General features: G+C 57.2%; 53 protein-coding genes (2 of these 53 cut by a window edge). 39 read left to right on the top strand and 14 right to left on the bottom strand.

Annotated features, from left to right (window positions below; translation table 11 throughout):
• The 3 genes from PGR29_RS07640 to trxC form a co-directional block, all read right to left on the bottom strand.
• Positions 1-1,704, bottom strand: partial view of a bifunctional acetate--CoA ligase family protein/GNAT family N-acetyltransferase gene (locus PGR29_RS07640; protein WP_087858387.1) — the 5' portion only. Its footprint begins 972 nt before the window's first position; 1,704 of the gene's 2,676 nt are visible here — the first part of the coding sequence; the start codon lies at positions 1,702-1,704; its stop codon lies off the left edge, out of view.
• Between the two features lie 35 nt (positions 1,705-1,739).
• The gene (gene tapT, locus PGR29_RS07635; RefSeq protein WP_316424329.1) at positions 1,740-2,438 is read right to left on the bottom strand and encodes a tRNA-uridine aminocarboxypropyltransferase; all 699 of its coding nucleotides are present in this window, start codon (positions 2,436-2,438) and stop codon (positions 1,740-1,742) included.
• Between the two features lie 69 nt (positions 2,439-2,507).
• Entirely contained in the window at positions 2,508-2,933 is a 426-nt protein-coding gene (gene trxC / locus PGR29_RS07630; RefSeq protein WP_015370277.1) for a thioredoxin TrxC, read from the bottom strand.
• 204 nt (positions 2,934-3,137) lie between these two features.
• Between trxC and PGR29_RS07625 the strand changes: the two genes are divergently transcribed.
• Positions 3,138-4,208: a tRNA/rRNA methyltransferase gene (locus tag PGR29_RS07625; RefSeq protein WP_015703188.1), complete on the top strand. Its 1,071-nt coding sequence runs from the start codon at positions 3,138-3,140 to the stop codon at positions 4,206-4,208.
• 55 nt (positions 4,209-4,263) lie between these two features.
• On the opposite strand, the gene ung is transcribed toward PGR29_RS07625, so the two are convergent.
• A complete protein-coding gene (gene ung / locus PGR29_RS07620) occupies positions 4,264-4,953 on the bottom strand; it encodes a uracil-DNA glycosylase (RefSeq protein ID WP_020078167.1) in 690 nt (229 codons plus the stop codon).
• Positions 4,954-5,264: 311 nt separating this feature from the next.
• Between ung and grcA the strand changes: the two genes are divergently transcribed.
• Positions 5,265-5,648 (top strand): autonomous glycyl radical cofactor GrcA, encoded by a 384-nt coding sequence (grcA, locus tag PGR29_RS07615; protein WP_113374503.1) that lies wholly within the window; start codon positions 5,265-5,267, stop codon positions 5,646-5,648.
• A gap of 45 nt (positions 5,649-5,693) precedes the next feature.
• Here the strand turns inward: grcA and srmB are convergent, their stop codons facing one another.
• Positions 5,694-7,025 (bottom strand): ATP-dependent RNA helicase SrmB, encoded by a 1,332-nt coding sequence (gene srmB, locus PGR29_RS07610; RefSeq protein ID WP_087858389.1) that lies wholly within the window; start codon positions 7,023-7,025, stop codon positions 5,694-5,696.
• Between the two features lie 130 nt (positions 7,026-7,155).
• Here srmB and trmN point away from each other — a divergent pair, with 130 nt between their 5' ends.
• The gene (gene trmN / locus PGR29_RS07605; RefSeq protein ID WP_087858390.1) at positions 7,156-7,893 is read left to right on the top strand and encodes a tRNA(1)(Val) (adenine(37)-N(6))-methyltransferase TrmN; all 738 of its coding nucleotides are present in this window, start codon (positions 7,156-7,158) and stop codon (positions 7,891-7,893) included.
• Here trmN and nadB read toward each other — a convergent pair.
• Positions 7,878-9,497: an L-aspartate oxidase gene (gene nadB / locus PGR29_RS07600; RefSeq protein ID WP_015703185.1), complete on the bottom strand. Its 1,620-nt coding sequence runs from the start codon at positions 9,495-9,497 to the stop codon at positions 7,878-7,880. The two genes, trmN and nadB, sit on opposite strands and share 16 nt — an antisense overlap.
• A 324-nt stretch (positions 9,498-9,821) precedes the next feature.
• Between nadB and rseD the strand changes: the two genes are divergently transcribed.
• The 12 genes from rseD to acpS all read left to right on the top strand — a co-directional run bounded on the left by rseD (position 9,822) and on the right by acpS (position 19,291).
• On the top strand, positions 9,822-9,923 hold the full coding sequence (rseD, locus tag PGR29_RS24915; protein WP_157195214.1) for a rpoE leader peptide RseD: 102 nt from the start codon (positions 9,822-9,824) through the stop codon (positions 9,921-9,923).
• Complete coding sequence (gene rpoE, locus PGR29_RS07595) at positions 9,920-10,495, top strand: RNA polymerase sigma factor RpoE (RefSeq protein ID WP_002914074.1); 576 nt, start codon at positions 9,920-9,922, stop codon at positions 10,493-10,495. The genes rseD and rpoE overlap by 4 nt, the downstream gene beginning before the upstream one ends.
• Before the next feature lie 32 nt (positions 10,496-10,527).
• Positions 10,528-11,178 carry an anti-sigma-E factor RseA gene (gene rseA, locus PGR29_RS07590; RefSeq protein WP_015370285.1) on the top strand — a complete coding sequence of 217 codons (651 nt, stop codon included), beginning with the start codon at positions 10,528-10,530 and terminating at the stop codon, positions 11,176-11,178.
• A complete protein-coding gene (gene rseB, locus PGR29_RS07585) occupies positions 11,178-12,134 on the top strand; it encodes a sigma-E factor regulatory protein RseB (protein WP_045392783.1) in 957 nt (318 codons plus the stop codon). Before rseA ends, rseB begins: the two co-directional genes overlap by 1 nt.
• Positions 12,131-12,610 carry a SoxR-reducing system protein RseC gene (rseC, locus tag PGR29_RS07580; protein WP_032712292.1) on the top strand — a complete coding sequence of 160 codons (480 nt, stop codon included), beginning with the start codon at positions 12,131-12,133 and terminating at the stop codon, positions 12,608-12,610. The genes rseB and rseC overlap by 4 nt, the downstream gene beginning before the upstream one ends.
• Before the next feature lie 184 nt (positions 12,611-12,794).
• On the top strand, positions 12,795-14,594 hold the full coding sequence (gene lepA / locus PGR29_RS07575; RefSeq protein ID WP_008803765.1) for a translation elongation factor 4: 1,800 nt from the start codon (positions 12,795-12,797) through the stop codon (positions 14,592-14,594).
• 14 nt (positions 14,595-14,608) lie between these two features.
• A complete protein-coding gene (gene lepB / locus PGR29_RS07570) occupies positions 14,609-15,583 on the top strand; it encodes a signal peptidase I (RefSeq protein WP_047067114.1) in 975 nt (324 codons plus the stop codon).
• A 253-nt stretch (positions 15,584-15,836) separates the two neighbouring features.
• Positions 15,837-16,517, top strand: a complete 681-nt coding sequence (rnc, locus tag PGR29_RS07565; protein ID WP_020078171.1) for a ribonuclease III — start codon at positions 15,837-15,839, stop codon at positions 16,515-16,517.
• On the top strand, positions 16,514-17,419 hold the full coding sequence (gene era / locus PGR29_RS07560; protein WP_015370290.1) for a GTPase Era: 906 nt from the start codon (positions 16,514-16,516) through the stop codon (positions 17,417-17,419). Before rnc ends, era begins: the two co-directional genes overlap by 4 nt.
• Before the next feature lie 11 nt (positions 17,420-17,430).
• Complete coding sequence (gene recO, locus PGR29_RS07555) at positions 17,431-18,168, top strand: DNA repair protein RecO (RefSeq protein WP_032712187.1); 738 nt, start codon at positions 17,431-17,433, stop codon at positions 18,166-18,168.
• 11 nt (positions 18,169-18,179) lie between these two features.
• Positions 18,180-18,911, top strand: coding sequence for a pyridoxine 5'-phosphate synthase (gene pdxJ, locus PGR29_RS07550; RefSeq protein WP_042893102.1), 732 nt, complete (start codon positions 18,180-18,182; stop codon positions 18,909-18,911).
• Positions 18,911-19,291 carry a holo-ACP synthase gene (gene acpS / locus PGR29_RS07545; protein WP_271031818.1) on the top strand — a complete coding sequence of 127 codons (381 nt, stop codon included), beginning with the start codon at positions 18,911-18,913 and terminating at the stop codon, positions 19,289-19,291. Before pdxJ ends, acpS begins: the two co-directional genes overlap by 1 nt.
• An 8-nt stretch (positions 19,292-19,299) precedes the next feature.
• Here the strand turns inward: acpS and PGR29_RS07540 are convergent, their stop codons facing one another.
• A complete protein-coding gene (locus PGR29_RS07540) occupies positions 19,300-19,560 on the bottom strand; it encodes a YfhL family 4Fe-4S dicluster ferredoxin (protein ID WP_015370294.1) in 261 nt (86 codons plus the stop codon).
• Positions 19,561-19,616: 56 nt separating this feature from the next.
• Positions 19,617-20,465: a MurR/RpiR family transcriptional regulator gene (locus tag PGR29_RS07535; protein WP_047043382.1), complete on the bottom strand. Its 849-nt coding sequence runs from the start codon at positions 20,463-20,465 to the stop codon at positions 19,617-19,619.
• 214 nt (positions 20,466-20,679) lie between these two features.
• Between PGR29_RS07535 and yfhb the strand changes: the two genes are divergently transcribed.
• Together yfhb and tadA are read left to right on the top strand one after the other, a co-directional pair.
• The gene (gene yfhb, locus PGR29_RS07530) at positions 20,680-21,315 is read left to right on the top strand and encodes a phosphatidylglycerophosphatase C (RefSeq protein ID WP_045377600.1); all 636 of its coding nucleotides are present in this window, start codon (positions 20,680-20,682) and stop codon (positions 21,313-21,315) included.
• 79 nt (positions 21,316-21,394) lie between these two features.
• A complete protein-coding gene (gene tadA, locus PGR29_RS07525) occupies positions 21,395-21,898 on the top strand; it encodes a tRNA adenosine(34) deaminase TadA (RefSeq protein ID WP_015370298.1) in 504 nt (167 codons plus the stop codon).
• On the opposite strand, the gene mltF is transcribed toward tadA, so the two are convergent.
• Positions 21,895-23,514 (bottom strand): membrane-bound lytic murein transglycosylase MltF, encoded by a 1,620-nt coding sequence (gene mltF / locus PGR29_RS07520; RefSeq protein ID WP_316424327.1) that lies wholly within the window; start codon positions 23,512-23,514, stop codon positions 21,895-21,897. The genes tadA and mltF overlap by 4 nt on opposite strands.
• A gap of 173 nt (positions 23,515-23,687) precedes the next feature.
• Between mltF and purL the strand changes: the two genes are divergently transcribed.
• The 5 genes from purL (at position 23,688) to glnB (ending at position 32,020) form a co-directional block, all read left to right on the top strand.
• On the top strand, positions 23,688-27,575 hold the full coding sequence (purL, locus tag PGR29_RS07515) for a phosphoribosylformylglycinamidine synthase (RefSeq protein WP_316424326.1): 3,888 nt from the start codon (positions 23,688-23,690) through the stop codon (positions 27,573-27,575).
• Between the two features lie 570 nt (positions 27,576-28,145).
• The gene (locus PGR29_RS07510) at positions 28,146-29,582 is read left to right on the top strand and encodes a sensor histidine kinase (protein WP_087858444.1); all 1,437 of its coding nucleotides are present in this window, start codon (positions 28,146-28,148) and stop codon (positions 29,580-29,582) included.
• Positions 29,583-29,599: 17 nt separating this feature from the next.
• Positions 29,600-30,292 (top strand): two-component system QseEF-associated lipoprotein QseG, encoded by a 693-nt coding sequence (gene qseG, locus PGR29_RS07505; RefSeq protein ID WP_162750221.1) that lies wholly within the window; start codon positions 29,600-29,602, stop codon positions 30,290-30,292.
• Positions 30,279-31,616 (top strand): two-component system response regulator GlrR, encoded by a 1,338-nt coding sequence (gene glrR, locus PGR29_RS07500; protein ID WP_045377589.1) that lies wholly within the window; start codon positions 30,279-30,281, stop codon positions 31,614-31,616. Before qseG ends, glrR begins: the two co-directional genes overlap by 14 nt.
• 65 nt (positions 31,617-31,681) lie before the next feature.
• Positions 31,682-32,020 carry a nitrogen regulatory protein P-II gene (gene glnB, locus PGR29_RS07495; RefSeq protein ID WP_002914032.1) on the top strand — a complete coding sequence of 113 codons (339 nt, stop codon included), beginning with the start codon at positions 31,682-31,684 and terminating at the stop codon, positions 32,018-32,020.
• 73 nt (positions 32,021-32,093) lie between these two features.
• Here glnB and hmpA read toward each other — a convergent pair whose 3' ends face one another.
• Entirely contained in the window at positions 32,094-33,284 is a 1,191-nt protein-coding gene (hmpA, locus tag PGR29_RS07490) for an NO-inducible flavohemoprotein (RefSeq protein ID WP_117025999.1), read from the bottom strand.
• A gap of 324 nt (positions 33,285-33,608) precedes the next feature.
• On the opposite strand from hmpA, the gene glyA reads away from it, so the two are divergent.
• Positions 33,609-34,862, top strand: a complete 1,254-nt coding sequence (gene glyA / locus PGR29_RS07485) for a serine hydroxymethyltransferase (RefSeq protein ID WP_015370305.1) — start codon at positions 33,609-33,611, stop codon at positions 34,860-34,862.
• A gap of 56 nt (positions 34,863-34,918) precedes the next feature.
• On the opposite strand, the gene PGR29_RS07480 is transcribed toward glyA, so the two are convergent.
• On the bottom strand, positions 34,919-35,341 hold the full coding sequence (locus PGR29_RS07480; protein ID WP_015370306.1) for a DoxX family protein: 423 nt from the start codon (positions 35,339-35,341) through the stop codon (positions 34,919-34,921).
• Positions 35,342-35,640: 299 nt separating this feature from the next.
• On the opposite strand from PGR29_RS07480, the gene PGR29_RS07475 reads away from it, so the two are divergent.
• Positions 35,641-36,777, top strand: coding sequence for a 3-phenylpropionate MFS transporter (locus PGR29_RS07475; protein ID WP_213317556.1), 1,137 nt, complete (start codon positions 35,641-35,643; stop codon positions 36,775-36,777).
• On the opposite strand, the gene csiE is transcribed toward PGR29_RS07475, so the two are convergent.
• Positions 36,774-38,051, bottom strand: coding sequence for a stationary phase inducible protein CsiE (gene csiE / locus PGR29_RS07470; RefSeq protein WP_087858396.1), 1,278 nt, complete (start codon positions 38,049-38,051; stop codon positions 36,774-36,776). The genes PGR29_RS07475 and csiE overlap by 4 nt on opposite strands.
• Positions 38,052-38,175: 124 nt before the next feature.
• Between csiE and PGR29_RS07465 the strand changes: the two genes are divergently transcribed.
• Positions 38,176-38,814, top strand: a complete 639-nt coding sequence (locus PGR29_RS07465; RefSeq protein WP_213794774.1) for a DUF1007 family protein — start codon at positions 38,176-38,178, stop codon at positions 38,812-38,814.
• Complete coding sequence (locus PGR29_RS07460; protein WP_316424323.1) at positions 38,805-39,785, top strand: nickel/cobalt transporter; 981 nt, start codon at positions 38,805-38,807, stop codon at positions 39,783-39,785. Before PGR29_RS07465 ends, PGR29_RS07460 begins: the two co-directional genes overlap by 10 nt.
• Before the next feature lie 48 nt (positions 39,786-39,833).
• Here PGR29_RS07460 and suhB read toward each other — a convergent pair whose 3' ends face one another.
• The gene (suhB, locus tag PGR29_RS07455) at positions 39,834-40,637 is read right to left on the bottom strand and encodes an inositol-1-monophosphatase (protein WP_015370312.1); all 804 of its coding nucleotides are present in this window, start codon (positions 40,635-40,637) and stop codon (positions 39,834-39,836) included.
• A 120-nt stretch (positions 40,638-40,757) separates the two neighbouring features.
• Between suhB and trmJ the strand changes: the two genes are divergently transcribed.
• From trmJ to sseB, 11 genes are all read left to right on the top strand, one after another.
• Positions 40,758-41,492 (top strand): tRNA (cytosine(32)/uridine(32)-2'-O)-methyltransferase TrmJ, encoded by a 735-nt coding sequence (gene trmJ, locus PGR29_RS07450; protein ID WP_045377574.1) that lies wholly within the window; start codon positions 40,758-40,760, stop codon positions 41,490-41,492.
• A 229-nt stretch (positions 41,493-41,721) separates the two neighbouring features.
• Positions 41,722-42,213, top strand: a complete 492-nt coding sequence (iscR, locus tag PGR29_RS07445) for a Fe-S cluster assembly transcriptional regulator IscR (protein WP_015370314.1) — start codon at positions 41,722-41,724, stop codon at positions 42,211-42,213.
• 177 nt (positions 42,214-42,390) lie between these two features.
• Positions 42,391-43,605 carry a cysteine desulfurase gene (gene iscS, locus PGR29_RS07440; protein ID WP_015703173.1) on the top strand — a complete coding sequence of 405 codons (1,215 nt, stop codon included), beginning with the start codon at positions 42,391-42,393 and terminating at the stop codon, positions 43,603-43,605.
• Between the two features lie 26 nt (positions 43,606-43,631).
• On the top strand, positions 43,632-44,018 hold the full coding sequence (iscU, locus tag PGR29_RS07435) for a Fe-S cluster assembly scaffold IscU (protein WP_004866383.1): 387 nt from the start codon (positions 43,632-43,634) through the stop codon (positions 44,016-44,018).
• Positions 44,019-44,037: 19 nt separating this feature from the next.
• On the top strand, positions 44,038-44,361 hold the full coding sequence (iscA, locus tag PGR29_RS07430; RefSeq protein WP_012540868.1) for an iron-sulfur cluster assembly protein IscA: 324 nt from the start codon (positions 44,038-44,040) through the stop codon (positions 44,359-44,361).
• Between the two features lie 74 nt (positions 44,362-44,435).
• Positions 44,436-44,951, top strand: coding sequence for a co-chaperone HscB (gene hscB / locus PGR29_RS07425; protein ID WP_047053904.1), 516 nt, complete (start codon positions 44,436-44,438; stop codon positions 44,949-44,951).
• Positions 44,952-44,966: 15 nt separating this feature from the next.
• Positions 44,967-46,817 carry a Fe-S protein assembly chaperone HscA gene (gene hscA, locus PGR29_RS07420; protein ID WP_316424322.1) on the top strand — a complete coding sequence of 617 codons (1,851 nt, stop codon included), beginning with the start codon at positions 44,967-44,969 and terminating at the stop codon, positions 46,815-46,817.
• Position 46,818: 1 nt separating this feature from the next.
• Positions 46,819-47,154: an ISC system 2Fe-2S type ferredoxin gene (gene fdx, locus PGR29_RS07415; RefSeq protein WP_012540871.1), complete on the top strand. Its 336-nt coding sequence runs from the start codon at positions 46,819-46,821 to the stop codon at positions 47,152-47,154.
• 1 nt (position 47,155) lies between these two features.
• On the top strand, positions 47,156-47,356 hold the full coding sequence (gene iscX / locus PGR29_RS07410; RefSeq protein WP_002913954.1) for a Fe-S cluster assembly protein IscX: 201 nt from the start codon (positions 47,156-47,158) through the stop codon (positions 47,354-47,356).
• A gap of 71 nt (positions 47,357-47,427) precedes the next feature.
• On the top strand, positions 47,428-48,714 hold the full coding sequence (gene pepB, locus PGR29_RS07405; RefSeq protein ID WP_316424321.1) for an aminopeptidase PepB: 1,287 nt from the start codon (positions 47,428-47,430) through the stop codon (positions 48,712-48,714).
• Between the two features lie 84 nt (positions 48,715-48,798).
• The gene (sseB, locus tag PGR29_RS07400; protein ID WP_087858400.1) at positions 48,799-49,575 is read left to right on the top strand and encodes an enhanced serine sensitivity protein SseB; all 777 of its coding nucleotides are present in this window, start codon (positions 48,799-48,801) and stop codon (positions 49,573-49,575) included.
• A 43-nt stretch (positions 49,576-49,618) separates the two neighbouring features.
• On the opposite strand, the gene sseA is transcribed toward sseB, so the two are convergent.
• A complete protein-coding gene (gene sseA, locus PGR29_RS07395; protein ID WP_308958994.1) occupies positions 49,619-50,467 on the bottom strand; it encodes a 3-mercaptopyruvate sulfurtransferase in 849 nt (282 codons plus the stop codon).
• Between the two features lie 204 nt (positions 50,468-50,671).
• Between sseA and PGR29_RS07390 the strand changes: the two genes are divergently transcribed.
• Both PGR29_RS07390 and pbpC read left to right on the top strand, forming a co-directional pair.
• Positions 50,672-55,615 (top strand): alpha-2-macroglobulin, encoded by a 4,944-nt coding sequence (locus PGR29_RS07390; protein ID WP_316424320.1) that lies wholly within the window; start codon positions 50,672-50,674, stop codon positions 55,613-55,615.
• Positions 55,616-57,671, top strand: the 5' portion of a protein-coding gene (pbpC, locus tag PGR29_RS07385; protein WP_316424319.1) for a peptidoglycan glycosyltransferase PbpC. The gene runs 269 nt beyond the window's last position; 2,056 of the gene's 2,325 nt are visible here — the first part of the coding sequence; the start codon lies at positions 55,616-55,618; its stop codon lies off the right edge, out of view.

The following is a 57,671-nucleotide window of genomic DNA, read 5'->3' as shown; positions in this document are numbered from 1 at the left end:
AATGCGCGCCTGCGGCCAGGCCATTTTTACCCGGTCAATAATCGCGTCCGCCGCCTGCTGGACTTCAGCAGCAGTACGCAAATAGAGCATAACGCCCTGAACTTCAGATTTATGCGGAATATCCGGCGAACGTAACTTCAAGGCCACCGGGTAGCCAATCTGCTCGGCGATATGTACCGCTTCGGCGCTGTCGGCGGCAATCCAGGTGGGAAGAGTATGGATGCCGTAGGCGCGCAGCACCGGGCTGACCTCATGGGTGTCCAGTGAGGTCGCGCCTTCGCTCAGCGCGCGCTGCAACAGCGTGTGAGCCTCGGCGGTATTGGCGGTCAACGTATCAGACAATACCGGCGTTTCACGGAGCTGTTTCTGGTTGCGACGGTATTCCACCATATGCATAAAGGCGGTAATGGTACCCTCGGGTGTGCGATAGGTTGGAATACCTGCCTCGCTAAATAGCCGTCGCGCCTCCTGGGAGGAGAACTCCCCGCACCAGTTCGTCAGCACCGTGACGTATTTTCCGCGCGGATGACGCTTAAGGGCATCAATCAACGCCAGCGCGCTTTCGGTGCCCGGCGCCGCGGCGCTGGGGGAGTGAATCACCAGCAGCGCATCATAATCCTGGCTGTCCAGCAATACATTCAGCGCTTTGAGATAGTGCTCGCTACTGGCGTCATCGCGCAGATCCAGAGGATTAGCCACTTCGACGCCTGTCGGTAACGCCTGCCTGAGCTGGTCACAGGTGGCTTCACTGAGATTGGCGAGCTTGCCGTTACGCAGCCACAGTTCGTCCAACGCCAGCGCTGCCGGCGCGGCGCCATTACTGATGATCATCAGCTTTTCGCCGCGCAATGGGCGCATATGGCTCAGGGTTTCAACGGCGGAAAAGAGTTCATGGGTGTCCTGCACGCGCAGCAGCCCCGCCCGCTGAATAGCGGCGTCCCAGGCGGGATCCATCCCTGAGTTTACATGCAGTAATTTCTGCGCCGCCGGGCTGCGGCCGCTTTTAATGACCAGAATGGGTTTATTACGCGAGGCGCTACGGGCAGCGGAGACAAAACGCCGGGCATCGCTGAGATGCTCCAGATAGAGCAGGATAGCGCTGGTTTTGCTATCGCGGGCGAGAAAATCGAGCAGGTCGTCGACGTCGATATCAAGGCTATCGCCCAGCGCAATAAAGTACGAAAAACCCATTTCACGCTGCTGCGCCCAGTCCAGAATGGTGTTAGAGACGGCGGCGGATTGCGAGATAAACGCCAGCTTGCCGCGCTGGATAGGGACCGGCGAAAAGCTGGCGTTCAGCCCCTGCCACGGCGCCAGTAGCCCCAGGCTGTTGGGGCCGAGCAGACGCATTTGATAACGGGCGGCGCATTCGAGCAGCGCCGGGTACTGATCCGGCTGTGAAGAGAGGATAATGCAGGTTTTACACCCTTTCCGCCCTAAGGCCTCGAGCAACTCGAGGTTGCGCCGGGCGTTAGTACAGAGCACCGCCAGGTCCGGGGTAAACGGCAGGCTGTCGATAGTCGGCCACGCCAGTACGCCAAGCACCGCCTTCCAGGCGGGCGTCACCGGCAGGACTGGGCCATTAAAACCGCCGGCTAACAGATTGCGCATCATTAAATAGCCAGCGCGCTGCGGTTTCATCGATGCGCCAATGACGGCGATCGATTTTGGCCGCAGCAGTGCTTCCAGGCCTCGTTGGCTCATACCGGTCTCCTTTGATCCCCAGTGACCGAATGATTTTAAACGCTTTCAGCCTGTTGTGCTGTGATACTGCCCTTATGCTGCGTTTTTCCCGCCAGATAGCGGCTTCTGAACAGGCTAAAGTGATCGCCAAGCGCGGCAGCCGCCTGTGCGTCGCCGGCTAAGTCCAGCAGGGCGATGGCGACTTCCGCCGTACAGTACTGGCCGTCGGCATGGGCCTCGCGCAGGTGATAGGCGGAGATGCGCGACAGGTCGACAGAGATCACCGGCAGCGCATCGAGATACGGGCTTTTGCGAAACATTTTCCGCGCTTCCGTCCAGGTGCCGTCGAGCATAATAAACAGCGGCGGCTTACCCTCCGGCGGGGCGCTCAGTACCTGACGATCCGCTCCGGCATAAGAGGCCGGAAAGACGACCATAGGCTGATAATCAGGGTTGGCGACCAGATCGAGCAGCGCCCGCGGCGGCTCGGTACGCGACCACTGAAACGCTTCGGTGTTGGGCAGAATATCGGCGATAAGGCGCCCGGTATTGCTGGGCTTCATCGGCTCGGTGTCGAACATTACCAGGCAAAAGCGACTGTCGGCCTGCGCCGGCGCCAGCGTTGCGCACAGACACTGTTTTAGGGGGAGCAGGCAGCGCTGGCAGCGGCGGATGCGGTTGCCGCGAGCAAGAAAAGGCCGGGTTGCGCGCGCGAGGCGTTCGGCGCGTAGCCGAAGGACAGCGTTATCAATCATGGGAGTCGCTAATGAAAAACGCTATTGTCGCAGAGGAGAAAACGGGGCACAAGCGGTGCCCCGGTGGGGTTACTGCTGGTTGGCTTCGTTCAGCCAGCTATCGAACGGCGCTTTGGGGACGGCGCCATTCAGCATGTCGACCATTTCACCATTTTTGAACATCATAATGGTTGGAATGCTGCGGATGCGGAAGCGAGCGCTCAGTTCGCGTTCGGCTTCGGTGTTCACTTTCACAAAACGCATTTCGCCGCTGCGCTCTTCAGCCACATCTTCAAAGATCGGCGCAAAGCTACGGCATGGGCCGCACCACGGGGCCCAGAAATCAATAACGACTGGCAGATCGTCCTTTAATAGTTTATCCAGCGTTGCCCCGGTCGCGTTGATGACATCGCCGTCAAAAAGATCGTGGCCGCAGCGTCCGCACTTGGCGCCATCGGCGCTACGGTCTTCGGGGATGCGGTTAAGAGCCTGACAACTGGCACAAACGGTATTCATAACTAACCTCTGGTTATGGGGTTGCAGCGCGGCACGTGGCCGATTTGTTTCTGTAATGTTACATATTATCGATGAGGCGCGAATAAAGGACAATGTCTTTTGTTCGATGGTTACAATAGACCAAGGCTTTTAAATGAAATAATGGCTAAGTGAAGATACATCGGGTAATCTTCGCGCTTCGCGCAGCGCAGGTGGAGAAAATAGATGAGCGACGAACTGAAAAATAAAAGCGGCAAGGTCAAAGTGATGTATGTCCGCAGTGATGATGATTCTGACAAACGTACCCATAACCCGCGTACCGGGAAAGGGGGAGGGCGTCCAGGAAAGTCACGTGTTGACGGCCGCAGCCGCCCTGCGCGCGATGAACGTAACAGCCGCGGCGACGATCGCAAACGCGACGATCGCAAGCGCAATGATTTTAACCGTGACGATGCGTCCCCGTGGCGCACCGTTTCCCGCGCTCCGGGTGATGAGACGCCGGTAAAAGAAGATCACGGCGGTATCAGCGGTAAGAGCTTTATCGATCCGGAAGTGCTGCGTCGTCAGCGCGCGGAAGAGACCCGCGTCTACGGCGAGAACGCCTGTCAGGCGCTGTTCCAGAGCCGTCCGGAAGCCATCGTACGCGCCTGGTTTATCCAGAGCGTCACTCCGCGCTTTAAAGAGGCGCTGCGCTGGATGGCGGCCAACCGTAAGGCCTACCACGTAGTGGACGAAGCCGAACTGGCGAAGGCGTCTGGTACCGAACACCACGGCGGCGTCTGCTTCCTGATCAAAAAACGTCATGGTACTTCCGTGGCCCAGTGGGTGGCGAAAGCAGAAGCCGAAGATTGCGTACTGGCGCTGGAAGATGTCGGCAACCCGCACAACCTCGGCGCGATTATGCGTAGCTGCGCGCACTTTGGCGTGAAAGGCGTAGTAGTGCAGGATGCCGGCGTGCTGGAGTCTGGCGCGGCGATCCGTACTGCAGAAGGCGGTGCGGAACATGTTGAGCCGATCACCGGCGACAGCTTTATCGATACCCTGACGCAGTTCCGTCAGGCTGGCTACGCTATCGTCTCTACGTCCAGCCATAACGGTACGCCGCTGTTTAAGGCCGAGCTGCCGAAAAAAATGGTGCTGGTATTAGGCCAGGAGCGCGACGGTCTGTCCGATGCGGCGATCTCCAGCTCTGACCTCAACGTCGCCATCGACGGCACCGGTAACGTCGAAAGCCTTAACGTCTCCGTGGCGACCGGCGTGCTGCTGGCGGAATGGTGGCGTCAGAATAAGGCCTGATATCGGTCTCTGAATGCAAAAAGCCAGCTGATGCTGGCTTTTTTATTGTCGTCGCTCACTCGCTTTCAGCGGGCAGCACCGGCATCCAGTCAATGGGCGCCTCACCGCGTTCGGCCAGCCACTGGTTGGTTTGCACAAAGTGGTTGCAGCCGAAGAAACCGCGGTGCGCCGACAGCGGCGATGGGTGCGGCGCTTTCAGAACGCAATGGCGCTGGCGATCGATAATGGCGCCTTTTTTCTGCGCGTGTGCGCCCCACAATAAAAAAACCACTCCTTCACAATGCTGGTTAATCAGCGCTATCACTTTATCGGTAAAGGTTTCCCAGCCGAGACTGGCGTGTGAATGCGCCTGGCCGGCGCGCACCGTTAACACGGTATTAAGCAGAAGCACGCCCTGGCGTGCCCAGCTTTCGAGATAACCATGCGCCGGGCGCTGAAAGCCGGGGATGGTGCCTTCCAGCTCTTTATACATGTTCAGCAGCGACGGCGGTATCTGCACTCCCGGTAAAACAGAAAAGGCCAGACCGTGCGCCTGTCCCGGGCCGTGATAGGGATCCTGACCTAAGATGACCACTTTGACCTCGCCCAGTTCGGTATAGCGAAAGGCGTTAAAGACATCTTTCTGCGGCGGATAGATAGTCATGCCGGACTGGCGCTCTTCGGCGACGGTCTTGAGGGTGTTGAGAAAATAGGGCTGCTGCTTCTCTTCCGCCAGCACGTCGTGCCAGGTTAATGGGGTGGTCATCTTGCTCTCCTGCAAAGTGTCATGCCCATAGCTTAACTGCTTCTTTCTGCATAACAAAATCGCGACGTTATTCCTGACTGATTGCGCATAAAAAAATTGAAAATTTACAATATTTTTTATGGCATCTACTGGCGTAACTTGATGTAAAACAATACTATCCCTATATACCCACTTTGAGTGAGTGGTTTTTGTTGATTTAAATCAATGAATGCCGGGTGAGCGGCTGATATATATACACTCATACAACAATGGTTTTACCAATTGGCCGCTAAGAGGCCAAAATCGAATAAACACTGCCTGGGAGGCATCAAATGATTACTGGTATCCAAATTACTAAAGCGGCAAACGACGACCTGCTGAACTCTTTCTGGCTGCTGGATAGCGAAAAAGGCGAAGCGCGCTGCCTGTGTGCCAAGGGTGGTTTTGCGGAAGATGACGTGGTTGCGATGAGCAAACTGGGTGAAATCGAATACCGTGAAATCCCGGTAGACGTGAAACCGGAAGTCCGCGTGGAAGGCGGTCAGCACCTGAACGTGAACGTGCTGCGTCGTGAAACCCTGCTGGATGCCGTTGAGCACCCGGAAAAATACCCGCAGCTGACTATTCGTGTTTCCGGCTACGCGGTACGTTTTAACTCTCTGACTCCGGAACAGCAGCGCGACGTTATCGCTCGTACCTTTACCGAAAGCCTGTAAGGCTCAAGCCAGATGTGAAAACGCCGGGATATCCCGGCGTTTTTTTTACTCTTCGTTAGACGTTGAGGGCGTCCCGGCAGCGCTTGGCTTACGGCGCTTACCGATGTTTTTGGTATCGCGGTGGCGTTTCTTCACCCGCGGCTTCTCTTTTTCTTTCTCTTTTTTCTCGGCGCGTTTCGCCAGTACTTTCTTTGAAGGCTTACCGGTTAACTTCTCGCTCGGCGCGCGGGTTTTCGGTCGCAATTCATCAATCACGCGCGCTTTCAGCGGTTCTTCAACGTAGCGGCCGATTTTGCCCAGCAGCAGGTGATCGTGCGCTTCAACCAGCGAAATAGCGGTGCCTTTCTTACCAGCACGGCCGGTACGGCCAATACGGTGCAGATAGATATCGGCGGTGCGCGGCATATCGAAGTTAAACACGTGGCTGACATCCGGAATATCAATACCGCGTGCGGCGACGTCGGTGGCAATCAGCACGTTCACGCGACCATCGGTCAGGCGTTTAATCGCTTCGTTACGTTTGATCTGCACCATTTCGCCTTCCAGCCAGCAGGTGGTAATGCCAGCTTCGTGCAGCTTAGCGGCCAGTTCGTGAACGCGCTCGCGTTTACGCACGAAGACGATAGAGCGGGTTGCTTCCGGCTGCTTCAGCAGATTAACCAGCAGCGCGGTTTTATGATCGATATCATCGGCGCGATAGTACCACTGGTGAATTTTTTTACGTTCGCGGGTCGACGGATTTGCAGAAACTTCAACCGGCTCTTCCAGCAGGCGTTCGGCAAAGTCTTTAATCGCATCGCCTTCCAGCGTGGCGGAAAACAGCATGGTCTGCTTGCGCCAGCGGGTTTCACCGGCGATGGTTTCGATATCCTGGGCAAAGCCCATGTCCAGCATGCGGTCCGCTTCATCAAGGATCAGCGTTTCTACCGCGCGGCAGTCGAAGTTCTCTTCTTTAATATACTGCAGCAGGCGACCGGTGGTGGCGACCACGATATCCTGGTTTTCGCTGAACACTTCCGCGTGGTTCATGTACGCAACGCCGCCGGTAATGGTGGCAATATCCAGATGGGTATGCTTCGCCAGTTCGCGGGCGTGATCGGCAACCTGCATCGCCAGCTCGCGGGTCGGCGTCAGGATAAGGATCCGCGGCGGCCCCGATTTCTTACGCGGGAAATCAAGCAGATGCTGCAACGCTGGCAGCAAATATGCCGCAGTTTTACCGGTGCCTGTCGGCGCAGAACCGAGAATATCACGGCCATCAAGCGCAGGCGGAATAGCGGCGGCCTGAATGGCTGTCGGGCGTGTGAAACCTTTATCCTGGAGCGCTTCCAGCAGGTTTTCGTCGAGTTCAAGTTCGGAAAAAGTCGTTACAGTCATGTTCTACCTCTGAGTGGGCCGCCGATTATAGACGTTACTGACGTAATGTTCATCTGTTTGTAAGGCTATCTGTTCTCCGGTATTGTGCATAGCCTTAAGCACAGGAGTTTTCGTCAGCAAGGTTTTGAGGATGTCTCAGTCGAAGTTTGCGCTGCCGCGCAATGGTTTTACCTTTAAACAATTTTTTGTCGCCCACGATCGCTGCGCCATGAAAGTCGGTACCGACGGTATTCTGCTGGGCGCCTGGGCGCCGATTGCTCAGGTGAAGCACGTGCTGGATATCGGAACCGGTAGCGGTTTGTTGGCATTAATGTTAGCCCAGCGTACCGCGGATTCGGTCCAATTGGATGCGGTGGAGTTGGATGAAGAGGCCGCGGCGCAGGCGCGGGATAACGTGGCGGCCAGCAGCTGGTCTGGACGCGTCGCGGTATTTCAGGCGCCGATTCAGCAGTGGCAGCCGCAGCCGCCGCGGCGCTATGAGCTTATCGTCAGCAATCCGCCGTTTTTTGCCGAAGGCGTCCCTTGTGCGACGTCGCAGCGCGAACAAGCGCGTTATACCACCTCGCTCGATCATACGACGCTGCTCGCCTGCGCCGCGGATCTGATTACCGAGGAGGGCTTTTTCTGCGTAGTGCTGCCGGTGGATATTGGTAATGCGTTTGTCGATAGGGCGAAAGCGATGGGATGGCATTTGCGCTTACGCACCGACGTGGCGGAAACAGAAATGCGTCCGCCGCATCGCGTCCTGCTGGCATTCTCTCCCAGCGCCGGCGAGTGTTTCAGCGATCGGCTGGTGGTTCGTGGGCCAGAGCAGCAGTACTCTGAAGGCTTTACCGCCCTGACCCGCGATTTCTATCTCTTTATGTGAGCAAGCGGCGAGAGCACCGACGGACCGCTGTTTTCCAGCGTGTCCGGATAGTCGAGCGTATAGTGCAGGCCGCGGCTCTCCTTACGCTGCATGGCGCAACGCACGATAAGCTCGGCCACCTGCACCAGATTGCGTAGCTCCAGTAAGTTATTGGAGACGCGAAAACGCGCGTAATACTCATCCAACTCTTGCTGCAGCATAGTAATACGCCGCAGCGCTCGTTCCAGCCGGCGGGTGGTACGCACAATTCCGACATAATCCCACATTAGCAGGCGCAGTTCGTGCCAGTTATGTTGAATCACCACCAGTTCATCCGGGATCTCAACCTGGCTTTCATCCCACGGCGGCAGCTGTTCCGCCGCTTGCGCCAGCGGCAGGCGTTTGGCAATGTCCTCGGCTGCCGACCAGCCGTACACCAGACACTCCAGCAATGAGTTCGAGGCCATGCGGTTGGCGCCGTGCAGCCCGGTGTAGCTCACCTCGCCGATAGCGTACAGGCCGTCGACGTCGGTACGTCCGTTATCATCCACCATCACGCCGCCGCAGGTATAGTGGGCGGCTGGCACGATAGGCACCGGCTCTTTGGTTAAATCAATGCCGAGGCCGAGTAGCTTTTCATAAATCATCGGGAAATGTTGGCGAATAAACGCTTCGGGCTTATGGCTAATATCCAGATACATGCAGTCGACGCCGAGGCGTTTCATCTCATGGTCGATGGCGCGGGCGACGATATCGCGCGGGGCCAGTTCGCCGCGCTCGTCGAAGTCCGGCATAAAGCGGCTACCGTCAGGCCGTTTCAACAGCGCGCCTTCGCCGCGCAGGGCTTCCGTCAGGAGGAAGTTTCGCGCCTGTGGATGAAACAGCGCGGTAGGGTGGAACTGGTTAAATTCGAGATTGGCCACACGGCATCCCGCGCGCCAGGCCATGGCGATGCCGTCGCCGGAGGAGACATCAGGGTTGGTGGTGTATTGATAGACTTTAGCTGCGCCGCCGGTCGCGAGCACCACGGCTCTTGCGCTGCAGGTTTCTACCTTTTCCTTATTACGGTTCCAGATCCATGCGCCCACCACCCGCCGGGTACCCGGCAGGCCAATCTTATCGGAGATAATCAGGTCAACCGCGTTGCTACGTTCCAGAATGGTGATATTCGGATGTGCCAGCGCTTTGCCAACCAACGTCGTCTCAACCTCTTTACCGGTGGCATCGGCGGCATGCAGGATCCGCCGATGGCTATGGCCGCCTTCGCGGGTCAGATGGTAGCTCTCTTCGCCATTGGCCTGGACCTGGGTATCAAACAGTACCCCCTGATCGATAAGCCACTGTACGCAGGGTTTGGCGTTGCTTGCGACAAAGGAGACGGCATGACGGTCGCAAAGGCCGGCCCCGGCGATGAGCGTATCTTCGACGTGGGATTCGATGCTGTCGGTTTCGTCGAAAACGGCGGCAATCCCTCCTTGGGCATAGAAAGTTGAACCTTCGCTAACCGGGCCTTTGCTCAGGACGGTAACTGAGTGGCGTTCCGCCAGGCGCAGCGCCAGAGACAATCCGGCAGCGCCGCTGCCGATAATCAATACATCACAGGAAAAGTCGGGAGTCGTCTTCATAGCTTCTGTTTAATTTACTAAACACAATGGCCTCACCATAGCACCTGGTGGGGCTAAATCGTACAATTATTTTCGTGAATAGTTGTGCGGGCTAAACAAGGCAGGCGGAAAAGTAAATATGTAAACGAAAGAAAATATTTGCGAAGCAGACCGTTACCTTCAGATTTTATAGTGAAAAATAAGTTGGGTTACGTTACCCTTCAGGCGGGCCTTGCGCTTTTTCTTCATTAGCTTACCTGGCGTTGAACAACGGGACTTATAATGAGAGATAACAATCAGTCCACCGTTGTCAGACAAAAATCAAAAGCGTAACGGAACTTTATTGTGTTCAGACACTCCAAACGTCTGCTTGCTCATAATGCAGTGCTTGGGTGGTGTTCTGAATACGCATGGGAATTGGGTTTGGGGAGACATTACCTCGGATGAGCGAGCAGTTAACGGATCAGGTCCTCGTTGAACGGGTCCAGAAAGGAGATCAGAAAGCCTTTAACCTACTGGTAGTGCGCTATCAGCACAAGGTGGCAAGCCTGGTCTCCCGCTATGTACCGCCGGGCGATATCGCTGACGTTGTTCAGGAATCGTTCGTGAAGGCGTGGCGTGCGCTGGATTCTTTCCGGGGGGATAGCGCTTTTTATACCTGGTTGTATCGTATCGCCGTGAACACGGCAAAGAATTATCTGGTTGCTCAGGGACGCCGTCCGCCATCAAGCGATGTTGACGCCAACGAGGCGGAAAACTTCGAAAGCGGCGGGGCATTGAAAGAAATTTCGAACCCTGAGAACTTAATGTTGTCAGAAGAGCTGAGACAAATAGTTTTTCGTACCATTGAATCGCTCCCGGAAGATTTACGCATGGCAATTACGTTGCGGGAGCTGGATGGCCTGAGCTATGAAGAAATAGCCGCCATCATGGATTGTCCGGTTGGCACGGTACGTTCGCGTATCTTCCGGGCACGTGAAGCTATTGATAATAAAGTTCAACCGCTAATCAGGCGTTGACGATAGCGGAATACTGGAAAAGGGTATCAGGCATGCAGAAAGAAAAACTTTCGGCCTTAATGGATGGTGAAACGCTGGATAACGAGCTGCTCAATGAGCTGAGTCGTTCTTCTGAAATGCAAAAAACCTGGGAGAGCTACCATCTCATCCGCGACACGCTGCGAGGCGATACCGCTGAGATGCTCCAATTTGATATCTCAGCTCGCGTGATGGCCGCCATCGAGAACGAACCTGCTCGTCAGGTTGCGCCGCTTATTCCTGAATCTCAACCCGCTCCACACCAGTGGCGTCAAATGCCTTTCTGGCAGAAAGTGCGCCCGTGGGCCAGCTCGCTTACCCAAATGGGCGTGGCAGCGTGCGTTTCTCTGGCCGTTATCGTCGGTGTCCAGCAGTATAACGGACACTCCGATGCCTCCCAGCAGCCGGAAGCGCCAGTCTTCAACACCATGCCGATGATGGGCAAAGCCAGCCCGGTTAGCCTGGGCGTTCCGGCCGATGCCTCCGCCGGCAGCGGTCAGCAGGCGCAGGTTCAGGAGCAACGTCGTCGTATTAATGCTATGCTGCAGGACTATGAATTGCAGCGTCGCCTGCACGCTGAGCAGCTTCAGTTTGGCCAGGCCCAGACTCAGCAAGCCGCTGTTCAGGTGCCGGGTTATCAAACTTTAGGAACGCAATCGCAGTAATGAAGCAACTTTGGTGTGCCATGTCGCTCATGGCAGGCAGCCTGTTCTTCTCCACCAACGCCTCGGCTGATACATCGTCCGGGGCGTTGTTGCAGCAGATGAACCTGGCTAGCCAGTCCCTCAACTACGAGCTGTCTTTTGTCAGTATCAACAAACAGGGCGTTGAGTCGCTGCGCTATCGTCACGTGCGGTTGAACAACCAGCCCCTTGCTCAGTTGCTGCAGCTCGACGGTCCTCGTCGGGAAGTGGTGCTGCGCGGTACTGAAATCAGCTATTTTGAACCCGGTCTCGATCCCTTCACCCTGAACGGCGACTATATCGTCGATTCCTTGCCGTCTCTGGTGTATACCGATTTCAAAAAGCTGGCCTCGTATTATGATTTCATCTCCGTTGGCCGGACGCGTATCGCCGATCGCCTATGCGATGTAGTGCGCGTGGTGGCCCGCGACGGTACGCGCTATAGCTACATTGCGTGGTTGGATGCCGAGACCAAGCTGCCGCTACGCGTCGACTTGCTCGACCGCGACGGTGAAACCCTGGAGCAGTTCCGGGTGGTCTCATTCAATATCGGTGATAACGTAAGCTCGAGTATGGAAGCGCTGTCAAAAGCCAGCCTGCCGCCGCAACTGTCGGTTCCGGAAAGCGGCAATAAAGCCAACTTTAACTGGGCGCCAACCTGGCTGCCGCAGGGCGTGACGGAAGTTTCCAGCAGCCAGCGTCGTTTACCGACCTTCGACGGTCCGGTCGAGTCTCGTCTCTATTCCGACGGTCTGTTTAGCTTCTCCGTTAACGTTAACCGCGCGACGGCTAACAGCAGCGATCAGCTGCTGCGCACAGGTCGCCGTACCGTCAGCACTTCGGTGCGCGATAACGCCGAAATCTCGGTGGTTGGCGAATTACCGCCGCAGACGGCAAAACGTATCTCAGACAGCATTAAGTTCAGGGCCGCGCAATGATCAAAGAGTGGGCGACTGTCGTCTCCTGGCATAACGGCGTGGCGCAGGTTCACTGCGATGTTAAAGCCTCTTGCAGCAGCTGCGCCTCGCGCGCCGGTTGCGGTAGCCGGGTGCTCAATAAACTGGGGCCGCAAACCAGCCATACCATTAGCGTTCCCTGCGACCAGCCGCTGACGGCCGGGCAAAAAGTGGAGCTGGGCATTGCTGAAAGCAGCTTGCTGGGTTCGGCGATGCTGGTCTACATGGCGCCGCTGTTCGGGCTGTTTGTGATGGCATCTATTTTTCAGGTGTTGTTTGCCAGCGATATTGCTTCGCTGTGCGGCGCGTTGCTTGGCGGCGTCGGCGGATTCCTGGTGGCGCGCGGGCTGTCGCCGAAGCTGGCTGCTCGCCAGTCGTGGCAGCCGGTGATTTTAAGCGTCGGTTTACCGCCGGATTTGCTGCGCGTTGATACGCCTTCCTCTGAAATGGGGCAGTGATTTCACTGTCCCTCATCTTTATTTACGCTTCCTGATACAACGCCACAATTCTGCCGTTATGCTGGATCTAACAGCATTTCCTGGTTTCGCGGATGTAGTGTAGAATGCGGCGTTTTCGGATTAAAAAACGTCAGGCACAGAACAGCGGCCTCATGAGACTCGTAAGGCATAATTAACTCTAAATATGAAGAATATACGTAACTTTTCGATCATCGCTCACATCGACCACGGTAAGTCGACGCTGTCTGACCGTATCATCCAGATTTGCGGTGGCCTTTCTGATCGCGAAATGGCGGCCCAGGTTCTGGACTCCATGGACCTTGAACGTGAGCGCGGCATTACCATCAAGGCGCAGAGCGTCACCCTCGACTATAAAGCCAGCGATGGTGAAACCTATCAGCTTAACTTTATCGACACCCCGGGCCACGTTGACTTCTCTTATGAAGTCTCGCGCTCCCTGGCAGCGTGCGAAGGCGCGCTGCTGGTGGTTGACGCCGGGCAGGGCGTAGAAGCCCAGACCCTGGCGAACTGCTATACCGCGATGGAAATGGACCTCGAAGTCGTTCCGGTTCTTAACAAGATCGACCTGCCTGCGGCCGACCCTGAGCGCGTAGCGGACGAGATTGAAGATATCGTCGGTATCGACGCTCACGACGCGGTTCGCTGCTCGGCGAAAACCGGTGTTGGCGTGCCGGATGTGCTGGAACGTCTGGTACGCGACATTCCGCCGCCGGAAGGCGATCCGGACGCGCCGCTGCAGGCGCTGATTATCGACTCCTGGTTCGATAACTATTTAGGCGTCGTGTCGCTGGTGCGTATTAAAAACGGCACCATGCGCAAAGGCGACAAAATTAAGGTAATGAGCACCGGTCAGGTCTATAACGCCGACCGTCTGGGCATCTTCACCCCGAAACAGGTTGACCGTACCGAACTCAAATGCGGCGAGGTGGGTTGGCTGGTGTGCGCCATTAAAGACATCCTTGGCGCGCCGGTGGGCGATACCCTGACCGCGGCGCGTAATCCAGCGGATAAGGCGCTGCCGGGCTTCAAAAAAGTGAAGCCGCAGGTCTACGCCGGTCTGTTCCCGGTGAGCTCTGATGACTATGAGAACTTCCGCGATGCGCTGGGCAAACTGAGTCTGAACGATGCATCCTTGTTCTATGAGCCGGAAAGCTCAACGGCGCTGGGCTTCGGCTTCCGCTGCGGCTTCCTCGGCCTGCTGCACATGGAAATCATTCAGGAGCGTCTGGAGCGTGAATACGATCTTGACCTGATTACCACCGCGCCGACGGTAGTCTATGAAGTAGAAACCACCTCTAAAGAGGTTATCTACGTCGATAGTCCATCGAAGCTGCCGCCGCTGAATAATATTCAGGAACTGCGTGAACCGATCGCCGAATGTCACATGCTGCTGCCGCAGGAGTTCCTCGGCAACGTGATTACCTTGTGTATCGAGAAACGCGGCGTGCAAACCAACATGGTTTACCACGGCAAACAGGTTGCGCTGACCTATGAAATCCCGATGGCGGAAGTGGTCCTCGACTTCTTCGACCGTCTGAAGTCCACCTCCCGCGGCTATGCGTCGCTGGATTACAACTTCAAGCGCTTCCAGGCTTCTAACATGGTGCGCGTTGACGTACTGATCAACGGCGAGCGCGTCGATGCGCTGGCGTTAATTACGCACAACGACAACGCGCCGTATCGTGGCCGCGAGCTGGTCGAGAAGATGAAAGAGCTGATCCCGCGTCAGCAGTTCGATATTGCGATTCAGGCGGCCATTGGTAACCACATTATCGCGCGCTCTACCGTGAAACAGCTGCGTAAAAACGTCCTGGCGAAATGCTACGGCGGCGACGTCAGCCGTAAGAAAAAGCTGCTGCAGAAGCAGAAAGAAGGTAAGAAGCGTATGAAACAGGTTGGTAACGTTGAACTGCCGCAGGAAGCGTTCCTCGCCATTCTGCACGTTGGTAAAGACGGCAAATAATCTAAGGAGTTGGCATGGCGAACATGTTTGCCCTGATTCTGGTCATTGCGACCCTTGTGACAGGGCTGTTGTGGTGCCTGGATAAGTTCGTATTCGCACCGAAACGTCGTGAACGTCAGGCCGCTGCTCAGGCAGCGACCGGCGATCAGTTGGACAAGAAAACGCTGAAGAAGGTCGGCCCAAAACCGGGCTGGCTGGAAACCGGCGCCTCGATCTTCCCGGTGCTGGCGATTGTGCTGATTGTGCGTTCGTTTATCTATGAACCGTTCCAGATCCCGTCAGGTTCGATGATGCCGACTCTGCTGATTGGCGATTTTATCCTGGTGGAGAAATTCGCCTATGGTATTAAAGATCCGATCTACCAGAAAACGCTGATCGAAACCGGTCATCCGAAGCGCGGCGACATCGTGGTATTTAAATATCCGGAAGATCCGCGCCTTGACTACATCAAGCGTGCGGTTGGTCTGCCGGGTGATAAAGTCACTTACGATCCGGTCGCTAAACAGGTCACGATCGAGCCTGGCTGCGCGTCGGGTCAGGCATGCGGTAGCGCCTTGCCGATCACCTACTCCAACGTCGAACCAAGCGATTTCGTTCAGACCTTCTCCCGTCGCAACGGTGGTGAAGCTACCAGCGGTTTCTGGCAACTGCCAAAAGGCGAAACCAAAGCCGACGGTATTCGTCTGACCGAGCGCAAAGAGACGCTGGGCGAAGTGACGCACCGTATTCTGACGGTACCTATCGCTCAGGATCAGGTGGGGATGTACTATCGTCAGTCTGGCCAACCACTGGCAACGTGGGTCGTTCCGCCGGGTGAATACTTCATGATGGGCGATAACCGCGACAACAGCGCCGACAGCCGTTACTGGGGTTTCGTGCCGGAAGCGAACCTGGTGGGTAAAGCCACCGCCATCTGGATGAGCTTCGAAAAACAGGAAGGTGAGTGGCCAACCGGCGTACGTTTATCGCGCATCGGCGGCATCCACTAATTCCCCATCTTAATTCACGCTGCTGGTGCAATAACGGCAGCGTGAATTATTTAGTATTTAAATCCATCCAAACTAACGACATCCCTTGTCGTTGCGTATAGAATATCCCCCCGAAGTTTTTGGTTGTCTCTCGAAAGAGTGACACTGCACACGAAACCGCGTTGGTTAGTTTCTGCCCTTATATATCAAGGGTATGTATGCTCAGGTCGGTTTCGTGTGCTGCATCTTTGACGCATTCATTTATTGGTAACGCATGAACCCCATCGTAATTAATCGGCTTCAACGAAAGCTGGGCTACACTTTTGTTCATCAGGAGCTGTTGCAACAGGCATTAACTCACCGCAGTGCCAGCAGCAAACACAACGAGCGTCTCGAGTTTTTAGGCGACTCTATTTTAAGTTTCGTGATCGCCAATGCGCTCTATCATCGTTTCCCTCGGGTAGACGAAGGAGATATGAGCCGTATGCGCGCGACGCTGGTGCGAGGCAATACGCTGGCGGAAATCGCCCGCGAATTTGAACTGGGCGAGTGCCTGCGCCTTGGGCCTGGCGAGCTGAAGAGCGGCGGTTTTCGTCGCGAATCGATTCTGGCTGACACCGTAGAAGCCTTAATCGGCGGGGTTTTCCTCGACAGCGATATTCAAAATGTTGAACGCTTAATCCTCTCCTGGTACCAGACTCGTCTGGATGAAATCAGCCCGGGCGATAAGCAAAAGGATCCGAAGACTCGTCTGCAGGAGTATCTGCAGGGGCGTCATCTGCCGCTGCCGTCCTACCTGGTCGTCCAGGTACGCGGCGAAGCGCACGATCAGGAATTTACTATCCACTGCCAGGTCAGTGGCCTGAGTGAACCGGTGGTTGGCACAGGTTCCAGCCGTCGCAAGGCGGAGCAGGCTGCCGCCGAACAGGCGCTGAAAAAACTGGAGCTGGAATGAGCGAAGAAAAAAGTTATTGCGGATTTGTCGCCATCGTTGGTCGTCCAAACGTTGGCAAATCCACGCTGTTGAACAAGCTGCTGGGGCAGAAGATTTCGATCACTTCCCGTAAAGCGCAGACTACCCGTCACCGCATCGTCGGTATCCATACCGAAGGGCCGTATCAGGCGATTTATGTTGATACCCCGGGCCTGCATATGGAAGAGAAGCGCGCGATTAACCGCTTAATGAACAAAGCGGCCAGCAGCTCGATTGGCGACGTGGAACTGGTTATCTTTGTCGTTGAAGGCACCCGCTGGACGCAAGATGACGAGATGGTGCTGAACAAGCTGCGCGATGCGCGCGCGCCGGTGATTCTGGCCGTCAACAAAGTTGATAACGTGCAGGAAAAAGCGGATCTGCTACCGCACCTGCAGTTCCTTGCCAGCCAGATGAACTTCCTTGACATCGTGCCGATCTCTGCGGAAACCGGCACCAACGTTGATACTATCGCGTCGATCGTACGTAAACATCTGCCGGAAGCGATTCATCACTTCCCGGAAGATTACATTACCGACCGTTCCCAGCGCTTTATGGCCTCCGAGATCATCCGCGAAAAGCTGATGCGTTTCCTCGGTGCTGAACTGCCGTACTCCGTGACCGTCGAAATTGAACGTTTCGTGAGTAACGAACGCGGCGGTTACGACATCAACGGTCTGATCCTCGTCGAGCGTGAAGGACAGAAGAAGATGGTAATTGGCAACAAAGGCGCCAAAATCAAAACCATCGGCATCGAAGCGCGTAAAGACATGCAAGAGATGTTTGAAGCGCCGGTGCACCTCGAACTGTGGGTCAAAGTGAAATCCGGCTGGGCCGATGACGAGCGCGCGCTGCGCAGTCTCGGTTACGTTGACGACCTCTGAGTTAACGCAACGTGGATGGATGGCAGCGCGCCTTTGTCCTGCATAGCCGACCGTGGAGCGAAACCAGTCTGATGCTGGACGTCTTCACGGAAGAGTCCGGCCGCGTGCGCCTGGTTGCCAAAGGCGCACGCTCCAAACGTTCTAATCTCAAAGGCGCTTTACAGCCCTTCACCCCCTTACTGGTTCGCTTCGGCGGCCGCGGCGAAGTCAAAACCCTTCGCAGCGCGGAAGCCGTCTCGCTGGCGCTGCCGCTCAGCGGCATCACGCTCTACAGCGGTCTTTACGTTAACGAACTCATCTCCCGTGTGCTCGAGCACGAAACGCGCTTCTCCGAACTCTTTTTCGACTACCTGCACTGCATTCAGGCCCTTGCCGGGACCAGCGGTTCGCCGGAGCCCGCGCTGCGGCGCTTTGAACTGGCGCTGCTCGGGCACCTGGGCTATGGCGTTGATTTCCTCCACTGCGCCGGCAGCGGCGACCCGGTGGATGACACCATGACCTACCGCTATCGTGAAGAAAAAGGCTTTATCGCCAGCCTGGTGATTGATAACAGCACGTTTACCGGGCACCATTTGAAAGCGTTGGCTAGCCGAGAGTTTCCGGATGTAGATACGCTGCGCGCCGCGAAGCGCTTTACCCGCATCGCCCTGAAGCCGTATCTTGGAGGGAAACCGCTCAAGAGCCGGGAACTGTTTCGCCAGTTTATGCCCGCGCGAAAGGCGCGAGCCGATAATACGAATAATGATTAACGAGGATTGTCATGGCTGAATTACTGTTAGGGGTCAATATTGACCACATTGCGACATTGCGTAACGCGCGCGGTACCGCTTATCCGGATCCGGTGCAGGCGGCTTTTATTGCTGAACAGGCCGGCGCCGATGGTATTACCGTGCACCTGCGCGAAGACCGCCGCCATATCACCGATCGTGACGTGCGCATCCTGCGCCAGACTCTGCACACCCGAATGAACCTTGAAATGGCGGTCACTGAAGAGATGCTGGCGATTGCCTGCGAAACTAAACCGCACTTTTGCTGCCTGGTGCCGGAGAAGCGTCAGGAAGTGACCACCGAGGGTGGGCTGGACGTGGCCGGACAGCGCGATAAGATGCGCGATGCCTGTCAGCGCCTGGCGGATGCCGGTATTCTGGTCTCCCTGTTTATTGACGCGGATGATGAGCAGATCAAAGCGGCTGCCGACGTGGGCGCGCCGTATATCGAAATCCATACCGGCTGCTATGCCGATGCCAAAACCGATGCCGAACAGGCAAAAGAGCTTGAGCGTATCGCCAAAGCGGCGACTTATGCCGCCAGCCTTGGTCTGAAGGTGAATGCCGGTCACGGTTTGACCTATCACAACGTGAAAGCCATTGCCGCCTTGCCGGAAATGCATGAGCTGAATATCGGTCATGCCATTATTGGTCGCGCGGTGATGAGCGGCCTGAAAGAAGCTGTCGCGGAAATGAAACGCCTGATGCTGGAAGCGCGCGGCTAATGGCGATTCTCGGGCTGGGTACCGACATCGTCGAAATCGCCCGCATCGAAGCGGTGATCGCCCGTAGCGGCGATCGCCTGGCGCGCCGGGTGCTGAGCGATCACGAATGGAGCATTTGGGAGCATCATCAGCAGCCGGTGCGTTTTCTGGCAAAACGCTTTGCGGTCAAAGAAGCGGCGGCGAAAGCGCTCGGAACCGGTATTCGCAACGGCCTGGCGTTTAATCAGTTCGAAGTTTTCAACGATGAATTAGGCAAGCCGAAACTGCGGCTATGGGGCGAAGCAAAGCTATTGGCTGAACGGATGGGGGTAAGCGCTATTCACGTCACTCTCGCCGATGAACGCCACTATGCCTGCGCCACGGTGATCGTCGAAAGCTAAACTCGCGGTTAAAGCTTATCCGCGTGGTGCATGAGCACGAATTTATCCCACAACTGTTCTTCATTCTCGACGTGCGCCGGATCTTTGAGAATAGTATTCGGGATCGGGCACACTTTCTGGCAGGTTGGCGTGTCGTAGTGGCCCACGCACTCGGTGCAGCGATCGCTGTTAATCTCATAAATGCTCTCGCCCATCGAAATGGCCTCATTCGGGCACTCCGGCTCGCACATGTCGCAATTGATGCATTTTTTGGTGATTAACAGCGCCATCAGGAAAATCTCAGAAACAACACAAACAGGGCGGGCATTATACGCCCATTTTCTACTCAGACCAGCTTTTTCACCAGCGCTTCGCTATGGCGTATGCGTTCCGGCGCGTGTTCGAGATCTTGCTGCACCAGCGCCATAAACAGGAGATCGGTGAGCATCATTTGCGCGCTGGTGGAGGAGATCGCCGCGCTGCGCGTCGCCTGCTCTTCAGCAATAGTGTAGAGACACTGCGAAGCCTGCTGCTGCAGGGCGTTGGGAGTAAACCCGGTGATCGCGAGGATCTTGCTGCCAACGCGTAGCGCTTCAGCGGCCGCCATATTGATCTCGCGGCGTTCGCCGGAATAGGAGATAGCCAGCAGCAGATCGTCCGCCGACATCGCCTGCACCGTTGCCAGCAGCGCATGCATATCCTGCTCGGCGACGGCGTTGATGCCAATTTTCATTAACTTCCAGCTAAAATTGCGCGCCACCAGCCCGGAGGCGCCGATGCCGGTAATGATCACCCGGCGAGCATCGCGCAGTAGGGTCACAGCCTCCAGAAGTTTCTCTTCGCTGTTGACGTCAAGCGAGGCGTGCATCGCCGCGATGTTATCCTTGATCAACTTCTCGCCCACCAGACGCAGCGGATCGTCGCCGCGAATTTGGTTATGTACCGGTACAGAGTGCGGATCCGGGCTGCTAGCCAGCGCTTCGCTGAGCGCCAGTTTTAATGCCGGAAAGCCTTTGAACCCCATTTTTTGCGCGAACTTCACCACGCTGGACTGGCTTACACCCGCTTCGCCCGCCAGCTGCTGCGAGCTGAGATGGCGGGTTTGGTCCGGCTGAGCCAGAATAAAGTCGGCAAGTTTTTTGTCGCTCGCCGCCAGCGACGGGTAACGTTGGCGGATGCGGATTAAACAGTTCATGGCTTCTCCGAAGGAGGGCGTTAGCGGCGAAAAGAATTTTGTATTCGATTATAAGTGGAATAATACGAATTAAAAATTCTGCTGTGAAGAATTATGCGAACGGGTCAGATTCTGAATCTTACCTCAACCACGGCAGACAATTTCGCGCTCGTCGCGGCAAGCCTGTTAAGCTATCGACATCGCCAGGAAAATCCGTACCAGAAAGGAGTTCGGTTTGAACAGTAACGCGCGACGAGTCGTGTTTTTCGATCTTGATGGCACCTTGCACCAGCAGGATATGTTCGGCAGCTTTATTCGTTACCTCTTACGTCGTCAACCGCTCAACGTACTGGCAGTGGCGGCCTTGTCGCCAATAGTACTGCTGGGGCTGTTGGTTAACGGACGCGCGGCGCGCTGGCCGATGAGCCTGCTGCTGTGGGCCGCCACCTGTGGCCGGCGTGAAAGCCATCTTAAGCGTCTGGAGGCGGAGTTCGTTAGCTGGTTTCGCCAGCACGTGACCGCCTTTCCCGTGGTACAGGGCCGGCTAAACGACTATTTAACCAGTACCGATGCTGACGTCTGGCTGATTACCGGCTCACCGCAGTCGCTGGTGGAACAGGTCTATGCCGATACGCTTTGGCTGCCGCGCGTAAAGCTTATCGCCAGCCGTATGAGCCGCCGTCGCGGCGGCTGGGTGCTGACGCTGCGTTGCCTGGGCCATGAGAAAGTAGCGCAGCTGGAACAGCGGATCGGCGCGCCGCTACGCTTATATAGCGGCTATAGCGATAGCGAGCAGGATAACCCGCTACTCTGTTTTTGCCAGCACCGCTGGCGGGTGACGCCGCAGGGCGATCTCCAGCAGCTCGAATAATTCTGCTGCAGGCGAATTATTTGGGCGATATATAGCGCCCATGTATAATGCGCCCCGCTTTTTCTGCAGGAGTGCCGCTGTGTCTGACCACGAATTTAATGATGAATACTGGATGCGCCATGCGCTGACGCTGGCGAAACGCGCCTGGGAAGAGGGCGAGGTGCCGGTGGGCGCCGTGCTGGTGCATAACAATCAGGTCATCGGTGAGGGCTGGAACCGGCCGATTGGTCGTCACGATCCCACCGCCCATGCCGAAATTATGGCGCTGCGTCAGGGAGGGCTGGTCCTGCAGAACTATCGTTTAATTGATGCCACGCTGTACGTCACGCTGGAGCCTTGTGTGATGTGCGCCGGGGCGATGGTGCATAGCCGTATCTCGCGGCTGGTGTTCGGCGCCCGCGATGCTAAAACCGGCGCGGCCGGGTCGTTAATCGATGTGCTGCATCATCCGGGGATGAACCACCGCGTTGAAATTACCGAGGGAATTCTGGCTGAATCTTGCTCCGCAATGCTGAGCGATTTCTTCCGCTGGCGGCGGGAAGAGAAAAAGGCATTGAAGAAAGCGCGTCAGGAAGAGGGCTAACGTCCCAATGTCGGCAACTTCAGTTTAACGTTGTCGACAAGCTTTTCGCCGCGAAACTTAAAGAAGGGCATCGCATACTCTTTATGCTCACTATCGAGTTCTTCCGGCGCGACGGCTGGATAATCTTCGGCGATCGCCATCTCCTGCGCCGCTTTCCTTTCCTGTTCAGACAAATACCCAACCAGACTGATATGGTACTTACGAATATTTTCCACGTAGGCGTAGGCCTCATGGCCTCGGGCGTAGCCATATTTTAAGCGGCTGTAGTAGGGCTTCTGGCTCAACAATGGTAGACGTTGCTTAACGTCGGACCAGCTGTTCGGATTGCCTTTTTGTTTTTTTGTCAGCGCCATCGCGTCAAGCATATGCGCGTAGCCCATGTTATAAGCCGCCAGCGCAAACCAGACCCGCTCCTCTTTCGGGATTGAATCCGGCACTTTGGCCATCATATCCTGCAGATAGCGCATACCGCCATCGAGGCTCTGTTCGGCATCGGTACGGTCGGTCAGGCCTAAACTCTGGGCGGTGTTACGGGTTAGCATCATCATGCCGCGCACGCCGGTTGGCGAGGTGGCCTGCGGATCCCAGTGCGACTCCTGCCAGGCAATCGCCGCCAGCAGTCGCCAGTCGATCTGCCGGGCGTATTTCTCAAAAAGCGGCTTCAGATCCGGCAGCGTATTCTGCACCGCGCGCAGGAAGGTGCGGGTATCAACGTAGTCAAAGTCGTTGCCGTGGCCGAGATACTTCTCTTCCAGGCGGGCGAGGGTGCCGTCTTCATTCATACTATTAAAGAAATCGAGCATAGCTGCCGATAGTGAATTGTCTTCGCTTTTTTCGCTAAACCAGGTGACCGGCTGTTCATCGCTGATATCGAGCGCCACAGCCAGCTCCGGATGTACGCGCTGGAACAGGCTGACGGCGACGGAATCGGCGACGGTATATTCCAGCGTGCCGTCGATGACCGCCTGCATCAGGGCGGTGGTGCCGCGCTTTTCATCAACGCGCCAGTTGAGGTCCGGGTATTTGCTCTCCTTCAGCGCCTGCAGGTCGTTAAGGGCGACGTGGCCTGGGGCGATGGCGAGCTGTTCGGCGTTGATCCCGGCCAGCGTGCGCGGGCGATTACCGCCAACGCGATAGACAAGCTGCTGCGAAACGGAATAATAGGTGGGGCCCGCCTGATAGTTCTTTACCCGCTCGGTGTTATAGACCAGCCCGGCGGCCAGCATATCGGTTTTACCGGCATCGAGATCGTCAAATAGCTGGCTAATATTCTGCCGCACGGTGACTTTCAGCTTCACCCCAAGGTAATCGGCGAAGCGTTTCGCCAGTTCGTAATCAAGACCGTAGTCTTTATTGTTGATGGCGGCGTAGGTCAGCGGGGAGTTAATTGTACTCACGCGCAGTTCGCCGCGAGCAATGATCCCGGCAACGCGGTTCTCCGGTTTTCCCATCCACGGTAAAGACGGCCACAGCGCCGCCGCCAACAAAAGGGTGACGACGCCGATCAGCAGATAATTAATCTTTAATTTTTTCAAATAGTTAATTTTCTGCAGCGTGGAGTTCCTCAGCTGGGTATATCCGGAAAAAGTAAAAGGTTGCCGTAAGTTGAGCGGCATTTTGCTTAAGAATGCGCCAGTTGGCAACTTATTCGCGATTCATGTCACATTTATTGATAAAACTGATGAATCATTTTATTTCTACGCAAACGGTTTCGTCAGGGCTCAGGATTCTCTATAATGGCGCCCGTTTCCCCCTGGCTCACCTTGAAAGCTTCGAAGACGAGAGACTTATGATGGATATTTTGCGTGGTTCACCTGCACTGTCGGCATTCCGTATCAACAAACTGCTGGCACGTTTTCAGGCGGCCAACCTGCCGGTTAGCACCTTATACGCGGAGTATGTTCACTTTGCCGACCTGAGCGCCCCGCTAAGCGATGAGGAGCGCGAAAGACTGGTCAGACTGCTTAAATATGGCCCAAGCCTCAACAGCCATACGCCAACCGGTAAATTACTGCTCGTCACCCCTCGCCCCGGCACTATCTCTCCCTGGTCCTCCAAAGCTACCGACATCGCCCATAACTGCGGTTTATCGCAGGTCGTGCGGCTGGAACGCGGCGTGGCGTACTACGTTGAAGCACAGGGTCTGAGCGACGCGCAGTGGGACGCCGTTGCGGCAGAACTGCACGATCGCATGATGGAGAGCGTTTTCACTGAGCTGGAAGAGGGGGAGAAGCTGTTTGCTCACCATCAGCCGACACCGGTGACCAGCGTGGACCTACTGGGTCAGGGACGTCAGGCGCTGATTGACGCCAACCTCCGTCTGGGGCTGGCGCTGGCCGATGACGAAATCGACTACCTACAGGACGCATTCGTTAAGCTTGGCCGCAATCCGAACGACATCGAACTGTATATGTTCGCGCAGGCCAACTCGGAACATTGCCGCCACAAAATTTTTAACGCCGACTGGATTATCGACGGCCAAAAACAGCCGAAGTCGCTGTTTAAAATGATCAAAAACACCTTCGAGAAAAACCCGGAATATGTGCTGTCTGCCTATAAAGACAACGCCGCGGTAATGGAAGGTTCCGAAGTCGGTCGTTATTTCGCCGACTATCAGACCGGGCGCTATGACTTCCATCAGGAGCCGGCGCACATTCTGATGAAAGTTGAAACCCACAACCACCCGACGGCAATTTCGCCGTGGCCAGGGGCCGCGACCGGTTCCGGCGGCGAGATCCGCGACGAAGGCGCAACGGGACGCGGCGCGAAGCCGAAAGCGGGCCTGGTCGGCTTCTCGGTTTCGAACCTGCGTATTCCGGGCTTTGAGCAGCCGTGGGAAGAGGATTTCGGTAAACCAGAGCGTATCGTGACCGCGCTGGATATCATGACCGAAGGCCCGCTGGGCGGCGCGGCGTTTAACAACGAATTTGGTCGTCCGGCGCTGAATGGCTACTTCCGTACCTATGAAGAGAAAGTGACCAGCCACAATGGCGAAGAGCTGCGCGGCTATCACAAACCGATCATGCTGGCGGGCGGTATTGGCAACATCCGCGGCGAGCACGTCCAGAAGGGCGAAATCACCGTTGGCGCCAAGCTTATTGTGCTGGGCGGCCCGGCGATGAACATTGGTCTCGGCGGCGGCGCGGCGTCATCCATGGCTTCCGGCCAGTCTGATGCCGATCTGGATTTCGCCTCTGTACAGCGCGACAACCCGGAAATGGAGCGCCGCTGTCAGGAAGTGATCGACCGCTGCTGGCAGCTGGGCGATGCGAACCCGATTCTGTTTATCCACGACGTTGGCGCGGGCGGTCTCTCTAACGCGATGCCGGAGCTGGTGAGCGATGGCGGCCGCGGCGGAAAATTCCAGCTGCGCGATATCCTCAGCGATGAGCCGGGCATGAGCCCGCTGGAGATCTGGTGTAACGAATCCCAGGAACGTTACGTTCTGGCGGTCGCGCCGGAACAGCTGCCGCTGTTTGAAGAGCTGTGCCGCCGCGAGCGCGCGCCTTATGCGGTGATCGGTGAAGCCACGGCGGAGCAACACCTTAGCCTGAGCGACAGCCACTTTAACGATCGGCCGATCGACCTGCCGCTGGACGTCCTGCTTGGCAAAACGCCGAAAATGACGCGTGACGTGCAAACGCTGAAAGCGCAGGGCAGCGAGCTGGATCGTCAACCGATGGCGATTGCCGATGCGGTTAACCGCGTGCTGCATCTGCCGACGGTGGCTGAGAAAACCTTCCTCGTGACCATCGGCGATCGCACCGTGACCGGTATGGTGGCGCGTGACCAGATGGTGGGGCCGTGGCAGATCCCGGTCGCCAACTGCGCGGTGACCACCGCCAGCCTCGATAGCTACTACGGCGAAGCGATGGCGATGGGCGAACGCGCGCCGGTTGCGCTGCTCGACTTTGCCGCCTCTGCCCGCCTGGCGGTCGGCGAAGCGTTGACAAACATCGCCGCTACGCAGATTGGCGAACTCAACCGCGTCAAACTGTCGGCAAACTGGATGGCGGCAGCCGGTCACCCGGGGGAAGACGCCGGTCTGTATGAGGCGGTAAAAGCGGTCGGTGAAGAACTGTGCCCCGCGCTGGGCCTGACTATCCCGGTGGGCAAAGACTCAATGTCGATGAAAACCCGCTGGCAGGAAGGTAGCGAGCAGCGCGAAATGACCTCGCCGCTGTCGTTGGTTATCTCCGCGTTTGCCCGCGTTGAAGACGTGCGCGGCACCGTGACCCCGCAGCTCTCTACGGAAGACAACGCCCTGCTGCTGATCGATCTCGGCAAAGGGCGTAACGCGTTGGGCGCTACCGCGCTGGCGCAGGTCTATCGTCAGCTTGGCGACCAGCCGGCCGACGTGCGTGATGTCGCGCAGCTGAAAGGCTTCTGGGACGCGATGCAGGCGCTGGTGGCGCAGCGTAAGCTGTTGGCCTACCACGACCGCTCCGATGGCGGCTTGTTAGTGACGCTGGCGGAAATGGCTTTTGCCGGTCACTGCGGCGTAACAGCCGATATCGCCGCGTTGGGCGACGACCGTCTGGCGGCGCTGTTCAACGAAGAATTGGGCGCGGTGATTCAGGTTCGCGCCGCGGATCGCGAAGCGGTAGAAGCGCTGCTGGCGATGAATGGTCTGGCAGATTGCGTGCACTACTTAGGCCAGGCGACGGCAGGCGATCGTTTTGTTATTACCGCCGATGGTCAGCCGCTGTTCAGCGAAAGCCGCACCACGCTGCGTATGTGGTGGGCGGAAACCACCTGGCAGATGCAGCGTCTGCGCGACAACCCGGAGTGCGCCGATCAGGAACACCAGGCGAAGTCTAACGATAGCGACCCGGGTCTTAACGTTAAGCTGTCGTTTGATATCAATGAAGATGTTGCCGCACCGTATATTGCGACCGGCGCGCGCCCGAAAGTGGCCGTGCTGCGCGAGCAGGGGGTTAACTCCCATGTTGAAATGGCGGCCGCTTTCCATCGCGCCGGATTCGATGCCATCGACGTGCATATGAGCGATCTGCTGGCAGGTCGTTCCGGTCTTGGCGACTTCCATGCGCTGGTGGCCTGCGGCGGCTTCTCCTACGGTGATGTACTGGGGGCAGGTGAAGGTTGGGCGAAATCGATTCTGTTCAACGAACGCGTACGCGATGAGTTCGCCACTTTCTTCCACCGCCCGCAGACGCTGGCGCTGGGCGTGTGTAACGGTTGTCAGATGATGTCCAACCTGCGTGAGCTGATTCCTGGCAGCGATCTGTGGCCGCGCTTCGTACGCAACCACTCAGACCGCTTTGAAGCGCGTTTCAGCCTGGTTGAAGTCACCCAAAGCCCATCGCTGCTGTTGCAGGGTATGGCCGGTTCGATGATGCCGATTGCCGTTTCGCACGGCGAAGGGCAGGTGGAAGTTCGTGATAGCGCGCATCTGGCTCAGCTTGAAAGCAAGGGGCTGGTGGCGCTGCGCTTCGTCGATAACTTCGGCAAAGTGACGCAAACCTATCCGGCGAACCCGAATGGCTCGGTGAACGGCATTACCGCGGTGACCAGCGAAAGCGGTCGCGCGACGATTATGATGCCACACCCGGAACGCGTCTTCCGTACCGTCAGCAACTCCTGGCACCCGGAAAACTGGGGTGAAGACAGCCCATGGATGCGCATCTTCCGCAACGCGCGTAAGCAACTGGGTTAATACCGCTAGCGTATTGTGTTGATGAAAACGAGCCCCCTGTTAATCCAGGGGGCTTTTTTATTTGTGATCGAGGCCGTATCAGAGTGTCGGGAATTACCGACAGACGTGGTTTTGCGGTGTCTCTGAATGACGACACTTAAGTTATTGATTTTAAATGTGTGTTATTGAAGGTCGATTTGCTGTTGCTAATTGGCGACACTATGGTCAAAGAACAGGCAAATTATTTTGGGTGGGTTTTTGCATGTAATTCTTTATATATCATGGTGTTAATAATTTGTTTTGAAAGGTGGCATAGTTCGTGCATAATAATCAGCAGTGGCTCATTCACCTTCTTATGTCAGCCCCTTCGGGAAGCGCTACATAAACTTCGAATGACGCACAAACAGGTGCCTGCCGTCCAACTCCTGATAACAGCTCTGCTTTATCAGCCATCGGGCGAAACGTCGAGTAAGGCACCGCCTCATTCCTTAATAAAGGCAGGCTTTAGAGCCTGCCTTTATTGTTTCTGCCGTGGATGTTTCCGCCATCCTCAGTTAGCATCTTCAGGAGCTAATGGTTGAGGCTATATCTTTGAAGCGATTCTCTCTTTTCCCCCGTTCCTTGCGCCAACTGGTGACGCTTTCCTTTGTGCTGATCATGCTGCCGCTGCTGGTGCTGGCATGGCAGGCCTGGCAAAGCCTGAACGCGCTCAGCGCCCAGGCCGCGCATATTAACCGTACCACCTTGACGGATGCGCGGCGTAGCGAAGCGATGGTCAACGCCTCGCTGGAAATGGAGCGTAGCTATCTCCAGTATTGCGTGCTGGACGATCCTACCCTTGAGCGGGTCTATCAAAATCAACGTAAGCGTTATAGCGAAATGCTTGAGGCGCTCTCCGGCGTGTTGCCGGATGCTGACATCTGGCAGACCCTGCGGCAGAACCTTGCCGACCTGGCCCAACTACGTTGCCATAATAGCGCGCCGGATGCCAAAGCCGCGGCGAGCCTCGAAGCCTTTGCCGATGCTAACAGTGAAATGGTGCAAGCGACCCGCACGGTGATTTTCTCCCGCGGCCAGCAGCTACAGCAGGAGATTGCCGAGCGCGGGCAGTTCTTCGGCTGGCAGGCGCTGGTTCTGTTTCTGCTGAGCCTGACGCTGGTCTTGCTGTTTACCCGCATGATCATCGGCCCGGTGAAGGGCATTGAGAAGATGATCAATCGCCTGGGCGAGGGGAAATCGCTGGATGATGCGGCGCTGTTCACCGGCCCGCGCGAACTGCGGTCGGTTGGTAAACGGATTATCTGGTTGAGTGAACGTCTGGCGTGGCTGGAGTCCCAACGCCACCAATTTCTTCGTCATTTGTCACATGAACTGAAAACGCCGCTCGCCAGCATGCGTGAAGGAACGGAACTGCTGGCGGACCGGGTCGCGGGGCCGCTGACGACGGAACAGCAAGAAATCGTTGAGATCCTCGATAACAGCAGCCGCAATCTGCAAAAGCTGATCGAACAGCTGCTCGACTATAATCGCAAACTGGCCGATGGCCCGGTCGAGCGGCAGAAAGTGGATATTGCCGAACTGGCGCAGACCGTCGTTTCCGCGCATAGTTTACCGGCAAGAGCCAAGATGATGTCTACCGAGCTTGCGCTGGGTGAACGCTTCTGCCTGGCGGAGCCGACGTTGCTGACCAGCGTGCTTGATAATCTGTACTCCAATGCGGTGCACTATGGCGCTGAATCCGGTAACATTCGGATTCATAGTTACCGCCACGGCGAGCAGGTTCGTATCGATGTCGCCAATAGCGGCGAGCCGATCCCCGCCGCCGAAAGAAATATGATTTTCGAGCCTTTTTATCAGGGAAGCCACCTGCGTAAAGGGGCAGTAAAAGGCAGCGGTCTGGGGTTAAGTATCGCCCGCGACTGCGTACGGCAAATGCAGGGAGAGCTGAGCCTGGTCGATGATAATCCCGGGTTCATCTGTTTTCGCATCTCGCTCCCCGCCGCTGAGCCGGGAAAAACCAACACATGAATCAACATTGGGTGAATATGTCCCACTTTTTCGCATTGCGCCGTCCATTACGGGGATGGCTGCTGTCGGGCCTATGCTGCCTGACGCTGGCGGGTTGTTCCGCCGCTATGTCGCCGCGCGCCGCTGACGGCAATGCGCCGCCCGAGCTGCCGGAACATCAGGTGGCGGATTTTCTCTCCGTAGATTGCGCCAATATCTGGTCGCTGGAAAACGATGCCAGTGATAAAAACCCGCTGTACTGGCTGCGCGGCATTGACTGCGCGGATCGCCTGGCGCCGGTACAGGCCCGCGCCGAAGCCAAATTGCATAACGATGATAACTGGCAGGATGCGTTGAAACGCGGCATTCTGCTGGCCGACGCCAAAATTACCCCCGACGAGCGTCGCGAAATGGTTGCCCGCATCGACAGCTTTAGCCCGCAAATCGCCGCCCAGGTTCGTCCGCTGTACCGGCTGTGGCGCGACGGCCAAGCCCGCCAATTGCAGTTATTTGAGGAGCGATCCCGCTACGGCAAACTCCAGCAATCAAGCGATGCTGAACTGGAAACCTTGCGTCAGCAGGAGCAACAGCTACGTAGCCAACTGGAGCTGACCACCCGCAAGCTGGAAAACCTTACCGATATTGAACGCCAGCTCTCCAGCCGTAAGCCCGGCGGCAATTTTAATAGCGGTAGCGATAAGGTACCGGAGGTGATCCATGACGATCCGTAAACCCGCCCACCTGCTGCTGGTGGACGACGATCCGGGGCTGTTAAAGCTGCTAGGGATGCGTCTGGTCAGCGAAGGTTACAGCGTGGTCACGGCGGAAAGCGGGCCCGAGGCGCTACGCGTGCTGACGCGCGAGCGGGTGGACCTGGTGGTGAGCGATTTACGCATGGATGAAATGGACGGCCTGCAGCTGTTTGCTGAAATCCAAAAGGCGCAGCCCGGCATGCCGGTCATCATCCTGACTGCCCACGGCTCCATTCCTGACGCCGTTGCCGCTACCCAACAAGGGGTGTTTAGTTTTCTGACTAAACCGGTCGATAAAGACGCGCTGTATAAAGCGATTGATGATGCTCTCGAGCAGAGCTCGCCGGCCACCGACGAGCGCTGGCGACAGGCGATCGTCACCCGTAGCCCACAGATGCTGCGGCTGCTGGAGCAGGCCGGTATGGTGGCGCAGTCGGACGTTAGCGTGCTGATTATCGGCCAGAGCGGTACCGGGAAAGAGATTGTCGCCCAGGCGATCCACAACGCCAGCCCGCGCCACGAAAAACCGTTTATTGCGATTAACTGCGGCGCGTTGCCGGAGCAATTGCTGGAGTCCGAACTGTTCGGCCACGCGCGCGGCGCCTTTACCGGCGCGGTCAGCAACCGCGAAGGGCTTTTTCAGGCCGCCGAGGGCGGTACGCTGTTCCTTGATGAAATCGGCGATATGCCCGTCGCGCTGCAGGTGAAGCTACTGCGCGTCCTACAGGAGCGTAAGGTGCGCCCGCTGGGCAGCAACCGCGATATCGATATCGACGTGCGCATTATCTCGGCGACCCACCGCGATCTGCCGAAGGCGATGGCGCGCGGTGAGTTCCGTGAAGATCTGTTCTATCGGCTCAATGTGGTTAACCTGAAGATCCCGCCGCTTTCCGAGCGCGCGGAGGATATCCCGCTACTGGCCAATCATCTATTGCGCCAGTCCGCCGACCGTCACAAACCCTTCGTGCGCGCCTTCTCCACCGATGCGATGAAGCGGCTGATGGCCGCCAAATGGCCGGGCAACGTGCGCCAGCTGGTTAACGTGATTGAACAGTGCGTGGCGCTGACCTCATCGCCGGTGATCAGCGATGCGCTGGTGGAGCAGGCGCTGGAGGGTGAGAATACCGCGCTACCGACCTTCGTCGAGGCGCGTAATCAGTTTGAGCTCAACTACCTGCGTAAGCTTTTGCAGATAACCAAAGGCAACGTGACGCATGCCGCGCGGATGGCCGGGCGCAACCGCACCGAGTTTTACAAACTGCTGTCGCGCCACGAGCTCGACGCCAACGACTTTAAAGAGTAGCCCCGCGGCATAGCGCAAGCTATGATACGGTAAGCAACCGGTTACGCGACAAAGACAGGAAAACCATGAAAAAGATTGATGCGATTATTAAACCGTTCAAATTGGATGACGTGCGTGAAGCGCTGGCGGAAGTCGGTATCACCGGTATGACGGTGACGGAAGTCAAAGGGTTTGGTCGTCAGAAAGGGCATACCGAGCTGTACCGCGGCGCGGAATATATGGTGGATTTTCTGCCGAAGGTGAAAATTGAAATCGTGGTGACGGACGATATCGTCGATACCTGCGTCGATACCATCATTCGTACCGCCCAGACCGGTAAAATCGGCGACGGTAAAATCTTTGTCTTCGACGTGGCGCGGGTGATTCGTATCCGTACCGGTGAAGAAGACGACGCGGCGATTTAATCCTCGCCGCTCGCTGCAGTATTGCCGGGTGGCGCTGCGCTTACCCGGCCTACAAATCCCCGCGTCGTTGGGCTTACAGAACCTTATGCGGGCCGAAACATTCGTAATGAATGTTGTCTTTATTGACCCCTAATTCTACCAGCTGCTTCGCCGCAAACTGCATAAACGCTACCGGGCCGCAGAGATAGAATTGCATCTGCGGGTCGCGAATATTTTCCGCCAGCGGCGCTAAATCCATCAAACCTTCGCTATCAAAACGTCCTGCCTGACGGTCGGCCTCGTTCGGGCTGCGGTACCAGACGTGAGAGGTAAACTTCGGCAACGCCGCGCCAAGCGCCTTCACTTCGTCCGCAAAGGCGTGAACGTCACCGTTTTCTGCCGCGTGGAACCAGTTCACCTGGCCCTGATGATGGCTTTTCGCCAGCGTATCCAGCATCGCCAGCATTGGCGTTTGGCCGACGCCGCCGGAGAGCAGGGTCACCGGCGTCTGCGCTTCCACGTTGAGGAAGAAGTCGCCTGCCGGCGCGGCTAAGTAGACTACGTCGCCTTCGCTGGCGTGGTTATGCAGCCAGTTGGACACCTGGCCGCCATTCTCGCGTTTCACCGCGATGCGATAGCCTTTACCGTCCGCTCTGCGGGTCAGAGAGTATTGACGAATTTCCTGATATTCGAAGGCTTCCGGCTTCAACCAGATAGCCAGATACTGTCCTGGCTGGTAATCGGCGACCGGCTGGCCGTCGACAGGCTCCAGTTCAAAGCTGGTAATAAGCTGGCTGCGCGGGGTCTTCTTAACAATGCGGAACGCGCGGGTACCTTCCCAGCCGCCATTTTTACTGGCGTTATCCTGATAGATCTCCGCTTCGCGGTTGATGAAGACGTTCGCCAGCACCCCGTAAGCTTTGCCCCAGGCGTCGAGTACTTCCTGGCCTGGGCTAAACATTTCGTCGAGGGTCGCCAGCAGATGGCTGCCGACAATATTGTACTGCTCCGGTTTAATCTGGAAGCTGGTATGTTTCTGGGCGATTTTTTCGACCGCCGGCAGCAGGGCCGGCAGGTTGTCGATATTACTGGCGTAGGCGGCGATAGCGTTGAACAGCGCTTCGCGCTGATCGCCGTTGCGCTGGTTACTCATATTGAAGATCTCCTTAAGCTCCGGATTATGAGTAAACATACGGTCATAAAAATGCGCGGTTAGCTTTGGGCCGGTCTCTACAAGCAGGGGAATAGTGGCTTTGACCGTGGCGATGGTTTGAGCGTCGAGCATAGCAGCTTCCTTAAATGTTATCCTATTGATGCATTTCAAATGCATCTTATATAAATAACCCTGCTATGTAAATGGTTCTTTATCACTTTGCCGCAAAGCAGTTACAACATGAAGAATTTGCATCACAAACCTGAAAAGAAATCCGTTGATAATGTTTGATGCGTTATTGCTCAAAGCCTTGTGTGCTGTGGAGCCAATCGTTTGCGTAAAATCCTTTGTCAAGACCTGTTATCACAGAATGATTCGGTTATACTGTGGGCCGTTGTCCATCAGGACCGCCTTTTTAGGCCAAAATTTTATCGTTAGCTGAGTCAGGAGATGCGGATGTTAAAGCGTGAAATGAACATTGCCGATTATGATGCCGAACTGTGGCAGGCTATGGAGCAGGAAAAAGTACGTCAGGAAGAGCACATCGAACTGATCGCCTCCGAGAACTACACCAGTCCGCGCGTGATGCAGGCTCAGGGTTCCCAGCTGACTAACAAATATGCCGAAGGTTATCCGGGCAAGCGCTACTACGGTGGCTGCGAGTACGTGGATATCGTTGAGCAACTGGCTATCGACCGCGCGAAAGAACTGTTCGGCGCCGACTACGCTAACGTGCAGCCGCACTCCGGCTCGCAGGCTAACTTTGCCGTCTACACCGCACTGCTGCAGCCAGGCGATACCGTGCTGGGTATGAACCTGGCGCAAGGCGGCCACCTGACCCACGGCTCTCCGGTTAACTTCTCCGGTAAACTGTACAACATCATTCCTTATGGTATCGATGAGTCCGGTAAAATTGACTACGAAGACATGGCGAAGCAGGCCCAGGAGCACAAACCGAAGATGATCATCGGTGGCTTCTCCGCTTACTCCGGTATCGTTGACTGGGCGAAAATGCGTGAAATCGCTGACAGCATCGGCGCTTATCTGTTCGTCGATATGGCGCACGTAGCGGGCCTGATTGCCGCCGGCGTTTATCCGAACCCGGTTCCGCACGCCCACGTTGTTACTACTACCACCCACAAAACCCTGGCGGGTCCGCGCGGCGGCCTGATCCTGGCGAAAGGCGGTAGCGAAGAGCTATACAAGAAACTGAACTCCGCCGTGTTCCCAAGCGCGCAGGGCGGCCCGCTGATGCACGTAATTGCCGCGAAAGCGGTGGCGCTGAAAGAAGCGATGGAGCCAGAGTTCAAAGTTTATCAGCAGCAGGTTGCCAAAAACGCCAAAGCGATGGTGGAAGTGTTCCTGAACCGCGGTTACAAAGTGGTTTCCGGCGGTACTGAAAACCACCTGTTCCTGCTGGATCTGGTAGATAAAAACCTGACCGGTAAAGAAGCTGACGCCGCCCTGGGCCGCGCCAACATCACCGTTAACAAAAACAGCGTACCGAACGATCCGAAGAGCCCGTTCGTGACTTCCGGTATCCGTATCGGTTCTCCGGCTGTGACTCGCCGCGGCTTTAAAGAAGCGGAAGTGAAAGAGCTGGCTGGCTGGATGTGCGACGTTCTCGACAATATCAACGACGAAGCTGTTATTGAGCGCGTCAAAGGTAAAGTGCTGGATATCTGCGCCCGTTTCCCGGTTTACGCGTAATCTTGCCGCGTTAAGATAAAAAAGGCCGCGATTGCGGCCTTTTTTGTGTCTGCTGGTTATCGACGATCCAGCGAAATCGAACCCGGTCCGGTTATCGCCAGCAGCAGGAAGGCCCCGGCGATACTGACGTTCTTATAGAAGTTAATCATATTCGGCAATACCGCATCGCCGGTCATATCCCAGTAATGATGGCCGATAACCGCGGTACCCAGGGTGTAAAAAATAAAGATCACCGCCAGCGGGCGGGTGAAGAAACCTAAAATAATCAGTATAGCGGCGGGTACCTCCATGATGACCGCGATGATCGCCGCCAGCGTCGGCATCGGCGCGCCGGAAGAAGCCATATATTGTACCGTTCCGCTAAACCCCATCAGTTTCGGATAGCCAAAAATAATGAACAGCAGCACGATCGCAATACGTGCGATTAACAGCAGGACAGGGCGGGAAGAGCCAAAGTCAAAATAGCGTAGCGTGTTCATAATCAGTCCTTTATCACAGGCGTGTGATCTAAACGTAATACACATTTTTACTCCCCGCCACGCTGGGAAAATAATATTGTTACACCTCGTTGAGCGGCGATTAAGTCGATACGCGGGAAACACTCTGATGCCCGGTTATCGGATTTTTTTTCATACTGCCCACCATATTGCACACTCATCGCGTGACAATGCTCACGATTTTAAGAGAAATGTACTTAACGACCATGAAGATAGTGAGACATGGGTTTGCTCAGTATGCGCTTTATCGCCAGACTAGAGCTTCCATTCGGGAGGGAATCATGGTCTTGCACTCCACGCGCTGGCTGGCGCTAAGTTACTTCACCTACTTTTTTAGCTACGGTATTTTTCTACCATTCTGGAGCGTCTGGCTGGCAGGCGTAGGCCTGACGCCGGAAACCATTGGCGTGTTGCTCGGCGCCGGGCTGGTGGCGCGTTTTCTGGGCAGTCTGTTGATTGCGCCGCGGGTCAGCGATCCTTCTCGTTTGATTAGCGCCTTGCGAATCCTCGCGTTGCTGACGCTGCTATTTGCTCTCGCCTTCTGGGTCGGCGGCCAGGTAGCCTGGCTGATGGTGGTCATCGTCGGATTCAACCTCTTTTTCTCGCCGCTGGTGCCGCTAACCGATGCGTTAGCCAACACCTGGCAAAAACAAATCACCATGGATTACGGCCGGGTGCGGTTGTGGGGATCGATTGCTTTCGTCATTGGTTCTGCGCTGACCGGTAAACTGGTGAGTTTGTTTGATTATCGGGCGATCCTGCTGTTGTTAAGCCTGGGCACGGCCTCGATGCTGTTGGGCATGTTGCTGAAACCTTCAGTGATGCCGCAAGGGGAGAGCCGACATCAGGAGGCGGCCGGACTATCGGCGTGGCTTAGCCTGGTGCGGCAAAGCTGGCGTTTTCTTGCCTGCGTCTGTCTGTTGCAGGGGGCGCACGCCGCCTACTACGGCTTCAGCGCGCTATACTGGCAGCAGGCCGGTTATTCAGCTTCCGCCGTCGGCTATTTATGGTCGCTTGGCGTCGTCGCCGAAGTGGTGATTTTCGCCTTGAGTAAAAAAGTCTTCCGTCGCTTTAGCGCCCGCGACCTGCTGCTGCTCTCGGCGGTGTGTGGGGTGGCGCGCTGGACGATTATGGGCTGGACGACCGCGCTGCCATGGCTACTGGTCGCGCAGATCCTTCACTGTGGTACGTTTACCGTCTGCCATCTGGCGGCCATGCGCTATATCGCCGCGCGGCAGGGAAGTGAGGTTATCCGCCTGCAGGCCGTTTACTCGGCGGTGGCGATGGGCGGCAGCATCGCGGTGATGACGGTGTTTGCTGGTTTCCTCTACCAGCACCTGCATCAGGGCGTCTTCTGGGTGATGGCGCTGGTGGCGCTACCGGCGCTGGTCGTGCGACCGAAGGCGGTGAGCGCCTAATCCTCAAGCATTTTGCAAATCTGCTGCCGCTGGTGATCGCTAAAATTCTCTTCAGCATGAAACAGCGGCGGCGAAAACAGCGGTAGCGCGGTGGTGTAAGGCGTGACCACCAAGGTCACATCCTTCGGCGCGCCTTGTTGCTGAAACTGGGTCACGCTTAAGTACTTAATATTCAGCGGCAGCAGCGTCAATTCCCGCAATTGCATTTCCAGCGCCTGTTCCAGTTCGCTATTTTCCCGCGTCAGCAGCACCACCTGCTTTTCATGCAGGTCGGCTTTTTGCATCAACCACGCGCCGAAAATAACCGCGATTAAGCTGACCTCTTCCTGATTAAATTGAATATGATAGGCCGCTTCGAAATCGCGTAATGCCTCCTGGGTGGTACGCATCAGGCGCGGATACAGGCGTCCGATCTCCTCCGGTAAAGCGTTATCAATACCGATGGCGAATACGCTGCGGTTCAACGCTTGCGAAAGATGAATATAGAGTTGGTCGCTCAACCCTTGTTCATCGCTGAATGGCCGTCCCGCCAGATCCTGGAAACGATGGATCAAGCGGGAGATCGCCAGATGCAGGCGTCTGTCCTGTTGATGGCCGTCGTGAATGGGATCCGGTGTTTTCAGTAACATAAACAGCAGGGTCAGAAAATGTTGTTCGCCGGCGTGGGGCGTGGCGCTGACCCGGCGCTGCCAGTGGCGAACGATTTCGGCGGCGAGGTTAAATTCCGCCGCGGCCTGCGCCCAGTTGCGCTGCTCACGGGTGAAATCCGGCGACTGGCCCAGATGATGTTGTAGCAGGCAGTACTGAAGATACAGGCGCAGGAACTGACCGTCCCGGCAGTCGAACTGCCGATTAAGCGTGCGCGCGCAGCGATTCACCAGCGCCTGAAGATTGGTATCATCATATAAGGTTCGCGCGATACCCTGCTGTTTAAGCTGCGTTTTTAACGCCGGGGTAAAATGGTGGTGAACGAAGTGCGGGCACAGGCGCAGCCCACGCCGGAGAGCGTGCAGCAGGCACAGGCGTTGATCGAGCGCGGCGCCTTCAATCCGATAGCTGCCGTCCATCTGCGACGCGAGAGTCAGTCGATGATAACGCTGAATTTCGCGCCCCGTCTCCGCGATATCCTGTTGGGCCGTCGCCTCATCCACCTGGTTGAGCCTGACCAGCTGTTGCGGCGTGACGGATTGTCCCGGAAGATAGAACATCAGGAGCACCTGGCTACGGCGCTGTGGACTGGAAAGCGCAGATGGTGGTTCAATCACTGTCATCATCTGGTAAGTTCCAGTTAGGGTTTCAGCTAAGAATAGCCAAAGGATGCAGGGTGAGCAGGGCGGACCGCGGCCTTTAGATCAGGATTGCTGGCGAAGTTCACAGAATTTTTCACGCGAGGAACAGATGAAGAGAGTGAAACACTGCGTCGGTGCGGCATTTTTCATGGTTTTATCATTGTCAGCCGTTGCGCATCCGCACAGCTTCATTAATTTGCAGAGTGAAGCCGTGGTGAAAGACGGTCTGTTGACCGGCTTTAACATGCGCTGGACGATGGACGAAATAACCTCAGCGGATCTGCTCTATGATGCCGGCAATGCAAAGCCGGGCAGCGAAGTATGGAAAAAACTCGCGGCGGAGGTCATGGCCAACGTACTCGGCCAGCACTACTTCAGCGAACTGTGGCATAACGGCCAGCGGGTTAAGTTTGCTAACCGTCCGGATGGCTACGGCCTTGCACGGAGCGGGCTGCAGGCGGTACTCACCTTCACCTTGCCGTTGGCGACGCCGGAACCTGTTGCCGGACAAACCTTTACGTTATCCACCTTCGATCCGACCTACTACGTCGATATGTTTTATGAGCAGGATAGCGATTTTTCACTGCCTGCCGCGCTGCGGGCCTCCTGCAAGGCCACGGTAATGACGCCGAAACCCAACGACAAAATGTTGTCTTATGCGCAGTCGCTCGATAAAGAGGACGCGCCGCCGGAAGACATGGAACTGGGTAACTACTTCGCCCAGAAGGTGACCTTGAAATGTCAGTAGTTTTTACGCCGCGAGCGCGGGCGCCGCGCTGGAAATCACTCTGGCCGCTGGCGCTGTTTCTGACGCTGAGCGTCGTGGGCGGTATCTGGTTGTGGCTCGCCTGGCCGCAGGTACTGTTGCAAAGCGCGGTCTGGCAGCGTTCACTGAATCTTGAGCTCAGCCAACTGCTGCAGGCGGTGGCGGATAATCCGTCAGCGGCGGGGCTGTCGCTGCTCGGGTTCAGCTTTGTCTACGGCGTACTGCACGCGCTTGGCCCCGGCCACGGAAAAATCGTGATTACCACCTGGCTTGCCACCCATCCCTCAAAGCTGAAATCGAGTATTGCGCTGACGCTGGCGGCATCGCTGTTGCAGGGAATGGTGGCGATAGTACTCGTGGTGGTGGTATTGACGCTGCTGCAGCTTCCGGCGCGTCAACTGCATCTCAGCAGCTTCTGGCTGGAGAAGGGCAGTTATCTGCTGGTCGGCGCATTGGGGCTTTTACTGTGCTGGCGGGCATTGAAAAAACTGCGAGTCTTGCTGCGGCGGCCAACGTTTACCGCTTTTACCCCGCATCACGTCCATGATGAACATTGCGGCTGCGGCCATCAGCACCTTCCGGCGCCGGATCAACTACAGAGTGGCGACGACTGGCGCGCCAGGCTGGCGATTGTGCTGTCGATGGGCATGCGTCCCTGCTCGGGAGCGATTATGGTGCTGCTGTTCAGCAAGGTGATCGGCTTCTTTGGCTGGGGCATGGCTGCCGCGCTGGTGATGGCAGCGGGAACGTCGCTGACCATAAGCGGGCTGGCGCTATTGGTGCATGGATTCCGCCAGTTGGCTATCCGCCTGAGTCGCCATCAGGCGCCGGCGATGTGGAAACAGGTTGGCTGGGCGACGCTGGCGCTGGCCGGCGGCGTGGCGCTGTTGACGGCGGCTGTCGTGATGTGGAGTAGCGCGATCCCGCCGGGCGGCGGCTTGCGGCCGTTTTAGGGGATAAAAAAAGGAAGCCGCAGCTTCCTTTTTACATTCAGTGAGAAATTAACGCTTCAGCGCTTCGCTCAGCTGCTCGCGCATGTTCGCCAGCATCGCCTTCACGACGCGCGGGTTACCGGCTACGATGTTGCCGGTCAGCATATAGTTATGACCACCGGTGAAGTCGCAAACGATGGCGCCTGCTTCACGAGCGATCAATTCGCCTGCGGCGAAATCCCACGGTTTGAGGGCGATTTCAAAGTAACCGTCAACGCGGCCAGCGGCAACGTAGGCCAGATCCAGCGCGGCGGAACCGGTGCGACGGAAGTCAGCGCATTCGGTGAACATGTTGCCGAGGATGTTCATGTAAGCGGTAGCGTGCTGCTTCGCTTTGAACGGGAAACCGGTGGCGATGATGGTACCGTCGAGATCGCGAGCGTTGCTGCCGCGCAGACGGTAACCGTTCAGCTGCGCGCCCTGACCGCGGGTGGCGGTGAACAGTTCATTACGCATTGGATCGTAAACCACCGCGACTTCAGTACGGCCTTTAATGCGTACGGCGATGGAAACAGAGAAGTGTGGCAGACGTTTAACGAAGTTGGTGGTGCCATCCAGTGGATCGATAACCCATTGAATATCCTGATCTTCACCAGCGTGCTCGCCGCTTTCTTCGGTGATGATGGTGTGCTGTGGGTAAGACTTGCGAATGGTTTCGATAATAATCGCTTCTGCGGCTTTATCGACGTTAGTCACAAAGTCATTGCTGCCTTTCTGGCTGGTTTCTACGGAATCTGGCGTTTCGTAGTGCTTGGCAATTAAATTACCCGCCTTGCGCGCTGCGCGCACGGCAATGTTCAGCATCGGATGCATCGGTATCTCTCACTGGATGTTAAAGAACGGGAAAAAACGGCGCATATAGTAACAGCGAATTCTGCTTATGTCTCCGTTTTATGTTAGCATGCACGAATAATCTTTAGCCGAAGAACCATAATGCTGCAAAATATTCGAATCGTACTGGTAGAAACCTCACACACCGGCAATATGGGCTCCGTTGCCCGCGCGATGAAAACCATGGGCTTAACTAACCTGTGGCTGGTCAACCCGCTGGTGAAACCTGATTCCCAGGCCATCGCGCTGGCCGCTGGCGCCAGCGATGTGATTGGCAACGCGCAGATCGTCGATACCCTTGATGAAGCGCTGGCGGGCTGTAGCCTGGTGGTTGGCACCAGCGCGCGCTCCCGCACGCTGCCGTGGCCGATGCTGGATCCGCGCGAATGCGGTCTGAAAAGCGTCGCCGAAGGTCAGCATGCGCCGGTCGCGCTGGTCTTTGGTCGCGAGCGCGTTGGCCTGACTAACGACGAACTGCAGAAGTGCCACTATCACGTGGCGATCGCCGCCAACCCCGAGTACAGCTCGCTGAACCTGGCGATGGCGGTGCAGGTTATCGCCTATGAAGTGCGGATGGCCTGGCTGGCGACTCAGGAGCAGGCGCAGCCGGCGATTGAACATGAAGAAACGCCGTATCCGCTGGTCGATGATTTAGAACGTTTTTACGGCCACCTTGAGCAGACTCTGCTGGCGACCGGTTTTATCCGCCCGAATCATCCGGGGCAGGTGATGAACAAGCTGCGTCGTCTGTTCACCCGCGCGCGTCCGGAAAGCCAGGAGCTGAACATCCTGCGCGGGATGCTGGCGTCTATTGAGCAGCAGAATAAAGGTAAGTAAGCGCGTTAACGCCGGATGGCGCTTTGCTTATCCGGCCTACGAATCCACATCGCTGTTGTAGCCCCGGAGCGGCTCGAAATCAATAACGGCACGGAAAGCCAAATACCTGACTAAAACAGTCAAGTAAATAGTTGACCAATTTACTCGGGAATGTCAGACTTGGCCCTGCTATGCAATACCCATATTAATAAAAAGCCCGGGCAGGGGCGAGTTTGAGGTTAAGTAAGACATGAGACTGACATCTAAAGGGCGTTATGCCGTGACCGCAATGCTTGACGTTGCGCTCAACTCTGAAACGGGCCCGGTTCCGTTGGCAGATATTTCAGAGCGTCAGGGAATTTCGCTTTCCTATCTGGAACAGCTGTTCTCTCGCCTGCGTAAAAATGGTCTGGTATCCAGCGTTCGTGGGCCAGGCGGCGGTTACCTGTTAGGTAAAGAAGCTGGCAGCATCGCCGTAGGCGAAGTGATCAGCGCCGTAGACGAATCCGTTGACGCCACCCGTTGTCAGGGTAAAGGCGGCTGCCAGGGTGGCGATAAGTGTCTGACCCACGCGTTGTGGCGCGATCTGAGCGAACGTTTGACCGGTTTCCTCAACAACATCACCCTGGGCGAACTGGTGAATAACCAGGAAATCCTCGATGTTTCTGGTCGTCAGCACAATCATGAATCTCAGCGTACTACGCGTTCTCAGGACGCCATTGACGTAAAACTGCGCGCCTAGCACGAGGCTTAGTTTCAGCTTGCGGCTTACGGGCTGCAAGGTGAAACGGCAGGGTAGATAGCAATAATAAAGATTTTCAGAATCAGGCCGGGATGTTGAGACATCTCGTGTACTCGGTCGTACATCAAGCCGGTTGCCTGGTTCCTTGCATTGAGTGATGTACGGAGTTTAAGAGCAATGAAATTACCGATTTACCTCGATTACTCCGCAACAACGCCGGTGGACCCGCGTGTTGCCGAGAAAATGATGCAGTTCCTGACCCTGGACGGGACCTTTGGTAACCCGGCCTCACGTTCTCACCGTTTCGGTTGGCAGGCTGAAGAGGCGGTAGATATCGCCCGTAATCAGATTGCCGAACTGGTCGGCGCCGATCCGCGCGAAATCGTCTTTACCTCCGGCGCAACGGAATCCGATAACCTGGCGATTAAAGGTGCAGCCAACTTTTATCAGAAAAAAGGCAAGCACATCATCACCAGCAAAACCGAGCATAAAGCGGTACTGGATACCTGCCGTCAGCTTGAGCGCGAAGGTTTTGAAGTGACCTACCTTGCTCCGCAGAGCAACGGTATTATCGATCTGAAAGAACTGGAAGCGGCGATGCGTGACGACACCATCCTGGTTTCCATTATGCACGTGAACAACGAAATCGGCGTGGTGCAGGATATCGCTACCATCGGCGAGATGTGCCGCGCCCGCGGTATCATTTACCACGTTGACGCCACCCAGAGCGTGGGCAAGCTGCCTATCGATCTGAGCCAGCTGAAAGTTGACCTGATGTCCTTCTCCGGTCACAAAATTTACGGCCCGAAAGGTATCGGCGCGCTGTACGTACGCCGTAAGCCGCGTATCCGCATCGAAGCGCAGATGCACGGCGGCGGCCACGAGCGCGGCATGCGTTCAGGCACCCTGCCTGTCCACCAGATCGTCGGTATGGGCGAAGCTTACCGTATCGCCAAAGAAGAGATGGAAAGCGAAATGGCGCGCCTGCGCGGCCTGCGTGACCGTCTGTGGAACGGCGTGAAAGATATGGAAGAAGTTTATCTGAATGGCGACCTCGAGCAGGGCGCGCCGAACATTCTCAACGTCAGCTTCAACTATGTTGAAGGCGAGTCGCTGATTATGGCGCTGAAAGACCTGGCGGTTTCCTCCGGTTCAGCCTGTACTTCCGCGAGCCTTGAGCCATCCTACGTGCTGCGCGCGTTAGGCATGACTGATGAACTGGCGCACAGTTCTATTCGTTTCTCTTTAGGTCGTTTTACTACCGAAGAAGAGATTGACTACACCATCAAACTGGTTCGTAACTCCATCGGCCGTCTGCGCGATCTTTCTCCGCTGTGGGAAATGTTCAAGCAGGGCGTGGATCTGAACAGCATTGAATGGTCACATCACTAATTCGGCACCGATAAGGAGAATTCATCATGGCATACAGCGAAAAAGTCATCGATCATTACGAAAACCCGCGCAACGTCGGCTCTTTCGACAACAGCGACGACAGCGTCGGTAGCGGTATGGTTGGCGCACCGGCGTGCGGCGACGTCATGAAGTTGCAGATTAAAGTCAACAATGAAGGTATCATTGAAGACGCGCGCTTCAAGACCTACGGCTGCGGTTCCGCTATCGCTTCCAGCTCCCTGGTCACCGAGTGGGTGAAAGGTAAATCGCTGGACGAAGCGCAGGCTATCAAGAACACCGATATCGCCGATGAACTGGAACTGCCGCCGGTGAAAATTCACTGCTCTATCCTGGCGGAAGACGCGATTAAAGCCGCGATTGCGGATTACAAAAGCAAACGTGAAGCAAAATAATTAAGAGTTGAGGTTTGTTATGTCGATTACCTTAAGCGACAGTGCAGCAGCGCGAGTCAATTCCTTCCTGGCGAACCGCGGTAAAGGCTTTGGCCTGCGTCTGGGGGTAAGAACCTCCGGCTGTTCAGGTATGGCTTATGTACTGGAATTTGTTGACGAGCCGGCGGCAGAAGACACCGTGTTTGAAGACAAAGGCGTGAAAGTCGTGATCGACGGTAAGAGCCTGCAATTCCTCGACGGCACTCAACTGGACTTCGTCAAAGAAGGCCTTAACGAAGGGTTTAAATTTACCAACCCGAACGTGAAAGATGAGTGCGGTTGCGGCGAAAGCTTTAACGTATAATCGGTAATCCCCAACCCCACCGCGGTCACGCCGCGCGTGGGGTTTTAGTTTAGATGCATGACCCTGAGGTTACTATGGACTATTTCACCCTCTTCGGGTTACCAGCCAGCTATACCCTCTCGCTTGAACAACTGGCTGTCCGGTATCAGGATCTGCAGCGCCAGTACCATCCGGATAAATTTGCCAGCGCGCCCGCTGCGGAACAGCTGGCTGCGGTTCAGCACTCCGCCACCATTAACCAGGCCTGGCAGACTCTGCGTCATCCGCTGACCCGTGCGGAATATCTCCTTTCGCTGCACGGTTTTGACCTCGCCAGCGAGCAGCACACCGTCCGCGACACCGCGTTCCTGATGGAACAGCTGGAACTGCGCGAAGAGCTCGATGAAATCGGCCAGGCGAAAGACGAAGCGCGGCTGGAAACCTTTATCAAACGGGTAAAAGCGCTGTTTGATACCCGCCATCAACTGATGGTTGAACAATTGCAAAACGAGACCTGGGATGCGGCGGCTGATACTGTACGCAAGCTCCGTTTTCTCGATAAACTGCGCAGCAGTGCTGAAGAACTCGAAGAAAAACTGCTCGACTTTTAATTTTCGGAAGCAATTATGGCCCTATTACAAATTAGTGAGCCTGGTCTGAGCGCCGCGCCGCATCAGCGTCGATTGGCGGCAGGTATCGACCTTGGCACCACCAATTCTCTGGTTGCTACCGTGCGTAGCGGCCAGGCCGAAACTCTGCCCGACCATCAAGGCCGCTACCTGCTGCCGTCGGTCGTGAACTACCACGCCTCTGGACTGACCGTCGGCTATGAAGCCCGGCTCAATGCCGCTCAGGATCCGGTGAACACCATCAGCTCGGTGAAGCGAATGATGGGGCGTTCCCTCGCCGATATTCAAACCCGCTATCCGCACTTGCCGTACCAGCTGCAGGCCAGTGAAAATGGACTGCCGATGATCCAGACCGCCGGCGGCCTGCTGAACCCAGTGCGGGTCTCCGCCGATATCCTGAAAGCGCTGGCCGCCCGGGCGACCGAAGCGCTGGCGGGCGATCTCGACGGCGTGGTCATTACCGTTCCGGCCTATTTCGATGACGCTCAGCGTCAGGGAACCAAAGACGCGGCGCGTCTGGCGGGCCTGCACGTGCTGCGTTTGCTCAATGAGCCGACCGCGGCGGCTATCGCCTACGGCCTCGATTCCGGCCAGGAAGGGGTGATTGCGGTTTACGATCTCGGCGGCGGTACCTTTGATATCTCCATTCTGCGCTTAAGCCGCGGGGTGTTTGAAGTGCTGGCGACCGGCGGTGATTCCGCTCTCGGCGGCGATGATTTCGACCATCTGCTGGCCGACTATCTGCGCGAGCAGGCGGGCCTCAGCGACCGTAGCGATAACCGCCTGCAGCGTGAGCTGCTGGATGCCGCCATTGCGGCGAAAATCGCCTTAAGCGACGCCAACGTGGCGCACGTCGAAGTCGGCGGCTGGCAGGGCGATATCACCCGTAGCCAGTTTAACGATCTGATTGCCCCACTGGTAAAACGTACCCTGATGGCCTGCCGTCGCGCGCTGAAAGACGCCGGCGTTGAAGCGCAAGAGGTGCTGGAAGTGGTGATGGTCGGCGGTTCCACCCGCGTGCCGTTGGTGCGTGAGCGCGTTGGCGAATTCTTTGGCCGTACCCCGCTGACCTCTATCGACCCGGACAAAGTCGTCGCCATCGGCGCGGCGATTCAGGCGGATATTCTGGTCGGCAACAAACCGGACAGCGAACTGCTGCTGCTTGATGTTATCCCGCTGTCGCTTGGGCTGGAAACCATGGGCGGCCTGGTAGAGAAAGTGATCCCGCGTAATACCACCATTCCGGTGGCCCGCGCGCAGGAGTTTACCACTTTCAAAGATGGCCAAACGGCGATGTCCATTCACGTGATGCAGGGCGAGCGTGAGCTGGTGCAGGATTGCCGCTCGCTGGCGCGTTTCGCGCTGCGCGGTATCCCGGCGCTGCCGGCGGGCGGGGCGCATATTCGCGTCACCTTCCAGGTTGATGCCGACGGTCTGCTGAGCGTTACAGCGATGGAAAAATCGACCGGCGTGGAAGCCTCAATCCAGGTGAAACCGTCTTACGGCCTGACCGATGGCGAAATCGCCAACATGATTAAAGATTCGATGAGCTACGCCGAACAGGATATCCAGGCGCGTATGCTGGCTGAACAGAAAGTCGAAGCCGCTCGCGTACTGGAGAGCCTGGAAAGCGCGCTGGCCGCCGACGCCGCGCTGTTAAGCGCCGCAGAGCGTCAGGTTATCGATGCCGCCGCGGAGCAAGTTCGCGCCGCCGCGGCAGGCGAAGATGCCGACGCGATTAAAGAAGCCATTAAAAATATCGACACACAAACCCAGGAATTCGCCGCACGCCGCATGGACCAGTCGGTCCGCGCTGCGCTGAAAGGCCAATCCGTGGACGAGGTTTAAAATGCCAAAAATTGTTTTTCTGCCCCACCAGGACCTGTGTCCGGATGGCGTAGTTGTGGAAGCTGAGAGCGGTGAAACCATTCTGGATGCGGCGCTGCGTAGCGGTATCGAGATTGAACACGCCTGTGAGAAATCCTGTGCCTGCACCACCTGCCACTGCATCGTGCGTGAAGGTTTTGACTCGCTGGCGGAAAGTAGCGAAGATGAAGACGACATGCTGGATAAAGCCTGGGGGCTGGAACCTGACAGCCGTCTGAGCTGCCAGGCGCGCGTCACCGACGAAGATCTGGTCGTTGAGATCCCGCGTTACACCATCAACCACGCACGCGAGCACTAATATGGCACTGAAATGGACCGACAGCCGCGAAATCGGCGAAGCCTTGTATGACGCTTACCCGGATCTCGACCCGAAAACCGTTCGCTTCACCGATATGCATCAGTGGATTTGCGACCTGGAAGAGTTCGATGACGACCCAAACGCATCCAATGAAAAAATTCTGGAGGCGATTCTGCTAGTCTGGTTAGACGAAGCCGAATAATTTTCGCCTCAAGCGGAAAAATTTTAACGGGCTGCCATAGGGTGGCCCGTTTGCTAATAAGGATAAAGATAATGACCGAAGCCATGAAGATTACGCTTTCTACTCTGCCTGCCGATGCGCGCTGGGGAGAAAAAGCGACCTGGAGTATCAATAACGACGGTATCGCCTTACATCTCAACGGTAAAGACGACCTGGGGTTAATCCAGCGCGCGGCGCGCAAAATTGACGGCATGGGTATCAAGCACGTCGCCCTGAGCGGCGAAGGCTGGAATACCGATCGCGCTTGGGCCTTTTGGGCCGGCTATAAAGGGCCGAAAGGTCAGCGCCAGGTCGAATGGCCGACCCTGGACGACGTGCAGCGCAGCGAGCTGGATAACCGTCTGACGATTATCGATTGGGTTCGCGACACCATCAACGCGCCGGCAGAAGAGCTGGGGCCAGAACAGCTGGCCCAGCGCGCCGTCGATCTGCTGTGCGGCGTGGCGGGCGAAAAGGTCAGCTATCGCATCACCAAAGGCGAAGATCTGCGCGAGCAAAACTATCTTGGCCTGCATACCGTTGGCCGCGGCTCCGAGCGCCCGCCGGTCCTGCTGGCGCTGGACTATAACCCGACTGGCGATAAAGACGCGCCGGTATACGCCTGTCTGGTCGGCAAAGGCATCACCTTCGACTCCGGCGGCTACAGCATCAAGCAAAGCGCCTTTATGGATTCGATGAAATCCGACATGGGCGGCGCGGCCACCGTGACGGGCGCGCTGGCTTTCGCCATTACCCGCGGTCTGAACAAACGTGTGAAACTGTTCCTGTGCTGCGCGGATAACCTGATTAGCGGCAACGCCTTCAAACTTGGCGATATCATTCATTACCGTAACGGCAAAACCGTTGAAATCATGAACACCGACGCCGAAGGCCGCCTGGTGCTGGCGGATGGCCTGATCGACGCCTCGGCGCAGAAGCCGCAGCTGATCATCGATGCCGCCACCCTGACCGGCGCGGCGAAAACCGCGTTGGGTAACGACTACCACGCGCTGTTTAGCTTTGACGACGCGCTGGTGAACCGACTACTGGCGAGCGCGCAGGCGGAAAATGAAGCCTTCTGGCGTCTGCCGCTGGCCGAATTCCACCGCAACCAGCTGCCGTCTAACTTCGCTGAGCTGAACAACACCGGCAGCGCGGCGTATCCGGCCGGCGCCAGCACCGCGGCGGGTTTCCTGTCCCACTTCGTGGAAAACTACCACCAGGGCTGGCTGCATATCGACTGCTCCGCGACTTACCGTAAAGCTGCGGTTGAACAGTGGTCGGCGGGTGCCACGGGCCTTGGCGTGCGCACTATCGCTAATCTGCTGACGGCTGAGTAATGGCCTTGCCGGGTGGCGCTACGCTTACCCGGCCTGGAAAACCGTAGGCCCGCGCGGACGGGCGATTTTTGAAGTAGCGAATCTATGTCTGATACTAAAAATGAATTAGAAACTCTGCTGGAGAAGGCGGCGACCGAGCCTGCTCATCGTCCGGCATTTTTCACCGCGCTGCTTGAGGCCACCGTGTGGGTGCCGGGTAGCGCGGCGGACGGCGAGCAGATTGTCGAAGATAGCGCCCTCGATCTAAAGCATTGGGAAAAAGATGACGGCACGTCGGTCATTCCGTTCTTCACCTCGCTGGAGGCGCTACAGCAGGCGGTAGAAGAGGAACAGGCCTTCGTGATGATGCCGGCGCGCACGCTGATGGCGATGACGCTGGGCGAATCGCTGTTTCTCAACCCGAAGCTGCCGAGCGGCAAAGAATTTACCCCGCGGGAAATCAGCCATCTGCTGGGTGAAGAGGGCAGCCCGCTCAGTACCCAGACGGTACTGGAAGGCGGCGAAGCGCTGCTGCTGTCTGAAGTCGCCGAACCGCCGGCGCAGATGGTGGATTCGCTGACCACGCTGTTCAAAACGCTGAAGACCGTCAAGCGGGCGTTTCTGTGCTCGATTAAAGAGAGCGCCGACGCGCCGGCAAACTTGTTGATCGGGATTGAAGCGGAAGGGGATATTGAATCCATTATCCAGACCACCGGCAGCGTGGCCACCGATACCTTGCCGGGCGATGAACCTATCGATATTTGCCAGGTGGTAGAAGGCGAGAAGGGCATCAGCCACTTTATGATTGCCCATATCACGCCGTTCTATGAAAAGCGCTGGGGCAGCTTCCTGCGCGATTTTAAGCAGAACCGGATTATTTAAAGCCAACCGGGTAGGGCGCAGCCACTACCCGGATATTTTACCTTTACTGCGCCGGCTCGATCGGCAAATCCGTTCTCGCGCCCCATTCGCTCCACGAACCATCGTACAGGCACACGCCGTTGACGCCGAGGGTGGTCAACGCCAGTACCACCACTGCCGCCGTTACCCCGGATCCGCAGCTGGCGATAATCGGTCGTGAAAAATCAACGCCCTGACGCTTAAAGATATCGTTCATCTCATCGACTGTCTTCAGTTCGCCATTAATCACCAGCTCGGTCCACGGGACGTTAAGCGCGCCGGGGATATGCCCGCGGCGTAAGCCCGGACGCGGTTCATCCGCCAGTCCGTTAAAACGCGCCGCCGGACGGGCATCGACGATCTGCGCCGATCCTTCATGGCTGACCAGCAGCACATCGGTTAAGCGTTTGATCACCTCAGGATCGAAGTTCACCTCAAATTCGCCTTCTGGCAGGTCCGGTTCGCCTTTCTCCAGCGGCAATTCATCGCGGCGCCAGCCTTCGAGGCCACCGGCGACAATCGACACTCTTTCGACGCCGAAGGTACGTAACATCCACCAGGCGCGCGGCGCTGAGAACAGATTGCCTTCATCATAAACCACCAGGTGCTTATCGCTGCTGACGCCAAGCTCGCGCATCGCCACGGCGAAGGTTTCCGCCCGCGGCATCATATGCGGCAGCGGGCTGGTGTGGTCAGACAGCGCTTCGATATCAAAAAAAACCGCGCCGGGGATATGCCCGTCGCGGTATTCCGCCGCCATATCGCGCAGCGCTTCTTGACCCGCCGGCGCCATCCGCGCGTCCAGAATTTGAATCTGCGGGTCATCAATATGTTCCGCCAGCCAGTCGGCCGCAACAAAGAATGAGGTGGACATGAGTGCCTCCGTTTTATTATCGATCGATGAATTGTCGGCGTTTTATAAAGGGCTGACAAGTTAAGGTCTCGGGATTGGGGAGGTGGTCACGTAGTTTTCTGATTCATCGGTGGTTTCTATGCTGGTAGCTGTTGAGAATCGCCGTGATGGCGCATAATAGAACGTTATTGATTGCATCAGGCTCTGGGCCGAGGGGTTAGAAGGATGAAACCATTTCGTTTAGCGGCGCTTTCGTTGGCGCTCCTTACCGCACTATCATTAAGCGGCTGCGATAACAGCGGTGAGCCGCAGGCCGTGTCGGCGGCCGATAAAGGCGCTACCGATAGCGCGAAAAAGCCGGATAGCGCGCAGCTGGCGACGTTAAAAGAAAAAAGCCAGGGCAAGGCTTTGACGTTGCTCGATGCTTCTGAAGTGCAGCTAGATGGCGCAGCGACGCTGGTGCTGACCTTCTCCATTCCGCTCAAACCGGATCAGGATTTTTCCCGCAGCGTCCATCTGGTCGATAAGAAAAGCGGCAAGGTTGACGGCGCGTGGGAGCTGGCGCCGAATCTCAAAGAGCTGCGTCTGCGCCACCTCGAGCCAAAGCGTGAATTGATCGTTACCGTTGATCCAACGCTCATTGCCCTCAATGACGCCACCCTCGGCAGCCCTTTTGAAAAAACCATCGCCACTCGCGATATCGCGCCGAGCGTCGGTTTCGCCAGCCGCGGTTCGCTGCTGCCGGGGAAAGTGGTCGCCGGGCTGCCGGTGATGGCGCTGAACGTCGACAATGTCGATGTCAATTTCTTCCGTATTAAGCCGGAATCACTCTCGGCCTTCGTCAGTCAGTGGGAATACCGTAATTCGTTAAGCAATTGGGAATCTGACGAACTGCTTAAGATGGCCGATCTGGTTTATAGCGGCCGCTTCGATCTCAACCCGGCGCGGAATACCCGTGAAAAGCTGCTGCTGCCGCTTAACGACATCAAGCCGCTCCAGCAGCCAGGCGTCTATGTGGCGGTGATGAACCCGGCGGGTCATTATAGCTACAGTAATGCGGCAACGCTGTTCACCCTCAGCGATATCGGCGTCTCCGCGCATCGCTACCATAACCGGCTTGATGTCTTTACCCAGAGCCTCGAAAACGGCGCCGCGCAGTCGGGTATTGAAGTGCAGTTGCTAAACGCCAAAGGGCAGACGCTGGCGCAGGCGAAAAGCGATAGCCAGGGCCATGTTACTCTGCAAACCGATAAAGAAGCGGCGCTGCTGCTGGCGCGAAAAGACGGGCAGACTACGTTGCTTGACCTTAAACTGCCGGCGCTGGATCTGGCGGAGTTCTCCATCGCTGGCGCCCCTGGCTTCAGCAAACAGTTCTTTATGTTTGGCCCGCGCGATCTCTATCGCCCGGGGGAAACGGTTATCCTTAACGCGCTGTTGCGTGACGGCGATGGAAAACCGCTGGCGGAGCAGCCGGTGAAGCTGGAAGTGGTGCAGCCGGATGGCCAGGTGATTCGCTCTGTGATGAGCAAACCGGTCAATGGCCTGTATCAGTTTACTTATCCGCTCGACAGCGGCGCGGCCACCGGTATGTGGCACATTCGCGCCAGCACCGGCGATAATCAACCCCGCGAGTGGGATTTCCACGTCGAAGACTTTATGCCCGAGCGCATGGCGCTGAATCTGACGCCGCAGGCCGCGCCTATCGCCCCGGATGCCGACGTCGCCTTTAGCGTCAGCGGCGCTTATCTCTACGGCGCGCCGGCCAGCGGCAATCAGCTGCAGGGCAAACTATTCCTGCGCCCGCTGCGCGATGCCGTCGCTGCGCTGCCGGGCTTCCAGTTCGGCGATATCGCGGAAGAAAACCTCTCCCGTAGCCTCGATGAAGTTCAGCTGACGCTGGATGAAAAAGGCCATGGAGAAGTGACGACTTCGAGCCAGTGGCAGGATAGCCACTCGCCGCTGCAGGTGGTGTTGCAGGCCAGCCTGCTGGAGTCAGGCGGCCGTCCGGTGACCCGCACCGTACAGCAGCCGATCTGGCCTGCCGAGGCGCTGCCGGGGATCCGCCCGCAATTTACGCTGAAGGACGTTTACGACTACCGCACTGATACCACGGTGAAACAGCCGGTGGTCGATGAAAACAGTAACGCCGCGTTTGACATCGTCTATGCCGATGCCAAGGGCGAGAAAAAAGCGGTCTCCAGTCTGCAGGTGCGGCTGATCCGCGAGCGGCGCGACTACTACTGGAACTGGTCCGATAGCGAAGGCTGGCAGTCGCAGTTTGATCAAAAAGATCTGCAGGAGGGCGAAACGTCGCTGGATCTGCAGGCCGGGCAGACTGGTAAAGTGAGTTTCCCGGTGGAGTGGGGCTCGTATCGCCTGGAGGTGAAAGGGCCGGACGACGTTGTCAGCAGCGTGCGCTTTTGGGCGGGCTATAGCTGGCAGGATAACAGCGAAGGCGCCGGCGCGGCGCGTCCTGACCGCGTAACGATGAAGCTCGATAAACCAGGCTATAAACCGGGTGACACCATCAAGCTGCATATTGCCGCCCCGGCGGCGGGTAAAGGCTACGCGATGGTGGAATCCAGCGAAGGGCCGCTGTGGTGGCAGGAAATTGACGTCCCGGCGGAGGGGATGGATCTGTCTATTCCGGTTGATAAAGCCTGGAATCGACACGATCTCTACCTCAGCACGCTGGTGGTTCGCCCCGGCGATAAATCGCGCTCGGCGACGCCGAAACGCGCGGTCGGCTTGCTGCATCTGCCGCTGGGCGATGAAAACCGCCGTCTGTCTCTGGCGCTGGAGGCGCCGGATAAAATGCGCCCGAACCAGCCGCTGACGGTGAAAGTGAAGGCCAGCGTGAAAGAGGGCGAGGTACCGAAACAGGTTAACGTTCTGCTCTCGGCGGTGGATAGCGGGGTGCTGAATATTACCGATTATGCCACGCCGGATCCGTGGAACGCGTTCTTCGGCCAGAAACGTTACGGCGCGGATATTTATGACATCTACGGTCAGGTGATCGAAGGGCAAGGGCGATTAGCCAGTCTGCGCTTCGGCGGCGATGGCGACGAGTTAAAACGCGGCGGCAAACCGCCGGTTAATCACGTGACGATCGTCGCTCAGCAGGCGCAGCCGGTAGTGTTGGACGATCGGGGTGAAGGCTCGGTGACATTACCCATCGGCGATTTTAACGGCGAGCTGCGGGTGATGGCGCAGGCATGGACGGCAGATGACTTCGGCAGCAGCGAAGATAAAGTGGTGGTAGCCGCCCCGGTTATCGCGGAACTAAATACCCCGCGTTTCCTCGCCAGCGGCGACGCCACGCGTCTGGCGCTGGATCTCAGCAATCTGACCGACAAACCGCAAACCCTGCAGGTACATCTTACCGCCAGCGGGTTGGTCACGTTGACCGAGGGCCAACTGCCGCCGGTACAACTGGCGCCGGGCGCCCGCAGCACGCTGTTTATACCGGTGACCGCGTTAGCGGGATTCGGCGATGGTCAGGTCAATGCCACCATCAGCGGCCTGAACCTGCCGGGCGAAACCTTCGCGCCGTTGCAAAAACAGTGGAAAATCGGCGTGCGTCCGGCGTTCCCGGCGCAGACCGTCAATAGCGGCGCGGTGCTACAACCTGGCGAAAGCTGGCTGGCGCCGGCGGCGCAGAGTCAGGGGTTCGCCCCGCAAACGCTGCAGGGCCAACTGCTGCTCAGCGGTAAACCGCCGTTGAATCTCGCCCGCTATATTCGCGAGCTGAAAGCCTATCCTTACGGCTGCCTTGAGCAGACCGCCAGCGGCCTGTTCCCTTCTTTATACACCAGCGCGGCGCAGCTAAAAGCGCTGGGGATCAGCGGCGATAGCGATGAAAAACGCCGCGCGGCGGTCGATGTTGGTATCTCGCGCCTGCTGCAGATGCAGCTGGAAAACGGCGGCTTTGCGCTATGGGATAAAGCCGGCCCGGAAGAGTACTGGTTAACCGCCTACGCCATGGACTTCCTCGTCCGCGCGGGCGAGCAGGGCTATAGCGTGCCGGTCAACGCCCTTAATAAGGGCAACGAGCGCCTGCTGCGCTATCTGCAGGAACCGGGTTTGATGACCGTGCGCTACAGCGACGATGCCCAGGCCAGCCGCTTTGCCGCTCAGGCATATGCCGCGCTGGTGCTGGCGCGCCAGCAAAAAGCGCCGCTCGGCGCCTTGCGTGAAATCTGGAGCCGTCACGAACAGGCGCGTTCTGGATTGCCGCTGCTGCAACTCGGTATTGCGCTGAAAACCATGGGGGATGCGCCGCGCGGCGATGAGGCCATGAAGCTGGCGGTTACCACGCCGCGCCAGGATGAGAATCGCTGGCTGGGCGATTACGGCAGCCAACTTCGCGATGATGCGTTGAAGCTGGCGCTGCTGGAAGAGAATAAGCTGCTGCCAGAGGTGCAAAACCAGCTGTTGAGCAGCTTGTCGGAAGAGGCCTTCGGTCAGCGCTGGCTGTCGACCCAGGAAACCAACGCGCTGTTCCTTGCCGGGCGTACGCTTGCCGACCTGCCGGGCAACTGGCAGGCGCAAACGTCGCTGCAGGCGGAGCCGCTTGCCAGCGACAAAGCGCAAACCCGCAATCTCGACGGCGATCGGCTGGCGGCGCTGCAGGTGACGAATACCGGCAATCAGCCGCTGTGGCTGCGCCTCGATAGCAGCGGTTATCCGCAAAGCGCGCCGCAGTCGGGAGGCAACGTGTTGGGGATTGAACGCGCTATTTTCGATACCCACGGACAGCAGAAATCGCTGACCTCGCTGCGCAGCGGCGAACTGGTGCTGGTCAAGCTGGAGGTGACCGCCAAACGTAACGTTCCTGACGCGCTGGTGGTCGATCTGCTGCCGGCTGGACTTGAGCTGGAAAACCAGAACCTGGCCAATAGCAGCGCCAGCCTGCAGGAGAATGGCGAAGCGGTACAAAACCTGCTTAACCAGATGCAGCAGGCGGATATTCAGCATATCGAGTTCCGCGATGACCGCTTTGTCGCCGCCGTCGCCATTAATGAAGGTCAGCCGGTGACGCTGGTCTATCTGGCGCGGGCGGTGACGCCGGGCACCTATCACGTTCCGCAACCGCAGGTGGAATCGATGTATGTACCGCAGTGGCGGGCAACCGGAACGGCCAGCGGCCCGCTTACCGTTACGCCGTAAATGCGTGCATTACCTCGCATAAAACGTCGCTGGCGCTGGCTGGCGGCGTTTATTTTTCTAGTGTGGCTGGCGCTATTGGCGGCCGATCGTCTGTGGCCGCTGCCGCTGCATGAAGTCACGCCTGCCCGCGTGGTGGTGGCGGAAGACGGCACGCCGCTCTGGCGCTTTGCCGATGTGCAGGGCGTCTGGCGTTATCCGGTCACCATCGACGACGTTTCGCCGCGCTATCTGCAGGCGCTCATTCAGTATGAAGACCGCTGGTTCTGGAAACATCCGGGGGTCAATCCCTTCGCGGTGCTGCGCGCCGCCTGGCAGGATCTCACTTCCGGGCGGGTGGTTTCTGGCGGCAGCACGCTCACCATGCAGGTGGCGCGTCTGCTCGACCCTCATCCACGCACCTTCGGCGGCAAGCTACGCCAGCTATGGCGGGCGCTGCAGCTGGAGTGGCATCTGTCAAAAAGCGAAATTCTTGCCCTGTATCTGAACCGCGCGCCGTTTGGCGGCACCCTGCAGGGGATCGGCGCGGCTAGCTGGGCTTATCTTGGTAAACCGCCCGCTCAGCTTAGCTACGGCGAGGCGGCGCTACTGGCCGTGCTGCCGCAGGCGCCGAGCCGTTTACGCCCGGACCGCTGGCCGCAGCGGGCGCAGGCGGCTCGCGATAAGGTGCTGGAGAGGATGCTCAGCCAGGGCGTCTGGCCGCAGCGAGCGGTACATGAAGCGATGGAAGAACCTGTATGGCTATTCCCACGGCAGATGCCTCAGCTGGGGCCGCTGTTTGCGCGCCGGGCGCTGGCGACAAGCGGTGATGAAAAGGTGACGACAACGCTCGATGCCGGGCTCCAGCGGCAGCTTGAAGATCTGGCGATGAACTGGAAATCACGTCTGCCGCCGCGCAGCTCACTGGCGATTGTTGTCGTCGATCATACTGATATGAAAGTCCGCGGCTGGGTGGGATCGGCGGATATCCGCGATGATAGCCGCTTTGGCCACATTGATATGGTCTCGGCGGTGCGCTCGCCGGGGTCGGTGCTGAAACCCTTTATCTACGCGATGGCGATGGATGACGGGCTGATTCACCCGGCATCGCTATTACAGGATGTGCCACGGCGCTTTAGCGATTATCGCCCCGGTAATTTCGACAGCGGGTTTCATGGCCCGGTGAGCGCCAGCGAGGCTCTGGTGCGTTCGTTGAATCTGCCGGCGGTGCAGGTGCTCGAAGCCTATGGACCAAAACGCTTTGCGGCTAATTTACGCAATGCCGGGCTCCCTCTGATGCTACCCGCCGGCGCCGAACCGAATCTGTCGCTGATCCTCGGCGGCGCCGGGGCGCGGCTGGAAGATATTGTCGCGGCGTACGGCGCTTTCGCCCGCCATGGCAAGGCGGCGCGGCTGCGCATGAAACCCGACGACCCGCTGGTGGAAAGAGCGCTAATGTCGCCGGGCGCGGCGTGGATCACCCGGCGGATATTGGCAGGCGAAGCCCAGCCGTTACCCGATGCGTCGCTGCCGCAAGCGGTGCCGCTGGCGTGGAAAACCGGTACCAGCTACGGCTATCGCGATGCGTGGGCGGTAGGCCTCAACGCGCGTTATTTGATTGGCATCTGGACCGGACGGCCAGACGGTACGCCGGTGGTGGGGCAGTTTGGTTTTGCCAGCGCCGTGCCGCTGTTAAACCAGGTCAATAATATGCTGCTGGCGCGTCCGTTAATGAGCCGTGGCGGGCTGCCGGTCGACCCGCGTCCACAGTCGGTCAGCCGCGGCACTATCTGCTGGCCCGGTGGGCAGGATCTGCCGGTTGGCGATAGCAACTGCCGCCGGCGCTTAGCCAGCTGGCTACTGGATGCCAGCCAGCCGCCGACGCTGCTGCTGCCGGGTCAGGAGGGCGTGCGCGGTATCCGCTTCCCGGTATGGCGCAACGCAGCAGGAGAAAGGGTCGCCGCGGATTGTCCGGGCGCGACAGAAACTTCTGTTGATGTCTGGCCGCTGCCGCTGGAACCCTGGCTGCCGGTTAGCGAGCGCCGCCGGGCGCGGCTGGGCATGGCATCGAGGACGTGTC

Source organism: Klebsiella sp. 141203, assembly GCF_032601985.1.
Taxonomy (GTDB): Bacteria; Pseudomonadota; Gammaproteobacteria; order Enterobacterales; family Enterobacteriaceae; genus Klebsiella; species Klebsiella aerogenes.
This window is presented reverse-complemented; position numbering and strand designations above follow the sequence as displayed.

Coding starts and splice junctions, on each gene's coding strand:
- tapT (WP_316424329.1), bottom strand. CDS start 2,438: ATGATTGATAACGCTGTCCTTCGGCTACGCGCCGAACGCCTCGCGCGC.
- trxC (WP_015370277.1), bottom strand. CDS start 2,933: ATGAATACCGTTTGTGCCAGTTGTCAGGCTCTTAACCGCATCCCCGAA.
- PGR29_RS07625 (WP_015703188.1), top strand. CDS start 3,138: ATGAGCGACGAACTGAAAAATAAAAGCGGCAAGGTCAAAGTGATGTAT.
- ung (WP_020078167.1), bottom strand. CDS start 4,953: ATGACCACCCCATTAACCTGGCACGACGTGCTGGCGGAAGAGAAGCAG.
- grcA (WP_113374503.1), top strand. CDS start 5,265: ATGATTACTGGTATCCAAATTACTAAAGCGGCAAACGACGACCTGCTG.
- srmB (WP_087858389.1), bottom strand. CDS start 7,025: ATGACTGTAACGACTTTTTCCGAACTTGAACTCGACGAAAACCTGCTG.
- trmN (WP_087858390.1), top strand. CDS start 7,156: ATGTCTCAGTCGAAGTTTGCGCTGCCGCGCAATGGTTTTACCTTTAAA.
- nadB (WP_015703185.1), bottom strand. CDS start 9,497: ATGAAGACGACTCCCGACTTTTCCTGTGATGTATTGATTATCGGCAGC.
- rpoE (WP_002914074.1), top strand. CDS start 9,920: ATGAGCGAGCAGTTAACGGATCAGGTCCTCGTTGAACGGGTCCAGAAA.
- rseA (WP_015370285.1), top strand. CDS start 10,528: ATGCAGAAAGAAAAACTTTCGGCCTTAATGGATGGTGAAACGCTGGAT.
- rseB (WP_045392783.1), top strand. CDS start 11,178: ATGAAGCAACTTTGGTGTGCCATGTCGCTCATGGCAGGCAGCCTGTTC.
- rseC (WP_032712292.1), top strand. CDS start 12,131: ATGATCAAAGAGTGGGCGACTGTCGTCTCCTGGCATAACGGCGTGGCG.
- lepA (WP_008803765.1), top strand. CDS start 12,795: ATGAAGAATATACGTAACTTTTCGATCATCGCTCACATCGACCACGGT.
- lepB (WP_047067114.1), top strand. CDS start 14,609: ATGGCGAACATGTTTGCCCTGATTCTGGTCATTGCGACCCTTGTGACA.
- rnc (WP_020078171.1), top strand. CDS start 15,837: ATGAACCCCATCGTAATTAATCGGCTTCAACGAAAGCTGGGCTACACT.
- era (WP_015370290.1), top strand. CDS start 16,514: ATGAGCGAAGAAAAAAGTTATTGCGGATTTGTCGCCATCGTTGGTCGT.
- pdxJ (WP_042893102.1), top strand. CDS start 18,180: ATGGCTGAATTACTGTTAGGGGTCAATATTGACCACATTGCGACATTG.
- acpS (WP_271031818.1), top strand. CDS start 18,911: ATGGCGATTCTCGGGCTGGGTACCGACATCGTCGAAATCGCCCGCATC.
- PGR29_RS07540 (WP_015370294.1), bottom strand. CDS start 19,560: ATGGCGCTGTTAATCACCAAAAAATGCATCAATTGCGACATGTGCGAG.
- PGR29_RS07535 (WP_047043382.1), bottom strand. CDS start 20,465: ATGAACTGTTTAATCCGCATCCGCCAACGTTACCCGTCGCTGGCGGCG.
- mltF (WP_316424327.1), bottom strand. CDS start 23,514: ATGCCGCTCAACTTACGGCAACCTTTTACTTTTTCCGGATATACCCAG.
- purL (WP_316424326.1), top strand. CDS start 23,688: ATGATGGATATTTTGCGTGGTTCACCTGCACTGTCGGCATTCCGTATC.
- qseG (WP_162750221.1), top strand. CDS start 29,600: ATGTCCCACTTTTTCGCATTGCGCCGTCCATTACGGGGATGGCTGCTG.
- glrR (WP_045377589.1), top strand. CDS start 30,279: ATGACGATCCGTAAACCCGCCCACCTGCTGCTGGTGGACGACGATCCG.
- glnB (WP_002914032.1), top strand. CDS start 31,682: ATGAAAAAGATTGATGCGATTATTAAACCGTTCAAATTGGATGACGTG.
- hmpA (WP_117025999.1), bottom strand. CDS start 33,284: ATGCTCGACGCTCAAACCATCGCCACGGTCAAAGCCACTATTCCCCTG.
- glyA (WP_015370305.1), top strand. CDS start 33,609: ATGTTAAAGCGTGAAATGAACATTGCCGATTATGATGCCGAACTGTGG.
- PGR29_RS07480 (WP_015370306.1), bottom strand. CDS start 35,341: ATGAACACGCTACGCTATTTTGACTTTGGCTCTTCCCGCCCTGTCCTG.
- PGR29_RS07475 (WP_213317556.1), top strand. CDS start 35,641: ATGGTCTTGCACTCCACGCGCTGGCTGGCGCTAAGTTACTTCACCTAC.
- csiE (WP_087858396.1), bottom strand. CDS start 38,051: ATGATGACAGTGATTGAACCACCATCTGCGCTTTCCAGTCCACAGCGC.
- PGR29_RS07465 (WP_213794774.1), top strand. CDS start 38,176: ATGAAGAGAGTGAAACACTGCGTCGGTGCGGCATTTTTCATGGTTTTA.
- PGR29_RS07460 (WP_316424323.1), top strand. CDS start 38,805: ATGTCAGTAGTTTTTACGCCGCGAGCGCGGGCGCCGCGCTGGAAATCA.
- suhB (WP_015370312.1), bottom strand. CDS start 40,637: ATGCATCCGATGCTGAACATTGCCGTGCGCGCAGCGCGCAAGGCGGGT.
- trmJ (WP_045377574.1), top strand. CDS start 40,758: ATGCTGCAAAATATTCGAATCGTACTGGTAGAAACCTCACACACCGGC.
- iscR (WP_015370314.1), top strand. CDS start 41,722: ATGAGACTGACATCTAAAGGGCGTTATGCCGTGACCGCAATGCTTGAC.
- iscS (WP_015703173.1), top strand. CDS start 42,391: ATGAAATTACCGATTTACCTCGATTACTCCGCAACAACGCCGGTGGAC.
- iscU (WP_004866383.1), top strand. CDS start 43,632: ATGGCATACAGCGAAAAAGTCATCGATCATTACGAAAACCCGCGCAAC.
- iscA (WP_012540868.1), top strand. CDS start 44,038: ATGTCGATTACCTTAAGCGACAGTGCAGCAGCGCGAGTCAATTCCTTC.
- hscB (WP_047053904.1), top strand. CDS start 44,436: ATGGACTATTTCACCCTCTTCGGGTTACCAGCCAGCTATACCCTCTCG.
- hscA (WP_316424322.1), top strand. CDS start 44,967: ATGGCCCTATTACAAATTAGTGAGCCTGGTCTGAGCGCCGCGCCGCAT.
- fdx (WP_012540871.1), top strand. CDS start 46,819: ATGCCAAAAATTGTTTTTCTGCCCCACCAGGACCTGTGTCCGGATGGC.
- iscX (WP_002913954.1), top strand. CDS start 47,156: ATGGCACTGAAATGGACCGACAGCCGCGAAATCGGCGAAGCCTTGTAT.
- pepB (WP_316424321.1), top strand. CDS start 47,428: ATGACCGAAGCCATGAAGATTACGCTTTCTACTCTGCCTGCCGATGCG.
- sseB (WP_087858400.1), top strand. CDS start 48,799: ATGTCTGATACTAAAAATGAATTAGAAACTCTGCTGGAGAAGGCGGCG.
- sseA (WP_308958994.1), bottom strand. CDS start 50,467: ATGTCCACCTCATTCTTTGTTGCGGCCGACTGGCTGGCGGAACATATT.
- PGR29_RS07390 (WP_316424320.1), top strand. CDS start 50,672: ATGAAACCATTTCGTTTAGCGGCGCTTTCGTTGGCGCTCCTTACCGCA.